This is a genomic window from Paenibacillus sp. 4624 (genome assembly GCF_050435065.1).
In the GTDB taxonomy this organism is placed as follows: domain Bacteria; phylum Bacillota; class Bacilli; order Paenibacillales; family Paenibacillaceae; genus Paenibacillus; species Paenibacillus amylolyticus_D.
In genome coordinates, this window is record NZ_JBNDJR010000007.1 from 57,672 (window position 1) to 115,342 (window position 57,671).

At 45.6% G+C, this 57,671-nt stretch carries 60 protein-coding genes and 1 pseudogene (2 of these 61 cut by a window edge); 53 read left to right on the top strand and 8 right to left on the bottom strand.

Annotated elements, in window-relative coordinates; all coding sequences use genetic code 11:
* The 3 genes in view from ABIE27_RS16785 to ABIE27_RS16795 are tightly spaced (at most 35 nt apart) and all read left to right on the top strand, a layout consistent with a single transcriptional unit that may run on beyond the window.
* On the top strand, window positions 1-333 hold the 3' end of the coding sequence (locus tag ABIE27_RS16785; RefSeq protein WP_123066736.1) for a carbohydrate ABC transporter permease. 492 nt of this gene lie to the left of the window's left edge; only the last 333 of its 825 coding nucleotides appear in the window; the start codon falls outside the window, past its left edge; its stop codon occupies window positions 331-333.
* A gap of 5 nt (window positions 334-338) precedes the next feature.
* Window positions 339-2,894 (top strand): hypothetical protein, encoded by a 2,556-nt coding sequence (locus tag ABIE27_RS16790; RefSeq protein ID WP_123066735.1) that lies wholly within the window; start codon window positions 339-341, stop codon window positions 2,892-2,894.
* 35 nt (window positions 2,895-2,929) lie between these two features.
* Window positions 2,930-4,009 (top strand): glycoside hydrolase family 88/105 protein, encoded by a 1,080-nt coding sequence (locus tag ABIE27_RS16795; protein ID WP_429351016.1) that lies wholly within the window; start codon window positions 2,930-2,932, stop codon window positions 4,007-4,009.
* A gap of 90 nt (window positions 4,010-4,099) precedes the next feature.
* On the opposite strand, the gene ABIE27_RS16800 is transcribed toward ABIE27_RS16795, so the two are convergent.
* From ABIE27_RS16800 to ABIE27_RS16810, 3 genes are read right to left on the bottom strand one after another with little or no spacing between them, the layout of a single operon-like run.
* Window positions 4,100-5,113, bottom strand: coding sequence for a sugar ABC transporter substrate-binding protein (locus tag ABIE27_RS16800; protein ID WP_123066733.1), 1,014 nt, complete (start codon window positions 5,111-5,113; stop codon window positions 4,100-4,102).
* Window positions 5,106-6,695 carry a response regulator transcription factor gene (locus ABIE27_RS16805; protein ID WP_240037207.1) on the bottom strand — a complete coding sequence of 530 codons (1,590 nt, stop codon included), beginning with the start codon at window positions 6,693-6,695 and terminating at the stop codon, window positions 5,106-5,108. The genes ABIE27_RS16800 and ABIE27_RS16805 overlap by 8 nt, the downstream gene beginning before the upstream one ends.
* Before the next feature lie 5 nt (window positions 6,696-6,700).
* Entirely contained in the window at window positions 6,701-8,512 is a 1,812-nt protein-coding gene (locus ABIE27_RS16810; RefSeq protein WP_123066731.1) for a sensor histidine kinase, read from the bottom strand.
* A 250-nt stretch (window positions 8,513-8,762) separates the two neighbouring features.
* Between ABIE27_RS16810 and ABIE27_RS16815 the strand changes: the two genes are divergently transcribed.
* The 28 genes and pseudogenes from ABIE27_RS16815 (at window position 8,763) to ABIE27_RS16950 (ending at window position 31,424) form a co-directional block, all read left to right on the top strand.
* On the top strand, window positions 8,763-9,785 hold the full coding sequence (locus ABIE27_RS16815; RefSeq protein WP_123066730.1) for an ABC transporter substrate-binding protein: 1,023 nt from the start codon (window positions 8,763-8,765) through the stop codon (window positions 9,783-9,785).
* Window positions 9,786-9,908: 123 nt separating this feature from the next.
* Window positions 9,909-11,441 (top strand): sugar ABC transporter ATP-binding protein, encoded by a 1,533-nt coding sequence (locus ABIE27_RS16820; RefSeq protein WP_429351017.1) that lies wholly within the window; start codon window positions 9,909-9,911, stop codon window positions 11,439-11,441.
* A gap of 7 nt (window positions 11,442-11,448) precedes the next feature.
* The gene (locus tag ABIE27_RS16825; protein ID WP_429351018.1) at window positions 11,449-12,489 is read left to right on the top strand and encodes an ABC transporter permease; all 1,041 of its coding nucleotides are present in this window, start codon (window positions 11,449-11,451) and stop codon (window positions 12,487-12,489) included.
* On the top strand, window positions 12,479-13,453 hold the full coding sequence (gene yjfF / locus ABIE27_RS16830; RefSeq protein ID WP_123066727.1) for a galactofuranose ABC transporter, permease protein YjfF: 975 nt from the start codon (window positions 12,479-12,481) through the stop codon (window positions 13,451-13,453). The genes ABIE27_RS16825 and yjfF overlap by 11 nt, the downstream gene beginning before the upstream one ends.
* A gap of 118 nt (window positions 13,454-13,571) precedes the next feature.
* Window positions 13,572-14,621, top strand: a complete 1,050-nt coding sequence (locus tag ABIE27_RS16835) for an ABC transporter substrate-binding protein (protein WP_429351019.1) — start codon at window positions 13,572-13,574, stop codon at window positions 14,619-14,621.
* A gap of 51 nt (window positions 14,622-14,672) precedes the next feature.
* A complete protein-coding gene (locus tag ABIE27_RS16840) occupies window positions 14,673-14,942 on the top strand; it encodes a hypothetical protein (RefSeq protein WP_192895156.1) in 270 nt (89 codons plus the stop codon).
* 17 nt (window positions 14,943-14,959) lie between these two features.
* A complete protein-coding gene (locus tag ABIE27_RS16845; protein WP_429351020.1) occupies window positions 14,960-15,427 on the top strand; it encodes a DUF2691 family protein in 468 nt (155 codons plus the stop codon).
* 150 nt (window positions 15,428-15,577) lie between these two features.
* Entirely contained in the window at window positions 15,578-16,456 is an 879-nt protein-coding gene (locus ABIE27_RS16850; RefSeq protein WP_429351145.1) for a class I SAM-dependent methyltransferase, read from the top strand.
* Window positions 16,457-16,598: 142 nt separating this feature from the next.
* On the top strand, window positions 16,599-16,847 hold the full coding sequence (locus tag ABIE27_RS16855) for a hypothetical protein (RefSeq protein WP_429351021.1): 249 nt from the start codon (window positions 16,599-16,601) through the stop codon (window positions 16,845-16,847).
* A 41-nt stretch (window positions 16,848-16,888) separates the two neighbouring features.
* Window positions 16,889-17,380, top strand: coding sequence for a GNAT family N-acetyltransferase (locus ABIE27_RS16860; RefSeq protein WP_429351022.1), 492 nt, complete (start codon window positions 16,889-16,891; stop codon window positions 17,378-17,380).
* A gap of 27 nt (window positions 17,381-17,407) precedes the next feature.
* Window positions 17,408-17,875 carry a GNAT family N-acetyltransferase gene (locus ABIE27_RS16865; protein WP_429351023.1) on the top strand — a complete coding sequence of 156 codons (468 nt, stop codon included), beginning with the start codon at window positions 17,408-17,410 and terminating at the stop codon, window positions 17,873-17,875.
* Window positions 17,876-17,916: 41 nt separating this feature from the next.
* On the top strand, window positions 17,917-18,501 hold the full coding sequence (locus ABIE27_RS16870; protein WP_429351024.1) for a GNAT family N-acetyltransferase: 585 nt from the start codon (window positions 17,917-17,919) through the stop codon (window positions 18,499-18,501).
* 1 nt (window position 18,502) lies between these two features.
* Window positions 18,503-18,985, top strand: coding sequence for a GNAT family N-acetyltransferase (locus tag ABIE27_RS16875; protein WP_123066720.1), 483 nt, complete (start codon window positions 18,503-18,505; stop codon window positions 18,983-18,985).
* A 78-nt stretch (window positions 18,986-19,063) separates the two neighbouring features.
* Window positions 19,064-19,597 carry a GNAT family N-acetyltransferase gene (locus tag ABIE27_RS16880; RefSeq protein WP_123066719.1) on the top strand — a complete coding sequence of 178 codons (534 nt, stop codon included), beginning with the start codon at window positions 19,064-19,066 and terminating at the stop codon, window positions 19,595-19,597.
* Between the two features lie 199 nt (window positions 19,598-19,796).
* Window positions 19,797-20,834: an alpha/beta fold hydrolase gene (locus ABIE27_RS16885; RefSeq protein ID WP_429351025.1), complete on the top strand. Its 1,038-nt coding sequence runs from the start codon at window positions 19,797-19,799 to the stop codon at window positions 20,832-20,834.
* 233 nt (window positions 20,835-21,067) lie between these two features.
* On the top strand, window positions 21,068-22,270 hold the full coding sequence (locus ABIE27_RS16890) for a glycoside hydrolase family 5 protein (protein ID WP_429351026.1): 1,203 nt from the start codon (window positions 21,068-21,070) through the stop codon (window positions 22,268-22,270).
* 219 nt (window positions 22,271-22,489) lie between these two features.
* Window positions 22,490-23,029: a GNAT family N-acetyltransferase gene (locus tag ABIE27_RS16895; protein ID WP_123066717.1), complete on the top strand. Its 540-nt coding sequence runs from the start codon at window positions 22,490-22,492 to the stop codon at window positions 23,027-23,029.
* Window positions 23,030-23,263: 234 nt separating this feature from the next.
* A complete protein-coding gene (locus tag ABIE27_RS16900; RefSeq protein ID WP_429351027.1) occupies window positions 23,264-23,539 on the top strand; it encodes a hypothetical protein in 276 nt (91 codons plus the stop codon).
* Window positions 23,540-23,554: 15 nt separating this feature from the next.
* Window positions 23,555-23,842, top strand: coding sequence for a hypothetical protein (locus tag ABIE27_RS16905; RefSeq protein ID WP_429351028.1), 288 nt, complete (start codon window positions 23,555-23,557; stop codon window positions 23,840-23,842).
* Between the two features lie 13 nt (window positions 23,843-23,855).
* On the top strand, window positions 23,856-24,701 hold the full coding sequence (locus ABIE27_RS16910; protein ID WP_429351029.1) for an aminoglycoside phosphotransferase family protein: 846 nt from the start codon (window positions 23,856-23,858) through the stop codon (window positions 24,699-24,701).
* A 76-nt stretch (window positions 24,702-24,777) separates the two neighbouring features.
* A complete protein-coding gene (locus ABIE27_RS16915; protein WP_429351030.1) occupies window positions 24,778-25,257 on the top strand; it encodes a GyrI-like domain-containing protein in 480 nt (159 codons plus the stop codon).
* A 53-nt stretch (window positions 25,258-25,310) separates the two neighbouring features.
* Window positions 25,311-25,799 (top strand): hypothetical protein, encoded by a 489-nt coding sequence (locus ABIE27_RS16920; RefSeq protein ID WP_429351031.1) that lies wholly within the window; start codon window positions 25,311-25,313, stop codon window positions 25,797-25,799.
* Between the two features lie 109 nt (window positions 25,800-25,908).
* Window positions 25,909-26,457 (top strand): glutathione peroxidase, encoded by a 549-nt coding sequence (locus tag ABIE27_RS16925; protein WP_123066713.1) that lies wholly within the window; start codon window positions 25,909-25,911, stop codon window positions 26,455-26,457.
* Window positions 26,458-26,544: 87 nt separating this feature from the next.
* Window positions 26,545-27,393, top strand: coding sequence for an AraC family transcriptional regulator (locus ABIE27_RS16930; protein WP_240037203.1), 849 nt, complete (start codon window positions 26,545-26,547; stop codon window positions 27,391-27,393).
* 247 nt (window positions 27,394-27,640) lie between these two features.
* The gene (locus tag ABIE27_RS16935; RefSeq protein WP_429351032.1) at window positions 27,641-27,886 is read left to right on the top strand and encodes a hypothetical protein; all 246 of its coding nucleotides are present in this window, start codon (window positions 27,641-27,643) and stop codon (window positions 27,884-27,886) included.
* Window positions 27,887-27,987: 101 nt separating this feature from the next.
* On the top strand, window positions 27,988-28,587 hold the full coding sequence (locus tag ABIE27_RS16940) for a nitroreductase family protein (RefSeq protein WP_123066710.1): 600 nt from the start codon (window positions 27,988-27,990) through the stop codon (window positions 28,585-28,587).
* 94 nt (window positions 28,588-28,681) lie between these two features.
* The gene (locus tag ABIE27_RS16945; protein WP_429351033.1) at window positions 28,682-30,325 is read left to right on the top strand and encodes an S-layer homology domain-containing protein; all 1,644 of its coding nucleotides are present in this window, start codon (window positions 28,682-28,684) and stop codon (window positions 30,323-30,325) included.
* A gap of 184 nt (window positions 30,326-30,509) precedes the next feature.
* Window positions 30,510-31,424: pseudogene (locus ABIE27_RS16950) on the top strand (NAD(P)/FAD-dependent oxidoreductase).
* A gap of 145 nt (window positions 31,425-31,569) precedes the next feature.
* Here ABIE27_RS16950 and ABIE27_RS16955 read toward each other — a convergent pair.
* Entirely contained in the window at window positions 31,570-31,779 is a 210-nt protein-coding gene (locus tag ABIE27_RS16955) for a hypothetical protein (protein WP_123066708.1), read from the bottom strand.
* 221 nt (window positions 31,780-32,000) lie between these two features.
* On the opposite strand from ABIE27_RS16955, the gene ABIE27_RS16960 reads away from it, so the two are divergent.
* The 4 genes from ABIE27_RS16960 (at window position 32,001) to ABIE27_RS16975 (ending at window position 34,837) form a co-directional block, all read left to right on the top strand.
* On the top strand, window positions 32,001-32,354 hold the full coding sequence (locus ABIE27_RS16960; protein ID WP_123066707.1) for a DUF3243 domain-containing protein: 354 nt from the start codon (window positions 32,001-32,003) through the stop codon (window positions 32,352-32,354).
* Between the two features lie 284 nt (window positions 32,355-32,638).
* Window positions 32,639-33,205, top strand: a complete 567-nt coding sequence (locus ABIE27_RS16965) for a hypothetical protein (protein WP_123066706.1) — start codon at window positions 32,639-32,641, stop codon at window positions 33,203-33,205.
* A 170-nt stretch (window positions 33,206-33,375) separates the two neighbouring features.
* A complete protein-coding gene (gene cyoE, locus ABIE27_RS16970) occupies window positions 33,376-34,233 on the top strand; it encodes a heme o synthase (RefSeq protein WP_123066705.1) in 858 nt (285 codons plus the stop codon).
* A gap of 121 nt (window positions 34,234-34,354) precedes the next feature.
* Entirely contained in the window at window positions 34,355-34,837 is a 483-nt protein-coding gene (locus ABIE27_RS16975) for a tetratricopeptide repeat protein (RefSeq protein WP_429351034.1), read from the top strand.
* Here ABIE27_RS16975 and ABIE27_RS16980 read toward each other — a convergent pair.
* Window positions 34,817-35,716, bottom strand: a complete 900-nt coding sequence (locus ABIE27_RS16980; protein WP_123066703.1) for a LysR family transcriptional regulator — start codon at window positions 35,714-35,716, stop codon at window positions 34,817-34,819. The two genes, ABIE27_RS16975 and ABIE27_RS16980, sit on opposite strands and share 21 nt — an antisense overlap.
* A 183-nt stretch (window positions 35,717-35,899) precedes the next feature.
* Here ABIE27_RS16980 and ABIE27_RS16985 point away from each other — a divergent pair, with 183 nt between their 5' ends.
* From ABIE27_RS16985 to ABIE27_RS17010, 6 genes are all read left to right on the top strand, one after another.
* Complete coding sequence (locus ABIE27_RS16985) at window positions 35,900-36,811, top strand: DMT family transporter (protein ID WP_429351035.1); 912 nt, start codon at window positions 35,900-35,902, stop codon at window positions 36,809-36,811.
* A 159-nt stretch (window positions 36,812-36,970) separates the two neighbouring features.
* Window positions 36,971-38,044 (top strand): LacI family DNA-binding transcriptional regulator, encoded by a 1,074-nt coding sequence (locus tag ABIE27_RS16990; RefSeq protein ID WP_429351036.1) that lies wholly within the window; start codon window positions 36,971-36,973, stop codon window positions 38,042-38,044.
* Window positions 38,045-38,300: 256 nt separating this feature from the next.
* Window positions 38,301-40,850 carry a beta-mannosidase gene (locus ABIE27_RS16995; protein WP_429351037.1) on the top strand — a complete coding sequence of 850 codons (2,550 nt, stop codon included), beginning with the start codon at window positions 38,301-38,303 and terminating at the stop codon, window positions 40,848-40,850.
* A gap of 205 nt (window positions 40,851-41,055) precedes the next feature.
* Window positions 41,056-41,574, top strand: coding sequence for a stalk domain-containing protein (locus tag ABIE27_RS17000; protein WP_429351038.1), 519 nt, complete (start codon window positions 41,056-41,058; stop codon window positions 41,572-41,574).
* Between the two features lie 117 nt (window positions 41,575-41,691).
* The gene (locus ABIE27_RS17005; protein ID WP_429351039.1) at window positions 41,692-42,396 is read left to right on the top strand and encodes a response regulator transcription factor; all 705 of its coding nucleotides are present in this window, start codon (window positions 41,692-41,694) and stop codon (window positions 42,394-42,396) included.
* Window positions 42,393-43,433: a sensor histidine kinase gene (locus ABIE27_RS17010; protein ID WP_429351040.1), complete on the top strand. Its 1,041-nt coding sequence runs from the start codon at window positions 42,393-42,395 to the stop codon at window positions 43,431-43,433. Before ABIE27_RS17005 ends, ABIE27_RS17010 begins: the two co-directional genes overlap by 4 nt.
* Window positions 43,434-43,578: 145 nt before the next feature.
* On the opposite strand, the gene ABIE27_RS17015 is transcribed toward ABIE27_RS17010, so the two are convergent.
* Window positions 43,579-44,244, bottom strand: a complete 666-nt coding sequence (locus ABIE27_RS17015; protein WP_429351041.1) for a hypothetical protein — start codon at window positions 44,242-44,244, stop codon at window positions 43,579-43,581.
* Window positions 44,245-44,304: 60 nt separating this feature from the next.
* The gene (locus ABIE27_RS17020; protein WP_123066697.1) at window positions 44,305-44,826 is read right to left on the bottom strand and encodes a hypothetical protein; all 522 of its coding nucleotides are present in this window, start codon (window positions 44,824-44,826) and stop codon (window positions 44,305-44,307) included.
* A 227-nt stretch (window positions 44,827-45,053) separates the two neighbouring features.
* Here ABIE27_RS17020 and ABIE27_RS17025 point away from each other — a divergent pair, with 227 nt between their 5' ends.
* The 5 genes from ABIE27_RS17025 (at window position 45,054) to ABIE27_RS17045 (ending at window position 49,228) form a co-directional block, all read left to right on the top strand.
* Window positions 45,054-45,731, top strand: coding sequence for an SOS response-associated peptidase (locus ABIE27_RS17025; protein ID WP_123066696.1), 678 nt, complete (start codon window positions 45,054-45,056; stop codon window positions 45,729-45,731).
* Between the two features lie 270 nt (window positions 45,732-46,001).
* Entirely contained in the window at window positions 46,002-47,132 is a 1,131-nt protein-coding gene (locus tag ABIE27_RS17030) for an NADH-dependent flavin oxidoreductase (RefSeq protein WP_429351042.1), read from the top strand.
* A 171-nt stretch (window positions 47,133-47,303) separates the two neighbouring features.
* Complete coding sequence (locus ABIE27_RS17035; RefSeq protein WP_123066694.1) at window positions 47,304-48,071, top strand: DeoR/GlpR family DNA-binding transcription regulator; 768 nt, start codon at window positions 47,304-47,306, stop codon at window positions 48,069-48,071.
* Between the two features lie 43 nt (window positions 48,072-48,114).
* Window positions 48,115-48,573, top strand: coding sequence for an OsmC family protein (locus ABIE27_RS17040; protein WP_123066693.1), 459 nt, complete (start codon window positions 48,115-48,117; stop codon window positions 48,571-48,573).
* A gap of 58 nt (window positions 48,574-48,631) precedes the next feature.
* Complete coding sequence (locus tag ABIE27_RS17045; protein ID WP_123066692.1) at window positions 48,632-49,228, top strand: DUF2062 domain-containing protein; 597 nt, start codon at window positions 48,632-48,634, stop codon at window positions 49,226-49,228.
* Here the strand turns inward: ABIE27_RS17045 and ABIE27_RS17050 are convergent.
* Window positions 49,206-50,135, bottom strand: a complete 930-nt coding sequence (locus tag ABIE27_RS17050) for an AEC family transporter (protein WP_429351043.1) — start codon at window positions 50,133-50,135, stop codon at window positions 49,206-49,208. The two genes, ABIE27_RS17045 and ABIE27_RS17050, sit on opposite strands and share 23 nt — an antisense overlap.
* Window positions 50,136-50,357: 222 nt before the next feature.
* On the opposite strand from ABIE27_RS17050, the gene ABIE27_RS17055 reads away from it, so the two are divergent.
* The 7 genes from ABIE27_RS17055 to ABIE27_RS17085 all read left to right on the top strand — a co-directional run.
* Window positions 50,358-51,440, top strand: coding sequence for a lactonase family protein (locus ABIE27_RS17055; RefSeq protein WP_429351044.1), 1,083 nt, complete (start codon window positions 50,358-50,360; stop codon window positions 51,438-51,440).
* A 466-nt stretch (window positions 51,441-51,906) separates the two neighbouring features.
* The gene (gene hxlA / locus ABIE27_RS17060; RefSeq protein ID WP_090920812.1) at window positions 51,907-52,539 is read left to right on the top strand and encodes a 3-hexulose-6-phosphate synthase; all 633 of its coding nucleotides are present in this window, start codon (window positions 51,907-51,909) and stop codon (window positions 52,537-52,539) included.
* Between the two features lie 4 nt (window positions 52,540-52,543).
* Window positions 52,544-53,107 (top strand): 6-phospho-3-hexuloisomerase, encoded by a 564-nt coding sequence (gene hxlB / locus ABIE27_RS17065; protein WP_429351045.1) that lies wholly within the window; start codon window positions 52,544-52,546, stop codon window positions 53,105-53,107.
* Between the two features lie 179 nt (window positions 53,108-53,286).
* Window positions 53,287-53,661 (top strand): winged helix-turn-helix transcriptional regulator, encoded by a 375-nt coding sequence (locus ABIE27_RS17070; RefSeq protein ID WP_123066688.1) that lies wholly within the window; start codon window positions 53,287-53,289, stop codon window positions 53,659-53,661.
* A gap of 220 nt (window positions 53,662-53,881) precedes the next feature.
* The gene (pepF, locus tag ABIE27_RS17075) at window positions 53,882-55,684 is read left to right on the top strand and encodes an oligoendopeptidase F (RefSeq protein WP_429351046.1); all 1,803 of its coding nucleotides are present in this window, start codon (window positions 53,882-53,884) and stop codon (window positions 55,682-55,684) included.
* Between the two features lie 72 nt (window positions 55,685-55,756).
* Window positions 55,757-56,299, top strand: a complete 543-nt coding sequence (locus ABIE27_RS17080) for a DUF2500 domain-containing protein (protein ID WP_429351047.1) — start codon at window positions 55,757-55,759, stop codon at window positions 56,297-56,299.
* 234 nt (window positions 56,300-56,533) lie between these two features.
* A protein-coding gene (locus tag ABIE27_RS17085) for a rhamnulokinase (RefSeq protein WP_429351048.1) crosses the window boundary here: on the top strand, window positions 56,534-57,671 show its 5' portion. 359 nt of this gene lie beyond the right edge of the window; 1,138 of the gene's 1,497 nt are visible here — the first part of the coding sequence; its start codon is at window positions 56,534-56,536; its stop codon lies beyond the right edge, outside the window.

Genomic DNA, 57,671 nt, shown 5'->3' on the forward strand with positions numbered 1-57,671 from the left:
GAGTTGTTAGAAGCGGCTCGTATGGATGGAGCGGGAGAATGGAAAATTTACTGGAGCATTATTCTTCCGATAGCCAAGCCCATTCTGGCTGTCCTTGCGATCTTTTCGTTTATGTGGAGATGGGATGATTTTGTATGGCCGTTAATTGCAATCAGTGATCCATCCAAATACACCATTCAGCTGGCACTCTCTAATTTTATTGGAGAATACAACGTCGACTGGGGAAGCCTGCTTGCCATGTCCGTTATTACGATGCTTCCGGTCTTAATTGTTTTTATGGTTTTCCAGCGTTATTTTGTCAGCGGTATGATTACTTCAGGCATGAAAGGATGAGTTAAATGGTAGAATCCACCCAGGACGGGACGGATACTTTGAATTACAAGCCGATGAAACTAGGCGGAAATCAGGTCATCAATCATTGGTTGATCAGTGGTATATATACGGAGCCTGTTACCTTTGTTCCAACAACGATGGAGGGAGATATTAATGATTGGCTTATCGATGGATTTGCCATTCACGAAAACCCGTGCAGGCAAGAGTTTGTTGAACATAGAAGATCACAGCCTGTATCCCGATTTTTCGATCAATGGAGTGAGTTTCCGAGTCCGGGAGATCCATTTCGAGGAGAGCAGGATGGGATGTCATGGGAGATCTATTCTCCCTGGGGTAATCCACGAGTAGAGAAATCAGGCTTCTGGTTTGTGCCCACTCATCTGCGTAGTTATGCCGCGACACGTCTGGTCTCTCCGACCGCTCATAAGGCCTCATTCCGAATCAAAACGTATGGAAGCCTGACACTGTGGATCAATGGAGAACAGGTAACGGATTTTGCGCCGTTTGTTCGTAATAAAGAGCAGGAAATCGTGATTCAAGCTGAGCTTACAGCCGGAGTCAATGAGATTTATGCCTGCTGGGAGGATCTGGCTGAACGAGATACGATGTATGCTTTTGCCGTAGAATACCTTGGAAACGAAGAATTGCATGTTTCGCTGCCTATTGCTTCTCATTTGGTAGAGCCTGTGCGATCCGCCGAGCGCGCTCTGGAACAAGCTTACTTTCCTTCAGATATTTTTAAAGGCGAACAGATTAAACTTAAGCTTCCGCTTTCCTTGCCAGATATCGTCAGAGAGATGCATGTTGAGTATGGCAATTTCTTTGATGGCACCGAAAATAAGACGATACAGATCGCCGAGAAGGAAGCGGATCTGGTTCTGGGACATACCAATGAAATTGGACATCATTACGTCTATTTCACGCTGACCATTTCGGTTTCAAACGTAGTTCTCACCAAGAAGTTTGGTTGCCAATCCTACGATACCCGTTATGATGAGGCTGCTCATCAAGCCAAAGATATTGAAACCCGCAAATTGCTGGCTCTGCAATGTATTGCCGAGAAGGGTAGCTCTAACATTCACACAGCGATCGCTATGCTAAAAACAAATGGCAATGTGCAAGACGCGGAGACCATGTTGTTAGAAGGTGTGGAGGGCATTGAAGAGCGGAAGGATTGTAGTGATTTTTATCTCGTAGGGCTGTTCCGGCTATGGAGAGATGAACGAGATAGCGGGTTGTTCAGTGAAGCATTCTGGGAGCGGGTAAAAGCAAGTATCCTGAATTATCGGTATTGGATCGATGAACCTGGCGATGATGTGATGTGGTTTTTCAGTGAGAATCATGCGTTGTTGTTCCATACGAACGAACTGTTAGCGGGGCAACTGTTTGGGGAAGAAATGTTCACGAATAGTGGTGAAACCGGTGAAGTACATCGTCAGAAGGCAGAACAGAGGCTTGCTTTATGGTTTGAACGCTTTATGGAAGAAGGATTGGCTGAATGGAATTCTAGTGCGTACATTCCCATTGATGCAGTGGGACTCTTGCATATTTACGAGTTTGCTCAGAATGAACAACTTAGACAGCAAGCGAAAAAAGCAATGGATTTGTTATTTTATTATATTACGATTCAGATGCATCAAGGGGTGATGTCCACCACGTTTGGGCGTAGCTATGAGAAAGAATTGCTGGGGAGTTATGCCGCGGGGACAACGTCCATGTGCTGGATCGGTTATGGTGTCGGTCATGTAAACAATTATTCAATTAGTAACGTGGCTTTGAGTTTATCCGATTATATCCCTCCTGCCGCTTATCAGGAACATCTCTTGCTTGAGGAAAATCAACAGTTAACGTTTACCAATCAGCAGGGCAAGGGAGGGTATGCCAGACTCTATCATTATCGAACAGCGGAGTACGCTTTGTCTTCCATCATTCGCTTTCGACCAGGCAAGCCAGGTTATCAGGAGCATGTCAACCATCTGTCCCTGTCGCCAGAGGCGCAGGTATGGGTGAATCATCCCGCAGAGATATACAAACATGGGGATGGTAGGCCTTGTTTCTGGGCTGGAAATGGTATTTTGCCTGACGTTGTTCAGCATGAAGCGATAGCTTTGATGATGTTTGATATTCCGGCAACGCATACTTCGGATTGGACACATGCTTATTTTCCTACGTCATTTTTCACGACATGGGAGAAACATGAGAATTGGTATTTTGGCCGTCTGGATAAAGGGTATGTGGCTCTATATGCAGCGAATGGAACGAGCATGGAGGAGAACGGAGTGACAAGAGAGCGTGAGCTTGTTTCCCCTGGATTGCGTAATGCCTGGATTATCAGAGCAGGCAATGAATTGCAATTCGGATCATTTAGCCATTTTGTAGACCAAGTTCGTTCTTCCAGCCCGCAATTTGACAGTACTTCTCTGACGCTTAGCCTGACCGATCCGATATACGGTTCCGTTCAGTGGGGAATGAATAAACCTTTACTTGTTCAAGGAGAGGAAATCGTACACGCAGGTCATGGTGTTAGGGGACAATTGCATCTAGATGACATTAAACGTTGAATCGTGTGCACTAAAATCTGGGGAGTGAAACTAACATGCTGAATCAAGATATGCTTATGGAGAAAATAAGCAAGGTATCGGGTGCGATGAAATCGATGAAAAACACAAGCATCAACGAACAGTTCCCTATTGGACTGATCGACATTCATCTGTGGGAATGGCCGCAAGGGGTCGGACTTTACGGTCTCCTTCAGCTCTATGAAGCAACCAACGATGCTGAAGTGCTTCGTTTTCTTGAATCCTGGTATGATGCCAGGCTGATGGAGGGACTACCCGAGAAAAATGTGAATACCTGTGCACCGTTGCTTACTTTGATGGCACTAAGCCAGCTGACCGGAAACAAAGCATACGAACGTGTCTGTGAAGAATGGAGTAGCTGGATTATGGAAGAACTGCTGCGGACCGGAGATGGTGCGTTCCAGCATATGATCACGGGAGATGCGAATGATGGACAGATTCTGATCGATACTCTTTTTATGACGGTGCTGTTTTTGGCCAAAGCAGGAGTGCACTTTGAGAAACCAGTCTATGTGGAAGAAGCCAAACGACAGTTCCTTGTGCATATTAAATATCTGTACAATAAACAAAGCGGATTGTTCTATCACGGCTGGGATTTCAATGAAAACCATAATTATGGGGCTGTTCATTGGGGAAGAGGCAATGCATGGTATACGGCTGGAGTGATGGATTTTCTAAATATCATCCCCATTGAAGATGGGCTGAAGTCTTATCTGCTGGATACAGCGACTGCGCAAGTCAGAGCACTTAGCAAGCTGCAGCATGAGGATGGCATGTGGCATACGGTACTGGATGATCCAGACTCCTATAAAGAAACGTCCGCAACGGCAGCGTTTGGATACGGAATTCTCAAGGGAATCCGTTATGGTTACCTCGATGAATCCTATCTTGATACGGGGATGAGGGCGCTTGAAGCTGTGTTGCAGCATATTGATGAAACCGGAGTTGTACAGCAAGTATCTTATGGAACACCTGTAGGGCATGATGCCCAGTTTTATAAAGAAATACCGATTAGTCCGATGGGCTATGGACAAGCGTTGACGTTATTTATCCTCATTGAGGGCTTAAGGTCTTCAGTTGTTGCTGAAGTGTCTTAAAAAAAGATAATACTATCTTCATGATTTGATTAAAAATCACCCTATAGCGAAGCCCTTTGAAAGGCTATTCTAGAGGGTGATTTTGATTCGTCAGTACTCAGATGTAATCCTATTTTGGTTGATTTCCGTTATACCCGTATTGATAAAATCCTCAACAGGAAGACCTTCACTTGCACGCAGCAACGTTTCAATAATTTTTGTCCCCCATACCTGCTCATTTTGCGAAATTACGGATGATACCTGCCCATTTAACAGTCCTTTTTCACTAATTGAATTGCCACCAAAAGCAATAAGATGCCGGTTCAACCCTTTGGCTTTCCAAACGAGAGTAGAAGCTGAAACGGATACAAAATCCAGCCCCACAACTGCATTAAAATGGGGGTGTGCATCAATCATGGATTCAATATCGTTGACTGCTCGGTCTTCATTACCTTGATTGTATCTGACTTCCAAAATTTCGATGTCGGTGTCATTGCGAATATAATCAATGAATCCGTCCAGACGTTGCTGCAGACCAACGATCTCTTCCATACCACTTTCGACTAAAATCATGCCTTCATTATTTAGTAGCCTGGCTGTGGTCTGAGCAAACTGTCGTCCCGTTTGATAATTGTCCGCTCCGACATACGCAACCCGCTCGCTGGAAGGTGCATCGGATTCAAATGTAATCACCGGAATACCTGCTGCCGTAGCTTTATGAATGACCGGTGTGAGCGCGGCAACATCAATAGGAGCGATGGCAATCCCGTCAACATGTTGTTTGATCATGTTTTCGAGAATGCGTATTTGCTGTTCGGTACTTGCTTCGTCCGGCGCATTGACGGTAAGAGTCACATGATGTTTTTCAGCAGATTGTGCAGCATCCATCGTGATCATCTCATATGTCGGATAGGTCATCGGATAGATAATTCCAAAGGTTTTGTTTTTGGCCACGGATGGTTCCGCAGCTGTAGTAGCATACTGGCTTGCTTCCTGACGTTTGGGATGTAGAGCGCCTGTATCCGAATTTATCGTTGAACTCGAAGTGCTTTTCGAGCAAGCAGTTATAGTTAATACAAGCAAGATCAACAACAAGAGCCAGCCAGCCCTTTGGAGCTTACTCATACATGGGCTCTTTTCTCATGTCCACAGATGTTTCATCGGGTACCACGGCCCCCCGAGTGCGATATTCCTTGGGCGTACATCCGGTTGTCTTTTTGAATATATTTGAAAAATAGTGTGGATCGTTATAGCCGACCTTGAATGCAATCTCAAACGTCTTGTTGCTCGTTGTTTTGAGCAATTCTTTGGCTTTGCCGATTCTCACTTGGGTTAAGTATTCCGTTATGGTTTGACCAGTTTCTTGGCTGAAAATTTTACTGAGATGACTTGGGCTAATACGCACATGTGCTGAGATGCTCTTCAAGGAAACCTGCTCGTTATTGTATTGCCCAGACACATACGCTTTGACCTGATCAATGACATCACTGTATTTGCCAGAAGATGCTGCTCTTCGCTGCCATAATTGTTCGAGCAGATAGCGCAAGTATTGAGTGCAGGCTTCCCAGCTTGTAATTCCCCGAATCATCTGCTGTAAGCTCCGAATGTTCTCATCCGGGTCAGCGCCCATACGAAAGATTTGATTCGCGAGTCGGAAGGATTCTAGTGTAAGATCGTTCAACAAATAAACGCCATATGATGAAGCATTCCAGTCTATCGACTGTAATGGAGCTGCGAATTCCTGTACAAAGCTGTCACGCAGATGGGGATCACCAATCTTGAGAAACTCAAGAAACCGACTGCGATCTAACAAAATATTCATTTTCTCATCCAGGTGAATCTCCCGCAATGAGGCTTTGTTTTGCTGGGTCAAACGCGTAATATATTTGTCTTCATCTGCTTCAAGATAGGAAACATGAATGCCTTGCAGGCGCTCCTGATTGCGGCCAATGCCAATAACGACACTGCAGTTGAACTGCTGCTCCAGATCCAGACGAATCTGTCCTCGAAGCTGTTCCAGATAAGCCATAATACGGTTTTCGGAGCTGGATTTGAGCAACAGCACCCGTTCCGTTCGACTACGAATGTAAGAGAGGAGCTCCACATCGACGCTACAGAATTCCTCCAGAATCCGAAGTGTTTTATTTAATAATAACTCCGAGTTTTGAGAATCATCATGGGGTCTGATATCCATAATGACGATGGTGTAGAATTTCGCCGAAAGAGACAGGGAAAGCTTTTTGGCAGAATCGATGGCATCCGATGTACCGATGAGACCCCCGCACAGATCGGCGAGCAGTTTTTCTTTGGTCATCGAAAGACTACTCAGTCGTTGTTCTTCTTCATCCATCTTCTGACTGACTTCATGCAAAATCTGAAGAAGTTCTGTTGCGCTGACGGGTTTAAGACAATATTCAGTAACGCCAAGACGGATCGCCTCCTGGGCATAACTGAACTCATCATGTCCGCTCATAATAATGATCTTGATCTGGGGTTTTTGTGCACGGATGATAGAGGCCAGCTCTAAACCGTTCATAAACGGCATTTTAATGTCGGTAATGAGAATATCAGGTGCCCATTCTTCGATTAAGGGTAAAGCCAGCTCCCCATCCGGTGCATCTCCGCAGTAGTGAAAACCTTCCTTTTCCCATTGTACGCTGTTGCGTATGTTCTCCCGAATCCCGATTTCATCATCGACAATCATCACCTTTTTCAATGCTGTACCTCCTTGCTTTTGGGGATGCGAATCTGAAATGTACTTCCTTCCATATACGTGCTTTCCATCTCAACGCCATAGGAAGGGCCAAAATAGAGACGAATGCGGTCATGCACATTCAACAGACCAAACCCTCCGTCTTGCTCATTTTCTTGAGGAGAGCGGGAGCCTGCTGGTTGTTCTAATTTTTCTCTCAACTGTGTCAGTTGTTCAGTGTTCATGCCAATGCCGTTGTCCCGCACGGTGAGCACAATGCTAGTATCATCGGAGTAACCCTGAATCGAGATGAGTCCTTGACCCCGTTTGTTTTTAATGCCATGATAGATGGCGTTTTCGATTAGAGGCTGTAGTGTCATTTTCAGGATGGGATACTCTTGAAGCTGATGCTCAACCTTGATTTCGTATGTCAAAATATCGTGATACCTCATCTGCTGAATTACCAGATAATTGCGCGCATGTTCAAGCTCCGTCTGGATCGATACCCAATCAAAGCCTTTGTTCAGACCCAACCGAAAGAACTTGGAGAGTGCCTGAACCAGCTTGATCACACTTTCCTTTTTTTCGGCTTCGGCCATCCAGATGATGGACTCCAGCGTATTGTATAGAAAATGCGGGTTAATCTGCGCTTGCAACGTTCGCAATTCGGCTATTTTGACTTGTTCATTTTCTTTGATGCTTTGGTCAATCAGCGTTTTGATTTTCTCCAGCATGATGTTGAAACTTTGCCCTAAATCCGCGATTTCGTCCGAACCGGTAGGGGTGACTTTGACCTCCAAATATCCGCTGGCTGCTTTACGCATCTTGTTCATGAGAATTTGGATGGGATGAATGAGTCTGTTATTCAGGAAAAAATATAAAGAAATCGCAAAAAATGCGCTTAATAAAACACTGATGATAATTAACTGGCGAATGCCATTGGCCTCCGTAATAATTTCTTGAAAAGGCGCAGCTCCGATGATTTTCCATCCCGTCTGCCTGGATGTACTATATACAACAAACTGCGGTTTCGAGCCTGCGGACAAGTTAAAGCTATCTTGCTCTGCGTGTAGAGGCACGGAGTTGATCTGGTTGATGATGGCGAGAGATGCCTCGCCCGCAGGCGGTGTGAAAAGTGTTTTCCCATATTGATCATTAATATAAAAGAAGCCGGAATCTTTAATTTTCGTCGTTGTCAAAAAATCATCTATGAATGAATCATTCATATCAATCACAATAAAGCCGATCACTTCATGTGTAATGCGTTCTTTGACGGTCGTCATAATTGAAAGCGCATTCTGTTTTGGATATACAAAACCATCCAAACGGTTATATTCCGCATAAGGTGCAGCATGAGGAATTCGCAAAATAGCGTTTGGGTACTGTACCAGATACTGAAAATAGGGATTGCGAAGCGGATTACGATCCAGCTTGAATACTCCTTTTCGCTCACTGATGCCTTTGCCATAGAAGTTAACAAACGAGATGTTAAGTACCTTATCGTATTTGTAGGTTTCACGGTAGAGATTGTAGGTCTGTAAAATAGCCTTTGCTTCGCCATACGACTCGGATTGCGCGTACAAATACTGTAGAACTTGTGGATTCTTGCCCAGTTCTAGCAGCCGCTCCGTATCTTCAAACATGATGTCGATGTTTCTGGCAAGCTGGTCCGCAGCCAGTTGGGTGGAGGCTTTGTTGTGATTCGATACAACGGTATATGACTTGTGGTACGAAATTAATCCAACGATAATCAGCGGTACAGAACTGAGGATGATGAACATGCTGAGTAATTTAAGTCTGAGGCTCGAAGCTATCCACCTAACAAGTTTCAACGTATTCCACTCCATTTGAAGGGATCAGGATATAAAGGTGTTATTATTATAACATGAATTTAGACAATGAAAGCGTATCGCAAAATAGTACACCATTCACTAAAAAAATTACACGTTTATATAACATGTCCTCCACAATTACTAAATTATTACATAAAATTCGCATCACATTCCATATTAGTGCATGTTGCAAGCGTTTTATAATGTGATCACACCACACAAGGTGAACTGAAAAAGGGAGGATCACATGATGCGAAGCAAAAAAAAATGGGGACTGGCCATCACACTGGCGATGGTTATGCTTGTAAGCACAGCGTGTAACAGCAGCAATGGGGCATCCGGTACAAATCAAGCGAGTTCTGGAGGAGATAGCGGAAGTACACCTGCGACTTCCAAAACGATTACACTTGGTTTTTCTCAAGTGGGTGCGGAGAGCGGCTGGCGTTCAGCCAACACCAAATCCATTCAGGACTCCGCCAAAGAAGCCGGGTATGATCTGAAATTCTCGGACGCTCAGCAGAAACAGGAAAATCAGATTAAAGCCTTGCGCTCCTTTATTCAGCAGAAGGTGACTGTGATTGCCTTTTCCCCCGTGGTGGAATCCGGCTGGGATACAGTCTTAAAAGAAGCGAAGGATGCAGGCATCCCGGTCATTCTGACGGACCGTGCCGTGGATTCACCGGATAAATCTTTGTACAAGACATTTATCGGTTCCGATTTTGTGGAAGAAGGACGTAAAGCAGGCCAGTGGCTGAGCGATAAGTATAAAGATGCACAAGAGGAGATAAATATTGTTGAACTGCAAGGTACAACAGGTTCTGCTCCAGCGAATGATCGCCAGGAAGGTTTTATGGAGGTCATTGGTTCCAATGCCAAACTGAAAGTAATCGCGTCCCAATCGGGCGACTTTACACGTGCTAAAGGGAAAGAGGTAATGCAGGCTTTCCTCAAAGCGCATAAAAAAATCGATGTTCTTTATGCACACAATGACGACATGGCACTTGGTGCCATTCAGGCGATTGAAGCTGCGGGTTTAAAACCAGGTGTAGATATCACTATTATCTCCGTTGATGCGGTGAAAGATGGTATGCAGGCGGCTGCCGATGGCAAGATCAATTTTATCGTGGAATGTAACCCGCTGCTCGGACCTCAGTTGATGGAGGCGGTTCAGGCTGTGGTGGACGGCAAAGAGATTGAGCCGCGCATCGTCACGGAAGAAACGACCTTTACATCGGAGCAAGCCAAAGAAGCACTGCCATCACGGCAATATTAAAAGCAGCTGCGGTTAACACCGAAAAGTCATTTTTCGACCTCGCTGTCGCTAAATGACTTTTTTCTATCCCAATCGGAAAGCCGCTCGAATGCGAACGGCTTCTACAATAAAGGAGAGATGGATGTGGAGGATCATCATGCACCGATCCTGCAAATGACGGGGATCACCAAACGTTTTCCAGGCGTTAAAGCCCTCTCTGACGTTAGCTTTCGCCTGTTTCCAGGTGAGATTCATGCACTAATGGGTGAGAATGGCGCGGGAAAATCAACATTGATCAAAGTACTGACAGGGGTGTATTCGATTGACGAAGGCACGGTTACGATGGACAATCGAACGCTTGCCATATCAGGGCCGCTAGAGGCACAAAAAGCGGGGATTAGCACGGTATATCAGGAAGTGAATCTTTGTCCGAATCTGACGGTAGCAGAGAACATCTATATCGGGCGGGAGCCGATGAAGCATGGCCGAATCAACTGGAAACAGATGAACCAAGATGCGGAGAAGCTGTTACGTGAACGATTAAATTTGGTCATCGACGTGAAAGCGCCGCTTCAGTCCTATTCGGTAGCGGTACAGCAACTCATCGCCATTGCAAGAGCGCTTAGCATCTCGGCCAAAGTCCTTATTTTAGATGAACCCACTTCCAGTTTAGATAAAAATGAAGTGCAGCAGCTCTTCCAGATTATGCGCAAGCTGAAGAGTGAAGGACTGGCGATTCTGTTCGTCACGCATTTTCTCGACCAGGTGTACGAAATGTCGGATCGTCTGACCGTGCTCCGCAACGGTGAACTCGAAGGGGAATACATTGCTGCATCGCTTCCACGTATGGAACTTGTACTCAAGATGATTGGCAAAGAACTCGAAATACTGGAGGATCTTCCTAAGCAAACGGGCGAAGGAAAGTCAGAGACAGAAGTGGAAGCAGACGCAAGGGAAGTTATGATTACCGCAACGGGATTGGGACGAAAAGGAGCCATCGACCCATTTGATTTAACGATTCGTAAAGGAGAAGTTGTGGGTTTGGCTGGATTGCTCGGATCGGGGCGTACCGAGATTGCTCGTCTGATCTTTGGCGCAGACCGTGCGGACGAAGGCAAGCTGACGGTTGCGGATACAGGTAACTCGGTAAAGTCACCGCGGCATGCGATTGACCAACATATTGCCTTTTGCTCAGAGAATCGCAAAACCGAAGGGATCATCGATGATCTGACGATCAGAGAGAATATTGTTCTTGCCTATCAGGCGACACGGGGCTGGTCGAAGCCTATTTCGCGAAAAAAACAGGATGAGCTTGCGGAGAGATATATCAATCTGTTACAGATTCATCCTAAAAATCCGGAGCAACTAATCAAAAACCTGAGTGGTGGCAATCAGCAGAAAGTATTGCTTGCGCGCTGGTTATTGATGAATCCCGATCTGCTAATCCTTGATGAGCCTACACGCGGCATTGATATTGGGGCGAAAGCAGAAATTCAGAAGCTGGTGCTCTCGTTGTCGAAGCAAGGCATGGGTGTTCTGTTTATTTCTTCGGAGCTGGAAGAAGTGATTCGGGTTAGCGACCGGGTAGCCGTGCTGCGAGACCGTAAAAAAGTAAAAGAGCTCAGTGGTGAAGAGATCAATCAGCAGCAAATTATGAAAGCGATGGCAGGAGGTTGACGTCATGATGAGCAGGATGCGAAAACATCATTTGTTTTGGCCGTTATGTATGCTCGGTTTACTTTTATTATTTAACTTGCTTTATTCGCCCGATTTTTTCTCGCTTGTGATACGTGAAGGCAATCTATATGGCAGTCTGATCGATATTCTCAATTTCGGCGCTCCGCTGATTCTGGTCTCCATTGGTATGACTCTGGTCATTGCAACCGGCGGTATTGACCTGTCAGTAGGTTCGATCGTAGCGATCTCGGGGGCAATGGCTTGTATGACGATCAGCAAAGGAACGGATCAAAGCTCACTCTGGCTTGTTTTGAGTGCACTTGCGTTATCGATCGGTCTTTCCCTGGTTCTTGGTATGTGGAACGGAGCACTGGTATCCGTAGCTCGAATCCAACCTATTATTGCAACGCTCATTCTTATGGTGGCTGGCCGAGGTGTTGCCCAATTAATCACTGACGGACAGATTATAACGGTGTCCAATGCACAATATCAGTACATTGGCGCGGGTTCACTCGCAGCGTTGCCTTTTTCAATTTTCATCGTATTGACGGTACTGCTCGTTGCTGTAATTCTCACCAGAAAAACAGCACTGGGGCTGTTTATTGAGTCGGTTGGCAATAATGCACGGGCCAGCCAACTTGCTGGCATTCGTTCCAAAACCGTCATCCTTGCCGTTTATGTGTTCTGTGGTCTCTGTGCGGGGATTGCAGGACTGATTCTTAGCTCCAATGTATCCAGTGCGGATGGCAATAACGCCGGCTTATGGTATGAGCTGGACGCTATTCTGGCTGTCGTGATCGGCGGGACTTCACTGAATGGCGGACGTTTCTATCTGATGGGTACGGTGGTCGGTGCGCTGATTATCCAGACCTTAACGACAACCATCTACATGATTGGTGTGCCGCCAGAGGTCACACTCGTTGTCAAAGCCTTTGTTGTGCTCGCCGTATGTCTAATCCAATCCGATGCTTTCCGCAAGTCCTTGGCAGAGCGCCTGAAAAAGCGGAAGTTTCCAGCTGAACAAGGGGTGAATCGCCATGTATCTTAATCGAAAGCTGCTCCCGGTTCTGGTCACCTTTGGCTTACTGGCTGTTATGATTGCCATTGGCTCGTTCCGTTACACGGGTTTCTTCTCCACACAAGTTCTGTTTAATCTGTTGATTGATAATGCTTTTCTGATTGTGACGGCGATTGGCATGACCTTTGTCATCGTATCCGGTGGCATTGATCTGTCGGTCGGTTCGGTCATTGCGCTGACCACGATTATTAGTGCGAGTTTGGTTGAAAAGCAAGGCTGGTCGCCCACAGTAGTCATTCCCATGGTGCTCATTATGGGAGCGGTGTTTGGCACATTGATGGGAGCCATCATTCATTATTTTAAAATTCAGCCCTTCATTGTGACACTCGCCGGTATGTTTCTGGCAAGGGGGCTCTGTTATGTCATCAGTACCGACACCATTACGATTACCAACTCGTTCTATACGGACGTTGCACAAGCCAAGATTCCTCTGCCTGGAGGCAGCTTCGTTTCCATTAATGTAATTATAGCTCTGATCATCTTATTGCTTGCCATCTTCCTTGCCCACTACACCCGTTTTGGACGTAATGTGTACGCCATTGGCGGAAGTGAGCAATCGGCCATGCTGATGGGTCTACCTGTAGCCCGCACAAAAATTTTGGTGTATACCTTTAGCGGGTTTTGCTCTGCACTGGCAGGAGTTGTATTTACATTCTACATGTTATCCGGCTATGGATTACACGCGATGGGTCTCGAACTGGATACGATTGCAGCGGTTGTGATCGGGGGAACATTGCTGACGGGCGGCGTTGGTTACGTAGCCGGCACGTTCCTTGGTGTATTGATCCAAGGGGTTATCCAAACTATAATTAGTTTCGAAGGCACGCTCAGCTCCTGGTGGACAAAGATTGTAATCGGTCTGATGCTGTTTGTCTTTATTTTATTCCAACGACTTCTCAGTGAACGGCGAGTATCCGCCAAATCATTGCATTAACCTGTTTCAACATGAGGTAATTAAGCTTCTCAGCCTCATCATTATCGATTAATCCGTAAAATCAGGTTGCAGTGAGTGGATTGGCGGTTGTAAAAGATGTTAAAGGGGGAGGGGTCTGGTGAAAAAAGTTGTGAGCTGGTTGGGTCTGCTGCTTCTGTTGTGTCTCTCTGGCTGCACCCTGGTTGAGTCCGAGTCCAAACCTCTTCCTGTCCCATCAAACGTTGACTCACTGCCCTCGTTAGAGGATTGGATGCAATCACAGGAATATAACCTGCCTTCCAAAGAACCAATCATATTGGGCTTTTCGCAGCTGGGTACGGAGAGTGCTTGGCGTATCGCCAATTCCACCTCCATTCAGGATGCCGCCAAGGAATCCGGGATTACCCTTATTATAAAAAATGCAGAGCAGTCTCAGACGAAACAATTTGAGGCTGTTCGTTCGTTTATCAAGCAAAAAGTAGATGTGATCGCGATTGCACCGGTGGTGGAATCGGGCTGGGATGATATTCTGCAGGAAGCGAAGCAAGTCGGAATTCCGGTCATCATCGTAGACCGCTCCGTTGACGCTCAAGATACCTCTCTGTTTGTAACGACGATCGGCTCGGACTTCTATGAAGAAGGCGTGAAAGCCGGAAAGTATATTCAGGATCGGCTACGGAATATGCCAGGAACGATTCGAGTTGCTGAACTGCAAGGAACAAGTGGATCAACCCCGTCTATTCAGCGTGGGGAGGGCTTCCGAAGCATTTTAGGGGATAAAGACCACATCTTGTTCTCGCAAAGTGCCCCTGCTGATTTCACAGAAGACAAGGGCAGGCAAGTGATGGAAGGTTTTCTTCAGGTCGGGGAAGAGGAGCGGCCACAAGTCCTTTTTGCGCATAATGATGAGATGGCTTTTGGGGCGATTCGGGCGATTCAGGATGCTGGCTTGAAACCTGGTGAAGACATCATCATTGTGTCGGTAGACGGATCACGTAAAGCGCTGCAGATTTTGGCGGACGGACAGATTAATGCCGTGGTGGAATGCAACCCGTTACTCGGACCTCAGCTGATGCAGGCTACCAAAGAAATTATGGCAGGGCGTACACTTCCGAAACGTATGGTGCCCCGAGAGGATATTTTCACACAAGAAAGTGCGAAGCGTGAGATGCTTAATCGAAAATTTTAAACGGCCAGATTTTGTAAGAAATCCTGTTGGATAATCCCGACGGGCGCACGGATGATTTTCAGGATATCGAACTTTGGTTACATTTATAACGGGCTAAAGGAGATCGACCCGGACCTGCATCATTTTTGTTTAACGGCTGAGTTAGAGACGATATATAAGCGCCTTGCTCAACGTGGAGATGAATTCGGCGGCTGGCAATATCAACAAGCTCCGAAGTGTGTTGAAGCGTTCAAGGAAGCTGCATTCGAAACCCGAATAGCGACAGATCATCTGGCAACGGACGAAGTGATTGATATCATTTTGCACAATTTGAAGGGTTGAAGCCAGGAGGAGGTACGATGAAGAGAGGAATACAGTTCACCATTCCCAATGCCTATGGACGATTTCTGGGAGAAATTCTGAAGTCGATCAAGATCGCGGATTATGACTGGTTTGTTGGCGGGGAAGAGTCTTATTTAGTGGTTGAGAATAGCTTGGGAGGCAGTCTTTTTCCAGATCGGGTTATGGGCATGGCAGGTGAAGAGTTGCAGAAAATGATTGATGATAACAAGTATTATTTGATCTTTGCCAATCTGAAGGCCTATCCGAGAGGTACAGCAATTATAGATATAGAGACTTACGAAGACTATGCAGAGAGTGAGTGTCAGCTCGTATTGCTTGTCATAGATAGCAGTTACGTTGCGGTATACATTAAAGATACTGAAATACGGGAAGAAATGTTCGAGCATATCAAGAGACTGGGATACGAAGCGCTGGATTATATTACGGATGATAATGACGTAAGAACAAAACTGTCCGTCTGGTGATAACTGCTGGAAGTTCGGGAACAGATCATCCTGAAGTCGGATAGACTATGACATATGTTAGGAGTAGAATGGGATGTGCTGAATTGCAAATGAAGTTAGAGGAAGTCCTTTAGAAATATGAATGCGTTTACAAGAAAGGGGCGTAAATTATTGTCGGATTATTATTGGGATAACCAAATAGAGTATCTGAGAAAAACACGCTGGCTTTATTATAACGATGATTATCTCGAATTCTTGGTTGAGCGGGTTTGGAAGATTAAGCAAGCCGTACATATGATCGATTATGGATGTGGTTTTGGTTACATGGGACTGAAGCTACTCCCGCTACTGCCTGTTGGTTCACGGTACACGGGAGTAGATCAAGGATCAGAACTGATTAAACATGCGAAAGAACTCTACGCACATACGTCTTATCAGGCCGAATTTATAGAAGGTGACATTGAAACGGTGCAGGTCGAACGAGCCTATGACATCGCGATAAGTCATGCTTTTTTGGTACATATGACAGAACCACGTGTGATATTGGAAAAGATGATCGGCAGTGTGGTGGATGGAGGTCGAGTGATTTGTTTCGAGCCACACTGGATTGCCAACATGGCGAGTTATGCATTGGATGGCATGGAGCAGTCCAGCATTGTGCACCTGGGCGTACTTCAGAAATTGTATGAGCAGGGTGCTAGAGAGAGTGGAAAAGATGGAAATATAGGTATGAAGATTCCGACACTGTTAAGTCAGCTTGGTGTTAGAGGCGTGGAATGCCGAGTAAGCGATCGGGTAAACTTTCTAGATCAACAGATGGATGAGCCAGATAAACATACGTTGTATAACGCGCTAAAAGAAGAAGGGTTAGGAGCCGTTCCGGGTAACCGAAACGAAGTCACTGTCCACCTCATTGGACGCGGATTAACTTCCGAGGAAGCCATCCATCAGTATGAGGCAGAGGAGAGTTTTGCTAGAGAGTTCAATGGAAACTCGTATATGACGTATGCTCCGAATATGAAAATCACTAGCGGGATTGTAGAACGATGAATCTAATGTGTACCGAAGAAAGGCAGTAATTCTTACGGTTGAAGGCAAGCTGACTGCTGTATGCCGTGATCAGGAGAAATCTTATGTGGCAGCGGTATTTGAAGGAGCGACTGGATATTTTTTTTGATTATGACTGGGGTGTATGGGATACGGATTTATTTACTCGATGGGGAAGGAAGGGGATGTGCAACAACAGCCAATAAGTCAGGAATGGATCGCTCGGATTCCTTTATTTATGGAGTACCGAAATATAAGTTCATTCTTCTGGTGGTTGAAAGATTGGAACGGAGATGAAGCGAGCTTATCTGAACATCAAAAAGGGGCTATTGCATCAGCAGTTAATCTGGTCCAAAATGATCTAACGTTTGAAGGTTGTCGTTTTAAACTATAGAAGACCAAATGGAGATGTTAAAGCGAGGAGTAGTGTGAATTATGGAGACAGAAAGGCTTATATTTCGTGAATACACTAAAAATGATTTTGAACATTTATATACGATGACCAGTGATCCAAACGTGATGAAATACATTCGCCATGGAAACCCATGGACGAAAGAAGAAACGATGCAGACGTTAGAGAAATTTATCCATTGGAATAAGGCAGGCAAAGGACTTTTGCTTGCCTTTAACAGAGAAGATCAGCAACTTGTTGGAACGTCTGGATTGATCCCGCAAGTGATTGATGGCACGGATGAGCTTGAAGTCGGTTATTGGGTGCGAGAGCCCTATTGGAGACAAGGCTACGGGTATGAGCAAGCCAACGCATGGAAGGAGTACGGTTTGCAACAAGGAGAGAAACGTTTGATCTCCTTGATCCAATACGGAAACGCAGGCTCGATGCGAGTTGCGGAAAAGAATGGCATGACCCATGAGAAGGATGTCGACATCCTAGGTAAACAAGTTGCCGTATTTTCTATCGAAGTGTAGTAATTAACCGTTGAATGAGGAGATCACATGAGAACACACATCATCCAGATTCATCCCGTTACACGAGATAATTGGGAACAGGCACTACAAATTTCACTACATGAAAACCAAAAACATCTGGTTCCAAGTATTACGGAGGCACTCGCTTACGCCTATATTAAACCATGGGATGAAGCACTTGATCCTTACGTTTTGCAAAAGGAAGGCAACATCATTGGATTCTTTTATATAAGTTATACACCGGAAAGTACAGATAATTATTGGATTGGTGGCTTTCAGATCGACAAAACGGTTCAAGGGCAAGGTATGGGAAAACGAGCTTTAAGAGCCATCATCGATTTTATCACCGATAAACATCCGTTATGTCATATCATTTCTCTGACCATTGAACGAGACAATCATATTGCCCAGCACTTATATACAAGCATGTCATTTGTAAGCGAGAATCTGACCAATCCGGATGATGAGGTTATTTACAGATTGGAAATAAGATGAATTACAAAGGCAACATACATCGTTTAAAGGGAGGCATTCTTATGAGAATAATCGATTATAGCCAGTATTACTGGCAAGATGACAAGGTGAGGCTGAGAGCCTTTGAAGAAGAGGACTGGGAGAGTTGTTACACAGAGGGCTTTGACTCTCCTGCACGTATTCTGCTTGAATGTGCTGTTGAGCTTCCGCCAACGATTGCTGGAGCCAAACGATTTATAGAACAGAACGTAGCATTCTCATCAACCAACGGTCGTATTATGTTTACCATCGAAAATCTTGAGGGGCATAACATCGGTGGCATTAATCTGAATAGCATTGATGAACGAAACGGAACGTTCAGTATCGGCATAGTCATCGATCAACCTTATCGTGGTCAGGGATATGGCACAAGCGCGATGAATATTTTGCTTCGTTATGCGTTTTTGGAGCGCAGGCTTCATAAGTTCAACGATTATGTGCTGGAGGGTAATGAAGGATCGGCTCGAATGATGCAGAAATTGGGTTGTGTGCAAGAGGGAATTCGTCGTCAGGTTGTTTATATTAATGGGAAACATATGGACTTTATTATGTTCGGATTAACAAAGGACGAGTACCTCGCTAATCGAGATGCAAAGCGGGGGCTTTAATATGAGTACCATTACTTTGCAGAACATTACACTCGATAATCGGCGTGCCGTATTTAATCTGGAGGTCGCGGAGGAACAGCGTCGGTTCGTTGCCTCCAATCTGTCGAGCGTGGCTTCCTGTTATGTCCTTTCCCAGAACGGAGGTTATCCCTTTCCTTTTGCAATCTATGCGGATGACAAACCTGTTGGTTTTGTAATGATCACCTATGGAATTACAGGGTACGACCTGCCATCAATCGCAGAAGGTAGCTACTGTATTCTGAGGCTGATGATTGACGAGCAGTTCCAGAATCGCGGATACGGGCGCCAAGCTATGGAAAAGATTTTAGACTGGATTCGGACCTGCCCTGCAGGCCCTGCTCAATATAGTTGGATATCGTATAGTGCAGAAAATGTACATGCTAAAAGGTTGTATGAGAGCTTTGGTTTCCGTGATAACGGTGAGATCTGCCATGATGAGTATATTACCGTTTTGGAGCTCTGATTATAGAGGAGGGGTCACCTAAGCAGGAGCAACACCTGAATATTAAGGCTTAGAGGATGTAAAAAGGAGACAAAAAGAATGATTACATACCAAATCTTGAACCTGGATCATGCAAAACAGTTACATGAAATTGATCGTTCTGAGTATATCGACCTGATCTATGAGGTCAGTGCACAGGGTTTAGTTGAGCACAAACAAGATCACGAGTGTGCCAGTTGGGGTCAGGGGCAACTGGAAGAGATGCAGGATCGTTACGTTTATGAATTGCAGCATGGTGGAATGGCTTATGGGGCTTTTGATGGTACGAAATTAGTAGGATTCGGTGTGCTTGCCCATCAATTTAGAGGAAAAGAGCATAATCAGTTGCAGCTCGATCTCATGTATGTATCCAGAGCGTACAGACGACAGGGAATTGGGACACGAATTCTATCTTTTTTAAGTGAAGAGGCAAGAATTCGTGGAGCGCAATCCTTGTACATCTCGTCAACCGAAACGAGATCAGCGGTATCTTTTTACCAAAGCCAGGGCAGTGAAGTGACAGGTGAGTTAGACGTAGAATTGTACACCAAAGAGCCCAAAGATATTCATATGGTAAAGGAGCTTAACGGATGACGACGGTTGGTTTGTTAGGAACAATTCATAATGCAGCGCTTAGAGAGCGTTACAACTGTTCGAGTGAAAAATGCGATGAAGGATTACGCAGGTAAGCGAATTCTCTGCATTGTCGGTGCGGTCACAATTACATATTTCAGGATGAGTTACAGAAAGAGGATGTTCATTGGATTTATCCTTTGAAGTAAAAGGAGAACGTATGAGAAAAAAGATAGCAAAAGTTTGTAAATATACCTTCTTTACCATCTTAGGAATAATAGTGGTTTTTCTCATTGTTCCTACATGGACACCGAGTATCGAAGGGGAGAATAGTATAAGCCATCTAGAGCAGATTGACATTAACGGTGAAGGGCACGAAGTGATGATCAGGGGAACAGATCGAGCCAATCCGGTATTGTTATTTGTTCATGGTGGACCTGGGTACTCAGAGATTCCTTATGTAAGAAAATATCAGCGTGAGCTTGAGCGGCATTTTACAATTGTTCATTATGATCAACGCGGTAGCGGAAAGTCGTTCCATTTTACAGAGGATTACTCGAAGCTGACAACTGATGTACTTGCAGATGATTTAATAGCACTGACAAAGTATGTTACTGAGGAACTGCATCAAGAGCAGGTGATCTTGGTCGGGCATTCTTTTGGAACGTATATCGGTATCAAGGCGGTTGCAAAAGCTCCAGAACAGTTTAAAGCTTATATTGGAATTGGACAGGTGGCCGACACCATTCAGAGTGAAATGGAAACGCTGGATTATACGATAAAGCAGGCAAACGCGTCAGGAAACAAAGCTGATGTGAAACAATTAGAGTTATTGCGTGATTCCGTACAGCAAGGGAAAGGACTGACTCCTCGAACGTTTGTGCAAAAGTATGGAGGTTCAGCCAGACTCATTAACGAGAACGCTGATTATGTTAAAGGATTTCTGATAAATCCGGAGTACAATGGGGTGGATGTCATTCGGTTTTATACTGGAATTCTCCAATTGCAAGATCGTCTTGTGCTAGAAGCATTGGATCACCCATTGCCTGAGATTGTAGACGAGATCCGAATTCCGACTTATTTCTTCATGGGACAATATGATTATATGACAACTCTTAATGCAGCCAGGGACTACTTGGAAATGTTGAAAGCGCCCGAGAAAGAACTGGTTATATTTCATGAATCCGCGCATTATCCTCAGTTTGAAGAGAAGGACAAATTCATGGCTTGGCTGGTCGAACATTTCAAATTGGATTAAAAAGTGTAATAACCTGTCAAAATGGACAAGAAAATGAACTTTATTTACCATAATTGTGTTATTATGTTGGTGCGAACCGTTTTTTCGCATAATCTATTCATAGAGAAGGGAGGAATAGTTTTTCTTATTTCTTCAATCTAATCAATCAATCAATCAATTTCTTTAACCATCCAGATGAATCACTAGAATAACTGCACTGCTTGTTCCAAATTAAAATAAGCGGAGGTATTGTTATGACGAAAACGTTTAAAAAAATTGGCATAGCCAGTTTGGCACTGCTTTTTATGGCCACAGCGGCGTTTGCGGGATGGGGCTCCAAGGCGGCTGCTGCTGACATGAGATCATTAACCGCTGCGCAGATTACTGCAGAGATGGGTGCAGGCTGGAATCTGGGTAATCAGTTGGAAGCTACCGTGAACGGTACACCGAATGAAACGTCATGGGGCAATCCAACGATCACACCTGAGCTGATCAAAAAGGTAAAAGCGGCAGGTTTCAAAACGATTCGTATTCCGGTTTCTTATCTGAACTATATTGGAAGCGCTCCCAATTATACAGTGAACGCATCTTGGCTTAATCGTATACAGCAAGTGGTTGACTATGCGTATAACGAAGGTTTATATGTAGTCATCAATATGCATGGAGACGGGTTCCACTCGATTCCGGGCTCGTGGTTACATGTGAACAGTGGAAATCAGAACGTCATTCGTGAGAAGTATCAAAAGGTATGGCAACAAGTTGCCACCAAGTTCAGCAATTATAATGAACGTCTTATTTTTGAATCCATGAATGAGGTGTTTGACGGAAATTACAACAATCCGAATACGTCTTATTATGGTAACTTAAACGCGTACAATCAGATTTTTGTGGATACTGTTCGTAAAACGGGTGGCAACAACAATGCAAGATGGTTGCTCGTTCCTGGTTGGAACACAAACATTGACTACACTGTGGGCAATTATGGTTTTGTCGTTCCAAGTGATAATTTCAGATCTTCCGCCATTCCAAGCTCTCAGAAGCGAATCATGATCTCGGCACACTATTACTCGCCATGGGATTTTGCTGGTGAAGAAAATGGAAACATTACGCAATGGGGAGCTACCGCGACGAATCCTTCCAAAAGATCGACATGGGGGCAGGAGGATTACTTGGAATCTCAGTTCAAGTCCATGTACGATAAATTTGTGACTCAAGGTTATCCAGTCGTTATGGGTGAGTTCGGTTCCATTGACAAATCTTCTTATGATTCCAGCAACAGTACCTATCGAGCGGTTTATGCCAAAGCCGTGACCGCCAAGGCAAAAAAATATAAAATGGTTCCAGTTTATTGGGACAACGGATTCAACGGCCAGCATGGATTCGCGCTGTTCAACCGATTTAACAATACTGTAACACAACAAAATATCATTAATGCTATCATGCAAGGCATGCAATAACTGATATTGTCAGAAGGAAGAATCCAGCGGCGTGTTTCTTATTACCAGGAACATGCCGTTTTAGTGTGTTTTCTCAAGCAAACGTAGTGCCAGTTCACTCGTAATTTCCCATGAATTTTTACACAAGCCGCAAGCAGAATTCATTAAATGCCACACAATCATGGTTATACTTAATTTTGCTTTGATCTAGCGAACTTGAAGGATTGGGTGGTAGACAGAATGTTGAAGAAGCGTGAGCTGCATGAATGTCAATCTCTGCACAGCTTGATGATGGATCCCGCAGTTTCCCCTTATGTTCGTTATGCATGTCAGTCGCAAGAGGAATTTATGTTTTTAACGAGGCAGTTAATCGCAGAAGAAGAACAGGGAACCGCCATAACACGCACGATTTTGAATGAGGTTGGAACTGCAATCGGAACCATTGATCTGTATCACATTGTCAACCAGACTGGATTTCTGGCAACGTGGATCGGTGCCCCTTATTTCGGACAAGGATACAGTCAAAGAGCCAAGTCCGCTTTTTTGACAGAACTGTTTCTTGAACAAGATATACAGACGGTTTTTATGAAAATACGCAAGCAAAATGTTCGCTCACGTAAAGCGGTAGAGAAACTGCCATACGTTACATTTTCCAACGACCTGTATCCAGAGGTTACGCAGGCCATTAATTCGGAGCAGTCCATATATGATTTGTACCATGTCGAACGTGCTACTTTTCTCGAAAGTCATATGGAATTGCACCATATTTTAGCTACGTAAGATGACTCGGGAGTGTAAAAGAGTATTCCAGGCGCCGTCAGAGATGACGGCGCTATTTGATATACAGGGAAACACGACCTTATGAAACTAGGTATAGCTTCATTCGTAGAAGCATAGGTGAAAACTGCTGGATTAAGAGCTATTGTATACCTCGTTAATAGCTTTATAGAAAATTCCTTTATGGAAGAACATGGATTATAATTGAAGTAAAGTCTATTGAAGGAGGTCGTTGTTTTGACAACGGAGGTATGGATTCCAATGGATGAGATCCAGGATCAGGAGCCGATCTGGGCAGGTACCAAAATTCGAATATATCAAGAGCAGCCTCTGGAATACTTGCTCTCATACATATATGGAAATTCGAATGAGCTTCAACTAACCTGCCTAACCCAAGGCGAGGCAGGTAATATCGGAGGCGTCATTGCTAAAGACCTGCCCAACCACTATGCACTGGCTCAAACGCTAAAGACCTTTTTGTCTGGAGTGTACAGTGAGATTTTTTTTGAATAAGAAGGGGGTTATATTTTGAATCAGATGAACAAGATTCTGGGTGTCGTATTAATGGTTGCGAGTGTGTTTATATCCACACTTGAACGAATGTCCATCCGATTATCAGCAGCATTGGTTGAGTCGGGAAGCGGATCGGAGCAAGGTTTGCGAGAAGTTACGCAGACGGTAGATGTACCCACGGGACTACTCGTATATTTCATGTTTTTTGTTGGATTCGTATTGCTGGTTGCCGGTTTCCCGGGGACCTACAAAAATAAAAACAAGAATAGACATCAATACGAGCGGCCAGAGAATTATCAATAGAGGAGGATTCAAGTTGTCTGAACTACCGGAGGAGAAGTTAACGGGTGGTAACGTGAATGAAGTTGTGCGCGTTGGAGATACAGTTCGCCGTAGTGCCCACCCGAATCGTTATGTACATAAACTGCTGTTGCATCTGGAAAAGGAAGGCTTCCATCAGGCGCCGAGATATCTTGGCATGGATGAGAAGGGTAGAGAAATGCTCTCTTACCTTGACGGAGACGTCCCGGGTAATGATTATCCGGAGATCGAAAGTTACATGTGGTCCGACGAGTCACTGATTGCCGTTGCCCGTTTATTAAGAGCCTACCACGATGCAACCGTAAATTTCACCACGGTAGAACAGTCTGATAACATTTATCCAGATATAGGTAGAGATGAACGCTCACATGAATCAGTAGATACAGATTCAAAGAATTCCGAAGTGGTCTGCCATAACGACTTTGCTTTATACAACATCGTTTTCAGACATGGTTTGCCGCAGGGTATTATTGATTTTGATCTGGCCTGTCCGGGGCCGCGTATGTGGGATATCGCCTACACTTTATACACGTGTGTACCCCTAGCCAATTTTTCACCCAAGCTTGAAGGCCAAGGAAAATCAGTTACCTTATATGATAGCGAAAAGCACGCAAAGGTTCGGAAAAAACGTATCGCAATGTTTATGAAAGCTTACGGGTTAAATGTGCCACCTAATCTTAAACATTGGGTGGTGTCCCGTATTCGCTTTATGTGCAAAACATTAGAGGATCGTGCAGCAGCAGGAGAGTTAGCCTTTGTGAAAATGGTCGAAGAAGGTCATCTGGCTCACTACGAGAGAGAAGTGATTTTTCTGGAGCAACATTGGCAAGAGTGGACATAGTTTTTGTCGTAACCTTTTCGGGTAAATGCAACGTTAAAACGGTTTGTATTCTATTTTTTCATTGGGGGAGAAAAAGATGGAAACGAAGATCGTTACATTGGCTGCATTTTATGTTGCAGGTTATCGTATTGAAGCTACGGTGGAAGAGTTTGAGGCAGGATTACGACAGAATCTTTATGATAAGTTAATAGAGAAGAGGGATCAGATCAAGCATCGGAAAAACGACCAGGTTCTCTTAATGCAGCTGTATCCGTCCTATGAGGATTTTAATGCCAAAGTAGATCCATTCGCACATGTATTATGCTATGAAGTAAACGAGCCGGAGGGCACGCCGCCTGGAATGATTATTCATCATGTGCCAGCTAGCTCATATATTACATGTACGCACAGAGGACTAGAATCCGACATAGGTGATACATATGACTATATTTATAGACAGTGGTTAGAAGATGCTGGATACACACCTGAGTGTTATGATTTTGAAATCTGGGATGAACGTTACCAGCCGCATAGTGTCAATAACGAGATCGATATTTATGTGGCTTTGCAATCTTAATTATCGAGTTTTCATCGTGTTAGATTATTGAGAAAGAAGATGAATTTAATAAAATGAAATTATTTGGCTTAGGCGGTTTCATATTTTTGATCTTTATATGTTCTTTTGTGGCCGTGTTGTTTCCTGCCTTTTTCCCCAATTGGGTCTTTCTACGTTTAATTTTTGTTGGCCTTTCAGCATTTTTTTTGGTTATAGGAATGTTTCACGGGATGAAATCGATTCAAAGGAAACTAAAACGGCTAACCGTTAAATTTTTATTTGTCATTCTCGGATTTGCATGTTTATGGTATGTTTCTCCTCAAGCTTTGGCTGGTGTTCTGGATCTTGGTTCGTATTACAAAAAAGAGTATGTTACGGTATCAGGCAGGCCAGACTACGTGGGGTCTATGAGCGTTAGGAAAATAAGAGAACAGACTATTGAAATAAATGGACTGGAACTGATTAATACAAGGAAGATTGATTTGGATGATCGATACAAAAAAATGGAGATCAGGATGTTGCCCCGTTCAAAGTATGTGATTAGCATTAAAATTTTGGAGTAAATGGGGGACTCTCCACCTTTCTCAATACAACCTGACTGACTTCGTATATAATGAGAGATGACTCTATAAAGCAACGAACTACATACTATTGCGAGGTGCACTTCGACTTATGCCAACGATCTATGATTTCACTGTGACGAGAACGAGTGGAGAGCGTTTCCCGCTCTTTCAATATGAAGGAAAGCCTGTACTGATTGTGAACACGGCAAGCAAATGTAAATATACACATCAATTTGATGACATTCAGAAGTTATATGATGAGTACAAGGATCAGGGGTTGCAGGTCATTGGATTCCCGTGCAACCAGTTTGCGGAGCAGGAACCGGGTAGCAGTGCGGAAGCCGAGTCTTTCTGTCAGATCAACTACGGGGTGAAATTTCCGATGTTTGCGAAACTGGATGTGAACGGAGAGGAAGCGCATCCGCTGTACGACTTTTTGAAAAAGTCAGGTCCGTTCGCCGGCTTTGACGAGAACGATATTCAGGCCAAACTGCTCAAGCTGATGGTTGCAGACAAAGCACCAGAGTGGCTGCACGGCGATGCGATCAAATGGAATTTCACCAAATTCCTGATTGATGCAGAAGGTCAAGTCGTTCGGCGCTTCGAGCCGGTGGATTCCATGGACGAGATCAAAGCAAGTATCCGAGAGTTGTTATAAAAGGTTAGCTTAATATTAGCGGGGCAACCAAGCATAACGTTGTATCCCGCTTTCTTTTTTTGCACAGGAGGTGATGACGTGCCAAGCATGATGCAGTTTAATGCCCCACTGGCGTATACGTATAAAGCCACGAGTCAGTTTGACCCGGGTAACTCGGACGGTTTCCATTCGCATCCGCACTATGAGATTTATTATTTTCATGAAGGTGAATGCACCTATATTATTGGGGATCGGGTATATGCTCTGGAGCCGGGGGATCTGGTGTTAATGCATGGACTGACCTTGCATCGGCCGCATCCCAAAGTCGGTAAACCGTATGTTCGGACTACGCTTCATTTCGACCCTTCTGCCATTCGTAAAAGCCTGCACCCCGAGCGCATCCATGAAGTGCTGAAGCCGTTCGATGAGCTGGGCAATTGCCGGGTGAACCTCACCGGTGAGATTCGCACAGAATTTGAAGCACTGCTGCATGATCTGCACCAGTTATCTTCTCACTCGTCCAGATTCAGACAGGAGCGTATGCATATCCGTGTGTGTGACCTGTTATATTGTGTAGCAGAGATCTGTCAGGGACATGTGCAGGAACAGCGTTCTTCATCGGAAAAAGAAAGACATGTCCAGCATATCATCCGATATGTGGATACGAATTACATGCATGACATCGGTCTGGATGATCTCGCTCAGGAACTACATCTGTCCAAGCCGTATTTGGCAGGTATGTTCAAGGAGATGACGGGGCTGACCATATTTAAGTACTTATATGATCGGCGTATTAATCAAGCGAAGCTGCTGTTTCAGTTTCAGCCCGAGATGAGTGTGACGGAGGCCAGTCGATTGTCTGGTTTTAAAAGGCTGTCTCATTTTAGCCGAATATTTAAACAAAGCGTGGGCTGTTCGCCTGATCTGTATCGAAGTCAGTTGCATCGGCAGCTGTAGGACTGATAGGGAAGTTAAAACGAAGTTTATCGCTTATATTAGAGTAAACGAAGAATAATTGTATGTCATATGTAGAAGCCGACCCGCAGATTCATCGCGGCCGGCTTCTTTGGCTTTTCTTTTTATTACATTTGAACAAATAGCGACCAAGGATCAGCACACTTCACGTAACGAAGATGTTTAGAATTCCATGCGAACAGGTAAAGAAAGGTAATGAGGAGAAGACGATTATAGGAGGCGAAAAGGGATGGAAAAGGACACACCGAAACAGCTGCGGGAAAAAGGTACACAGGATAAGATGCAAAATCACCCGGAGCAAAATAAGACGGAACACGAAAGCATGCTGGATCGATACGAGCAAGAACAAACGGTTGACCCGATTCCTATGCAAGATTTGAATATGGAAGCGCAGGAGGAAAAGAATAAGGATCAGACGAAAAGTAATTCGTCTACAGAAGAGAAGTACCGGGCAGACTATCGTAAGAGGCATTGAAAAATTTATGAAAATAAAATAGTTTATTGACTAATGTATGTTACTATATTATAGTTACCTTGTTGGCAATGAACTACAAATGACTTAGGAGGCGTATACGAATGTCTACTTTTTTTGATGCGTTGAAGAACAGAAGATCTTATTATGGAATCAGCAAGGAATCCACAATCTCGGATGCGAAAATTCAGGAAATCGTCGAAGAAGCGGTAAAGTATACACCAACTGCATTTAATTCACAGACATCCCGGGCGGTTGTATTGCTTGGTGAACAGCATGATCAATTATGGAACCACACGGAAGAAATTTTGCGTGAAGTTGTGGGCAACGAAGAGGCATTCCAATCCACAGCTGAGAAAATGGCAGGTTTCCGCAGCGGCTACGGTACGGTTCTGTTTTTCGAAGACAACAATGTGGTAGCACAGCTTCAGCAAAACTTTGCTGCTTATGCAGATAACTTCCCGATCTGGTCTAACCAATCTAACGGTATGCTGCAACTGGTCATCTGGACTGCGCTGGAGCAAGAGGGACTGGGAGCATCCCTGCAGCACTACAATCCACTGATTGATGAAAAAGTAAAGCAAGAATGGAATATTCCAGAGCACTGGAGACTGATCGCTCAGATGCCATTTGGTAAACCAACTGCAACACCAGGGGAGAAAGAGTTCCAGCCGATCGAAGAGCGCGTTAAAGTACACAAGTAATTCTTGAACATTACCAATATTTAACCACATACGGCCTCGCTTCAATTTGATACGATAATGAAGATCGTAATCTATTGAAGTGAGGCTTTTTAATGTGAAAATAGTAAATGATAATAGAGCTTTTCGAACCTTTCATTCCGTGTGGAAAATCGTGTTGAGCAGTGCCATTTTATTCAGTTCAGTGGTTGGAAATGGGAGCTTCGTTAACGGAGCGGGGAGCCAGCAACCTACCTTTCAGGATACAAGCAAAAGCTACGCAAGAGAAGCCATTACGCGATTGGTACAGAAAGGGATTGTGGCAGGAACAACGGAGCACACGTTTGAACCGAAAAAGGCGGTCACACGTGCTGAATTTGCATCATTTGCGGTACGCTTGCTCGGACTAAAGCCAGTTTCAAACAATATTAAACCTTTTGCAGATATTTCTGCGAAAGCTTGGTATTACGGCAATGTGGCTGCGATGACTAATCTATCCATTCTGGAGGGTAAAGGCCAGAACCAGTTTCAGCCGAATGCTTCCATCACACGGGAAGAGGCAGCTGCTTTGCTTGTTCGTATGCTGAAACAGCGCCCTGTGGCAAGCGATAGTATATACAATACATATGCAGACGCGGCGGATATCTCAAGCTGGGCTCTTCCATATGTACAGAAGGTTCATCAGCTTGGATTGATGCGCGGAAGCAACGGCATGTTCCGGCCAGCTGACCAAGTTACACGGGAAGAGGCTGCGGTGATGCTGGACGCGATCCTGCAGAATTACACATGGGCCACACAAATCCAGCGGAAGCAGGATCATGGGATTCAACTGGGGTGGCAGTACAATTCATCGACAGCAGCATTTATAAAACAAGTGGAGCAATCGCCTGTTAACACCGTCGTTCCGCGTTGGTTTTTCCTGAATCAAGATATGAACGTTTCGGATCATACCAATACTACATTGATCTCTTGGGCATCTGCTTCAGGCAGAGCGCTTTGGCCTATGCTTGGTAACCGTTCCAATAAAGAGATGACGCATCAGATGTTGTCCAGTTCAGCGAACCGGGAAGCGGTTGTCAGTCAAGTGAGTGTTTATGTTAAAAAGTATAAATTCGGCGGCATTAATGTGGATTTTGAAAATGTAGATCCTGTCGATCGCGAAGGCTTTACCGCGTTTGTGACTTCGCTAACGAAATCCTTGCACGCTCTTGGCGCTGTTGTATCGGTCGATGTATCTCCCAATCTCGGTTCAGATTGGACGGCAGCCTTTGACTACGTCAAGCTTGGCGCGATCTCAGATTATATGGTGCTTATGAGTTATGAAGAGCATTGGAGCGGTGACCTCAAGCCAGGTTCGGTAGCTTCCCTTCCATGGGTGAATCGAGCGCTGACAACGATGCTCTCCGAGGTAGATCGGTCCAAGACCATTCTGGCGCTTCCGTTGTATACGAGGGACTGGTCTACCGTGAATCCTGCATCAGCTTCCTGGGACATTACACTGGGCGAGCAAGGAGTCCGGGCAGCGGCATCAGGTTCTCTAAGAAACTGGGATAAACAGTTGAATCAGTATATGATTAAATACACGTCTAACTCGGTGGCAAGAGCGATCTGGGCGGAAGATAGCCGCTCTTTATCAGCCAAAGTGCAGATGAGTACTCAACGAAGCATTGCAGGACTGGCTTACTGGTATATGGGCGGCGAAACTGCGGATGTATGGAATGCCATCACCAATGCCATGCGCTTCGAATCGTATCAGTTCTAACACACGAAGACCTAAACCATTCGTCTGAAACCGGAGGTTTGGGTCTTTTATTTTTGGTTTAAGCTATGGAATAAGTCAGGCCGTTTAAGCCTGTTTGTACGGTTTAATGTATAGAAGGACAAGAATCGTCTTGAAAAATATAAAGTTAAAAAGAGAGAGTATTGGATATTCAGGAGGGAATAACATGCGAGAGATGGATTGTATTATTGTGGGCGGAGGGATTGCAGGGCTTCAGGCGGCCATCCAGCTAGGACGTTATTCATCGCATCAAGTACTGGTAGTCGATGCTGGGGAGGGCAGATCAACGTTGTGCCGAACCTATCATAACATTCTCGGTTACCCGGATGGGGTGTAGGGCAAAGAATTACGGGCCATTGGCAGGATGCAGGCTGAGCAGACGGGCGTTTTGTTTGAAAAGGATCGAATTATAGAAGCTGTGCGTGTGCATGAGGACAAGATTAGGCTTAAAGGGTCTTCTGGAACTCTGTATCAGGCCAAAACAGTGCTGCTGGCAACCGGGTTGTCGGATCGAATACCTGATATTCCGGGACTTAAATCTACGCTCGGCAGAACCGTGTATGTATGCCCTGATTGTGATGGTTATGAGATTCAAGGGAAGCGAACGATCCTGCTGGGAGCTGGTGAAGCTGGAGCGAATATGGCCATGACATTAATTGAGCGTACTGACGATCTCTTATATATCAACCACGAGCAGACCGCTATCTCTGCTGACCTTCATCGTCAAATGAAACAAGCAGGAGTTCGTTATCTCGAAGCAGCGGTACAGGAAGTACAGCAGATGGGGGACGGTCATATTACAGGTGTCTTAACCGAAGATGGACAGATTTTCGAATCGGAACGTGGATTTATCGCGTTTGGCGGAAACCGGGTTCACTATGAGTTAGCTGAGCAGCTCGGGGCCGTCATTGCAGACAATAAACATGTAGAAGCGAATCCTCGTAGTATGCAGGCGGCTCCTCACGTGTGGATTGCTGGAGATCTTGGACTTCATGCCGAGCAAGCGACTGTTGCTATGGGCGAGGGCGCGATCGCGGCGATATGGATTCACAAAGCGTTACAGAAAATAGCTAAAGGTTAATCGGTATATTATAAAAAAATTACAAAAAAACAAGTCCTCTCTTTTCCTGTCGGTTGAAGAGGACTTGTTTTCATGCTTTTCTTCTTTTGAGGATAGTGAGAAGCAAAAGCAGAATCTGTTCTGACGAATACTGGAGTGCGAATGCTTATTTATCCAGTTCATTTGTTGCATTTTTATTGGAAGAATGATCATGTCCTCTATGGGTGAAGTCTTTGCGAATGTTATCTACAATGTCTCCGACGACTCCTTCAATCATGTCCGTAGGACCTGGATTTCTTTTGTCTGGTTCAATGACGGTATTTACGCCAGGCTTGAGTTCATCGTTTGTTTTGTCATGTTTAGGCTTGTCATTCATGAGATCTCCTCCTTAAACTCGGTAATAATCAATGTTTACTAACATAACCAAACATCTACATGTATATGTAAAACGTTTAACCCAACTACCATTTTTGAAACGGCTGATTAAACTTCAGCGAGACGTTTATATTATAAATGACCATGGTTGTGAAGCTTATTGCAAGCTCAACATAAGTCACAAAAATGAATAATGCAATTAAACTAAAGGAGGTAATAAGTATGAATGAACAAAATCATGTGATCCACAAAGACGGACAGGTTTCCACAGATCAGGTAGACAACGCAATTGAAAAGATTGCACCGGAGGAAAGAGACCACATTTTACAAAATTTTGATGCATTCAAAGAATACCTCGGTAAACGGATTGCCATGGGCGAATCCATCGGTTTAAGTGAAGAACAAATGGCTAAAATTGCACAAAAAGTAGCAGATCATCTGGCAGCTAACGAAGAACCACGCAACCGGGAAGAGAAACTCTTACAGGAACTCTGGAACGTAGGTAAAGAAGAGGAACGTCATATGCTGGCTCATATGCTTGTTCGTTTGGCGCAAGACACCAGAACGAGCCATTAAAGAAGTTTAGGCATAAATGGACTGTACAAGCATAGATTAATATAGATGCAGGAGAAACCCCGAATGCAGCTGATTTGGGGTTTCTCTATGTGAAGCGGTGGACAAGCTCAGTAGTAATGACGTGAATTGTAACTATTTTTAATCTGGCTGATACTTTTCAGAAAGTGTTATGAAGTATGATGAGTACAACATAAACGAATCGTTAATGTTTGGCGTGTCCGTTTGAGAAGAAAAGCTTTCGTTTAATAATTAAAGAGACGTTTGAAATAAGGAGAGATGCTGGCATGAAAAACGCGGCGAAACAATGGAGATATCGGATGATCGGTGCAGCAGTGGCTTTACTTGGCATCATCGTGCTGACTACATATTTGCTTACCCCTGCGAATGCAGAGGAGCGTACCAATGTTCAGTCACCTTCTGCTAATAAGGCCCAGTTGGCCAATTCCGAAGTGTATACGGCTTATATTGACGGGATGCGTGTAGAAGACGGAAAATTAATGTTGACTGTAGATAAAATCGGCTGGTATCAAGGTGAGGAAGCAGATGCCATTTTCAAGCAACGAAATCCGGATGCGGGCATGGACGAAGCACCTGACGGTTACTATATTGTTAATGATAACAAAGAACAAGAGCAGGTTGAGGTCAAAGCTGACGCCAACGTTCTGATGCAACTGTATGACCGTGATGGTACGGTTCAAGGGGCAGATATTCAGTGGAATGAACCCGTGAGCTTGACCAAGTTTGAATCGCTGTATGGGGATAAACGAATGTTGGATCTGTCTGTGTTCCCTTACCACCTGACGATTCAAGATGGAAAAGTAATTAAAATTGTACAACAGTACATTCCGTAACGGGATAAAAAATATAAATAAAATTTAAACGACAGAAGGCATTCTTTCCGTTCAATTAAACGGTGAAGAATGCTTTTTGTTATGACAAATGGTTGAAAGCGATTGTAATTCGTTGGTGGTACATGTATCATTATAGGAATGGCGTTTTTACATCATTCAGGAGGCTTCTGATGCTTAAAGACATGATTGCATTAACCAAGCCCGGACTGTTAAGGTTGAATGTATTTGCGGTTGCCGTCGGTTTCTGGGTTGCTTCACAATGGGATATCGCATGGATATCTCTGCTTATGGTCGTGATTGGTTCAACGCTCGTGATTGCTTCGGCTTGTGTCATCAATAATTATTGGGATCGTGAGCTGGATCAAAAGATGGAACGAACGAAAAAAAGGATGGATTACATTAATCATCTAAAACCAGGATTTGTTCTTGGTTACGGCTTGGTGCTTGGAGTCGCTGGCTTAGCAATATTGTTTCTACTGGTGAATCCGTTATCCGGCTGGATGGCTTTGCTCGGTTGGTTTGCGTATATCGTGATCTATACGATATGGCTAAAACGTACATCGACATGGAGTACATCGCTGGGGGGGATTGCAGGGGCGATGCCACCTGTCATTGGGTATACCGCCGTAACGAATGAAATCGATGCAGGAGCTTGGCTGTTGTTTGCACTGTTATTTTTGTGGCAGCCCCCACATTTCTGGTCGCTGGGTATTCGCCGTGTGGAAGAGTATCGTGCTGCTGGCTTTCCACTCTTACCAGTTGTCAAAGGTGTGAAACGTACCAAGCTACAGATGATTCCTTATGTTTTTCTACTGATTCCTGCTGTATTCCTGTTGTATTATTTTGATTACGTTGGGCTGGTATTTCTGATTATATCTCTGATTAGCAGCTTGATCTGGTTTGTACATACACTTGGCGGATTGAAAACACAGGATGATGAGAAGTGGGCAAAGGTCAACTTTTTGATCTCGGTCAATTATTTGATGCTCATATTCATCTTGATGGTAGTGAATACAACTTGGTCTTAAGTAGTGTAGAGTAGGGATTCCCTCAGAGAGCACATTTTGGAATAAAACGGACAACCTCGTTGTTGGTATTATTACAAGATGTGCTTGTTTATTATTAATTGTTATTGGATGTGACAACAACATGAATGATTTGCAACAAGCGATTTGCCTGCGACAGGAAGGCAAAGTGCGGGAGGCAATTGACTTGCTGCACCAAATTACGGAGTTTGATCCGGAAAATGGGGAAGGCTGGTATCAACTCGCATGGGCACATGATTCGCTAGGCCTGGAACGTGAGGCTGTGCCTTATTATGAAAAAGCACTGCAACTGGAGCTATCGGCAGAAGCTCGGGCTGGTGCAATTCTTGGACTGGGGAGTACCTATCGTACGCTTGGACAATACGAGCAGGCCAAAACATGGCTGCTTGCAGGAATATCGGAATTTCCCGAGCACCGGGAGTTTGAAGTATTCTATGCTATGGTGCTCTACAATCTCGGCGAACACGCAGAGGCAATGCAACGGCTGCTTGTTCAACTCGCGGATACTTCTGGAGATTCGCGGATAATGGACTACAGCCGGGCGATACGCTACTATGCAGATCAGCTAGATCGGGTCTGGGAATAATATTGAATTGTTTGAAATGAGCCATTGCTGAACATCTTCGATAAAACGACGTGCGGCTGGCGAAAGGTTCCGAAGGGAAGCACAAGCTAAACCGATCATTCGGTAAGGGTCACCTGCAATTGGCACGAGCGCGAGTGATTCCGTATGATTTTGCAGCACCATCTCGGGAAGAAGACTGATGCCAAGTCCGTTACGTACCATGGCCATAATAGCCTGATCCTCGGCTACCTCATATACAACATTTAATTTGGCAGCATGCTGGCGAATCAAACGTTCAATTTCGTTGTCACCGCCCCATTTGGGAAGAATGAAAGGCTGCTCTAGCAAAACGTCAAAAGATACAGATTTCTCTGAAGCCAGAGCATGATCCAGAGGCAGGATGCACATGATCCTGTCTTTTTGCAATGTGATGGTTTCGAACGGCGACGAGTCGCCAAGAGACAAGAATCCAAGGTCGATGGCACCGCTGGCAAGCCAGTTCTCAATCTCGGCATAGTCACCTTCCCACAGTTTAATCTCAATTCCGGGGTGGCGAAGCCTGAACTGCTTGAGAATACCCGGAAGCCACTGGGTTGATACACTAGCAAATGTCCCGATTCGTACCGTGCCAATCTCGGCACCGCGAATTAGGGAGATTTCCTGGTTCATTAGTTCGGCCCAGCGGATGATTTCACGAGTATAACCGAGAATGCGCTCACCTTCCGCGGTGACTCGAACACCCGAGCGGCTGCGATGCAGCAAGGAGAAACCATATTCGCTTTCCAGGCTGGCGATGGCATGGCTGACGGCGGATTGTGTAATATTTAGGGCCTCGGATGCTTTGGTCAGACTGCCATATTCGACAACCGTATTTAGAATTTCGTATTTAATCAGTGACATTGGATAATAACATCCTTCCAAGTTAAGCATACATTCCTATACATGAGTTTGTTTCATAATAACTATTATAAATATTCATTTTTATAATGCAAAGAGATCGTTTATACTTGCCAAGGCGAGTTAGTTTAGTACATATATACAACGTAGCTCAGACTATTATAGAAGAATGAAGGTAGAAGTTAGATGAATGGCTTACAGGGAAATCAGATTCAGGCATCGCGAAGAGCGGATGTACAGATGTTGCTTGCAACCGTTATTTGGGGTTCTTCTTATCTGTTTATGAAATCGGGACTAGCTTCAATGCAAGAACTAAATTTAATTGCTTTGCGATTTGGAATCGCCTTTGTAGCGGCAGGGCTGCTCTTTCACCGCCGTTTGAGAAGTGTAGATCGTGGTACGTTGCTTGCTGGAGGCGTGCTGGGTACAGCGTTGTTTGCTGCGTTTGTATTCATTACCTATGGGGTACAGCGAACGACAGCGTCTCAGGCGGGATTTTTAATCAGTTTGGCCGTCATTTTTGTGCCAATATTAACGACAGTCTTGCGCCGGCGCTTGCCGGACAAACGTCTAAGTGTCAGTATTGTGGTCGCAGTAGCAGGGCTCGGATTATTAACGCTTCAACATGAAATGAGCCTGCATCTCGGGGATTTGTTATGTATTCTGGCGGCATTGGTTTATGCCGTTTATATTATGATCGCAGGTAAATATATACCGAATCATGATCCGCTTACACTCGGAATCGTTCAACTTGGTGTAGCAGCTCTGTTAGGGACCGTTGCTACATTTGTGTTTGAAACACCGCAGTTGCCAGATACGCCGGAATCGTGGGCCTCGATCCTGGGACTCGGAGTATTATGCAGTGGGCTTGGTTATATTTTGCAAACTTTTGCTCAGCGCCACGCTTCTCCTACGAGAACGAGCCTGATCTTTTCGCTGGAGCCGCTGTTTGCCGCAGCGTTTGCTTTTATTTTTCAGGGAGAGTCCCTTACGTTGCAAGGATACTGTGGAGCGGCATTGATGCTGGCTGGCGTATTGATTACGGAGATCAAACTGCCGCTGCATGTGTTCAGACGCAGAAAGCGCCCGGCATTATAGTGTTAAGTGATTCTGTTTGTCCATCCAAACATGTTTAGTTGAAGACATTCGCCCATAGATAAACGCTAGATAAACGAAGTTACAGGTTATTCCGTCTAACTCCGTTCTAACCTAACAAACCCCGAATGAACAAAACATGTTTTGTTCATTCGGGGTTTTATGCTACACTGGATGAAAAATCAGGAAAATCGGGTGAGCAAGATGGGCAAAAGAGTGACCATGCAGCAGATCGCAGATGCTGCAGGAGTATCCAAGTTTGCAGTTTCCCGTGCATTGACGGGCAAGCCTGGGGTTAGTGAGCATACGCGCGAGATGATTGTCAGAACCGCAGGGCAACTGGGTTATTTTAAAATAGAGCCAAAATATAATGCAGTTGATTCTCTTACATCATCCGGCAGCACAGCGGGGAAGAAAAACGAAGGTACTATATTGATTTTGTTTCCGAATATACGCTCTCAAAATCGTTCTTCCTTGTATTGGGGGCCTGTATTCGACGGGATTTCAGCGCGTTTGAATGAGCAGGGCATGGATATTTTGACGCTGACGGAGCCTTCTTCCGATCATATGTTTTCGGTTCTCAATCCTGATGCCATTCGGGGTGTCATTACGGTAGGCACGATCTCAACGCCAGTTCTGCTCGAAATATATCGCTTACGCATTCCGCTCGTCATGGTGGATCACGAGGATTCGGCAATACACACGGATACTGTATTTACTGACAATGTGAAAGGCATGAAAGAGTTAGTTCTTATGCTCGCAGCAAAGGGATATAAACGGTTCCAGTTTGCTGGACAGCTGCCCGATGCGGTTAGTTTCAGGGAACGGTGGCTAGGGTACCGGATGGGACTTGAAGAAATGCAGTTACAGGCAGATCAGCATGTGGGGCTGTTGGTGCAGGAGTATGAGGAGATGCAACAGGCGGTCAGAGAGCTGAAGCTCGAAGATTTTCCAGAGGTAATCGTCTGCGCGAATGACCACACGGCATTTATTATCATTGAGGCTTTGCGAAGTCGCGGCGTTCAGGTGCCCGAACAGTGCGCGGTAACAGGATTTGATAATACGCGGACAGATGATCCTATTATGGCTACGGCGCATATTCATAAAGAACATCTAGGAGCACGTGCTGTAGATCAGCTGTTATGGCGCATCAGCAATCCGAAAGTTCCATATGAGCGCAAGCTGATTAATGCGGACATTATTATGCGGGATGAATATCATTCGTTTCGGGCATAGCCCGGTGCAGTTTTTAGTTTGCCGGCCTTCTTAGGAGGATGGAAACAAAAGAGAAGGAACAGACATGAACAGACATGGAGGAGTAAATCTCTATGTCTTTTTTGGTGATTGGAGAGATGATCAGAACAATTAAATTTACCAAATGCATTGACTGTTATACGGCTAACATGTTAATTTTGTTTTGTGAATTGTTTGCTTTTATAATAACAAAACCTAACAAAATACGTTGGTTACTATAACAACTTGGGAGGCTGTCATGAGCACAAACCTATCGCAACGATTTGAAAACTGGACGTTCAAGGCTAGTGAAGATCAGGAATGGATGCCGGCTCAGGTGCCTGGATGCGTACATACCGATCTGCTGAGATTAGGCAAGATTCCTGACCCGTTTTACGGGACAAATGAGAAGGAAGTGCAGTGGATCGACAAGAAGGACTGGGAGTACCGTACAACGTTCGATATTGAACCTTCCTTATACACGCAGGAGCATATTGAACTTGTTTTTGACGGACTGGATACGTATGCGGATGTATATGTGAATGACACACATGTGTTGTCTGCGGATAACATGTTTCGAGTATGGAAGGCAGATGTAAAAGCATTAGTGAAGGAACAGGAGAACATGCTTCGCATTCATTTTCGTTCTCCCATTCAGGAGGATTTGCCGAAGCTGGAGAAGCTGGGATATGCCTTGCCTGCATCCAATGACCAATCCGATGTGGGCGGTCTCGGGGATAAACGAGTAAGTATCTTTGCGCGCAAAGCGCCATATCACTACGGCTGGGATTGGGGTCCGCGTTTTGTCACCAGTGGCATCTGGCGTGAAGTTAGGCTTGAGGGATGGGCAGATGTGAAAATTCATGATCTATTTATCCGGCAAAATAAAGTAAATGCCACATCGGCACAAGTCACCGCCGTGGTAGAAGTGGAAACTTCACAGCCTGTAGATACCGTTATACGCATAGGCGCGGATGGCCAGCGCTGGGAGAAGGACGTGTCTTTGCAAGCTGGTTCCCATACGATAGAGGTTCCCATCTTGATTCAAAATCCGAAACTTTGGTGGAGTCGTGGATTGGGTGAAGCGTATCGATATACGTTTGCTGCCGAAGTACTTCAAGGTGAGCGTTCTGTCGCATCGTGCGAGGTCAAGACAGGACTTCGATCCATTCGTCTTGTTCGTGATCCGGACGAAGCCGGGGCTTCCTTTTATTTTGAACTGAACGGAGTTGCGGTGTTCGCCAAGGGAGCCAACCACATTCCAAATGATAGTTTTATCACTGAAGTGACACGGGAACGGTACATGCATGAGATCATATCGGCAGCTGACTCCAACATGAATATGCTGCGTGTATGGGGCGGTGGCTTTTACGAAGAGGATGTGTTCTACGATCTGTGTGATGAATACGGTATCATGGTGTGGCAGGATTTTATGTTTGCGTGCAGTATGTACCCGGGTGACGAAGCGTTCCTGAACAGTGTCCGATATGAAGCGATAGACAATGTGAAACGTCTGCGCAATCATCCGAGTATTGTTCTGTGGTGCGGCAACAATGAGATTGATTCGGCTTGGGCGCATTATATTGAACATGGTGGATGGGGCTGGAAAAAAGATTACAATGCCGAACAGCGCGAACGCATCTGGGCGGATTATGAAGCGATTTTCCATGACCTTTTACCAGAAGTGGTCGAAGCGTATGCACCTGGCATCGACTACTGGCCTTCTTCCCCGATTGTATCGCTGACAGGGGATGAAAAACAGCACGCCCATCCGTCTACGTCGGAAGGAGACATCCATTACTGGGGTGTGTGGCACAATGTTGAGCCTTTTGAGAATTACAATACTTATGTAGGCCGTTTTATGAGTGAGTATGGATTCCAGTCGTTCCCGGAATACAAATCGGTACGCACGTATGCCGAGGAAGAAGACTTGGCCTTGGAGTCAGAGGTCATGCTTGCACATCAGAAGAACGGTGCGGGTAATCGGCTGATCAAGCAGTATATGGATATGTATATGCATGAACCGAAGGATTTCCCATCCTTCCTATATATGAGTCAGGTCCTTCAAGCGGAAGCGATGAAAACCGCAATTGAAGCCCATCGCCGCCGTAAACCGTACTGTATGGGCACGCTCTACTGGCAGATGAATGACTGCTGGCCTGTCGCTTCGTGGGCAGGGATGGACTATCTTGGTCGCTGGAAGGCATTGCAATATTACGCGAAGCGCAGTTTCAACGATGTATTGGTTTCCGTGGATGGTACCAAAGAAGACGTCACGGATATCTATGTGATTTCCGATCAACTTAAACCTGTGGAGGGGCAGCTCCAAATTCAATTGATTGGATTCGATGGCACGGTGCACCGGGATGAGACACTTGAAGTAAGCGTGGCAGCCAATTCAGGCGAGAAGTTGTTGTCTTTGCGCAATACAGACTGGCTTGAAGGACATGATGCTGCGACGACGCTCCTGCGACTCGCTCTCCATCAAGAGGGAGTAACAGACATTGTCCAGGAGCATTACTTCGTGCCTGCCAAAGAGCTTGCGCTTCAGCCTGCGAGCATCAAAGTCAGCGGAGGAGCCGATGAGGATGGTGTGTATCTAGTGCTGGAAAGTGACGTTCTTGCCAAGCAGGTGTGGATGTCTTCGGAAGTTGAAGGGGTCTTCTCGGATAACTTCTTTGATCTGATTCCCGGGTTTCCGGTAAAGGTGAAGTTCACCTCCAGAGAAGGGTTGCAGCAAGCAGACGTCATTTCGAATCCAGGAGCGGCCCAGGTTCGATCCATGGCTGACTTTATTCGTGTGAACTGAATGTGAGGCAAGTAGAAAATAAGACGTAGCAACGAATGAAACGGTTGAAGTCTCTCGCAAAGAGGGATTTCAACCGTTTTTTATATCAGGATGATACCAATATTTACATCGTAATGATTTCGTAATATTTTGCTTAGAGAATCGTAAGTTGTTTTCCTTATTGTAGTCCATGCAAGCAACTAAACCATGGAGAGTGATAACAATGATGAAAACAAGCAAAAGCAAAAAAATGATTGCAGCAGCGGTGTTGATGATGTCTTTGACCTTTTCGGGATTAGCAAGCGCAAGTACAGCAGAGATGAAAATGATTAAAAAAGATGGTATGGAGCTTGCTCAATTGAGACAGGCGGCAAAAATGTACGGTTACAGCATTATGTGGGACAGCAAAGACCGCTCGGTAACGTTAATGTATATGGAAAAAATGCACGACACGATGATGAAAGATGATATGACAATGAAAGACGATATGAAAATGAAAAATGACATGATGATGGACGATGATATGATGAAGCAAGATGACACAACGATGGCTGATAACACGATGATGGAAGATGTTATAATGCCTGCGGCTAAAACCATTAAAGTGTGGGTTGGTTCTAAAAAAATGATGGTAGACGGCATGCAGGTTAGCTTGAAATCGATGCCTACGATCCATGAGGGCAACACCTATGTGGCGAATACGGTCATTTCAAAATACATGATGCCGATGAAGGCTATGAAGTGAAGGTGACGAAGTAAACGTAAAGAATTGTAAGTAAAGCAGATCAATAATACTGAAACATGGTCCTTGCCCTGTGATATGATGAGGCCAGATGCTTGTTTTGAATATGGGGTGAGTTCATTGAATGAGCGTATCATGGTTGCTGATGATGACAGTAATATTACAGACGTTTGTCGCAGGTACCTGGAAAGGGAAGGTTATTCCGTGGTAACAGCTAAGGATGGCATGGAGGCGATTGAGCTGTGGCGCAGTCACGCGCCGAATCTGATTGTGTTAGACCTGATGATGCCACGTAAAAATGGCTGGGAAATCTGTAACGAGATTCGGCAAACCGAGGATGTACCCATTGTGATGCTGACGGCTCGCGGGGAAGAGCAGGATCGACTGATGGGTCTGACGATGGGAGCAGATGATTATCTGACCAAGCCGTTTAGTCCGAGAGAACTCGTTCTACGTGTCAAAGCGATATTGCGCAGAATGCGAACGGTACAGGTGTCGCCTGCTACTCATTCATCGCATACGATTCGTTATGAAGGGCTGACGATTGATTTTGTGAAACGCGAGGTAGAGATTAACGGACGGCTGATTGACTTAACGGTTACCGAATTTGAGATGTTGTATTTGCTGGCGAGCCACCCGGGACAGGTATTCTCGCGTAGTCAGATGTTAAGCAAAATCTGGGATTTTAGCTACGAGGGAGACACGACGACTGTAACCGTGCATATTCGGAGATTACGAGAGAAGATCGAGCAAAATGCTTCAGAGCCGAAATATATTAAAACCGTTTGGGGTATAGGTTACAAGTTTGCAGGTGGATCATCATGAAACTACGCACGTATCTGGTATTGTCCAGTCTTCTGGGTATTGGTGTATTGTTGATTTGTTTGTTCGTCAGTTATTCCAAAATGCTTCTCACCATCGATCAATTGTATTGGTTGTCAGGTATAACAGCCGGAGTAGGTTTACTTTCGTTTGTTCTCCAGTATGTATTAACGAAGCCGTTAGAAAAATCAATAGCTCGTATTACCGAGCGTACAGTGAAGGTAGCCGAAGGGGATTTCCATACGGAAGTCCCTCTCATCGGACCACAGGAATTCAAACTGCTGGCACAGCAATTTAATGAAATGAGTTCCAGGCTGAAGGATAGCTTTGACCATCTTCATCAATCCGAATCGGCCAGGCGAGAGCTGATTGCGAATGTATCTCATGACTTGCGTACACCGCTGGCCTCGATTCAGGCTTTTGTGGAAGCACTTGAGGACGATGTGATTAAGGATGAAGCGACCTTTCAACGTTATCTGAATACGATTCGCCTTGAAACGAAGAGGCTGGGAGGGCTGATCCAGGACTTGTTTGATCTATCGAGTCTGGAAGCACAAGGGGAGCCATTTAATCCAGAGCCCAGTCATGTTGATGAGTTGTTGCTAACCACGCTCGAGAGCTTCTCGTTCCATCTTGCCGAGAAACAGCTGAGTGTGGAGATTGAGCTGCCTGATCGATTGCCAGCTGCCATGATGGTAGCTGCACAGATGAAACGGGTTCTCTCCAATTTACTGCAAAATGCTATCCAGCACTCTTCTACAGGAGGCACAATCACGCTTACTGCAACAGAGCAGGGGGCGTTTCTGCGAATTGCGGTGATAGATCAAGGTGAGGGGATTGAAGCGGAAGAAACGACACGTATTTTTGAACGGTTTTACCGGATTGATAAATCTCGTAGTAAAAGTAGTGGTGGTGCGGGGCTTGGGCTCGCGATCGCTCAATCGATTGTGGAACGGCATGGAGGCGAAATTGCTGTTCAAAGTACGAAGGGAGAAGGAAGTTGTTTCTGGTTTACCCTTCCGGTGTGTGTCAATCGCTAGCCATTGGCATTGAGAGATTTGATCATAGGCAATAAAGTAAAAACGTGCCACCCGGTATTTCGGGCAGCGCGTTTTTTTATTTTATGTAGAGCGGCATATTGAGGTGGACATCAAACAAGTAAGTAGGTAAAAGAGGAAATATACGTTACGGATTGGACTGTTCGTTTTTGATTTGTTGCAATTCGCTCAGGCTGAGCGTCAGATCATTTTCTGGATTTGCACTGACAATCACCTCAGACTGGGATTGCTGGCTGGCCTGGTCTGATTTTGCAACAGGTTTGACTACATAGAGGCTTTGAACGCTGTTCAGCAGGCTTGCAGGGGTGTCCGCATATGTTTCAAGAAAAAGTACATAATCCTTGGCCTGCATAAGCTTAAGGCTGTCATCGTTGACTATTTCGGTGTTACCCAGTTGTCCGCCAAGCTGTTTGACTTCAAGCCGATCCCCGGCTGTGTAACCACCTTTGTAGGATTCAGTCACCTGAACCGTATAGATCGTATAGATTTTGTCAAAAGAAACCTGTGTATCTGCCGCGCTTCCCGCTGCGTTCATATTATTCTGATCTGGGGACTCAGCCAACACCCTGTCATCTAAAGCTTCAACCCGTGTTTGGATGACATTGCCCTTCACAATGGTGTCGGCCCGTTGGGACAAGGCGTCTACACTGCCATAACTGGGATAATCCTCGGATGCGATGATTGTGACGGGAGCGTCGGGGGGAGAAGCGGCCGGAGTTGCTGGAGAGCAGCCGACGGCAGACAAGATAAAGATGGACGAGACGAGCAAGGTAAGTACTCGATTCTTTTTCATGGATTGGAATCCTCCTTGGTAATAAAATGTAAATGATACGGAATGATGATATACGAACGATTAGTATCTGGATCTGACATTATTGATATCGAAGGTCTGTGGTTTGGTCATGGAATTCCGGTTGCGTGTGTAAGACATAATGGAAGGACTGTTCGTTGTAGGGTTGTCACCAAGCCAGACGGAGTGGCCCAGTTCATGGACGAATACGCTTTGTATAAAGTTGGATAGATTGGATGCATCAGCAGTAATGGTGGAGGCGTTGAGTTCGATGCGGAAGTTGACAACCTGATTGCCGGAGACGGAAGCGTAGTTGACACCGTAAGCGGTATTATTGAAGTTGCCAGCGGTGATCGTGTTTGGAGAGTTATTCGTTTTGACGAATTGCACTTTGGCTCCCGCATTGTTCCAGTTGGCAAGAGAAGCATCCATCGGACCCTGCCATGCAGAAGCGTAGTTGTAGGTACGGATTGGAATGGTGGAGCTTGGGTAGCCGTAATTCAAAAAGGTTGCTGCATAGATCGTGCTTCCAAACATCGCAAGCGCAGAGAACAACATCAGGCTCATCAAAATCTTCCTTTTCATACTTAAAACCTCCAATAAATGTATATTTTCTCTATTATAGTAACAAGGAAATGTGTACCTGAAATGAGTCTCAAGTCGTTGTTTTTGCCGTGGAAAAAAGGAAAAAACCTGTACTACAAAGGAATGTTGTCACAACGAGTCGCTTTCTGTCCGGGGAACGTATGCATAAATTCCCTTAACTCACAAATAATACACTCAACCTGACTAGGAAAAAGGAGTGTATAGGGATGTGCGAACGTTTTTCACTCGCGGCTGATCTGGATGAAGTTCGGGATCATTTCAAGGTACAACGTGTCATGTATTACTATAAAAATCGCTATAATATCAGTCCAACGCAACATACGCCGATCATTCTGCATCAGGATGGAGAACGTGTGCTGGATGAGTTCCGTTGGGGATTTATTCCGTTCTGGGGGAGGGATGCGGTGAACGCCAACTTAATGACTGTGCATGAAAACCCCGCATATTATAAGTTGGTGGAGACCAAACGCTGTGTTATTCCTTGCAATGGGCTGTATTACTGGCGACAAGAAGGCAAGAAGCGTTATGCCGTACGTGTGGTCATGCCGGATCGCGGACTTTTTGGCATCGCGGGGTTGTATGAAATATGGAAAGATACACGTAAACAGCCGCTTCGTACCTGTACGATGCTCATGGCTGGCGCAAACCTTGCGACTCGTGAGTTTGGCAACAAGATGCCAGCGATTCTTATGGATGATGAGATCAACACCTGGCTTGATCCGGCTAATACACGGGTGACACAGTTGCTACCGCTCCTCAAAACGTACAACCAAACAGATATGAATCTGTACCCGGTCACACCGATGGTGGCGAACGACGAACATGATTGTTATGAATGTGTTGAAGAGATGGAGCAAAAGCTGGCATACGTGCGGAGTTACTAGGAATGACTTAGGTGTACCAGAGAATTTGCTGAAGATGTAGCTGCTTCCATGTTTTTTGTTTCTGAGCTTTTGGAATGGTTAAAAGAACAGGATGGGGTGTCTGAGGACATGCTGTCCTTTTTACATTCGCGTGGTTTCCGATGCGTGCTGACAGGGAATGGAAAAAGAAAAGTTGCAATTGAATTAAAACGTAATTATAATAGTTACAGTAATTGAATGTATATATCCATATATCTATTTAAAGAGATATAATTCAGGAGGGAACCACGAATGAATCCAAAGTATTCGAAAATGTTTGAACAAGTTTCGCTGCCAAGCGGCATTACACTGAAAAACCGGATCGTGCTTGCTCCTATGACTCATATGTCCTCTAACCCAGATGGAACGGTATCCGATGCTGAGCTTGCATATTATGCGCGCCGCACAGGTGGAGCTGGCATGTCGGTTACAGCGGTAACTCATGTTACGCCTAACGGTATCGGCTTTCCAGCGCAATTCGGCTCTTATGATGACAGCTTTGTGCCTGGACTGAAATGTCTGGCTGAAACGATTAAACAGCAAGGTTCTGTTGCTGTACTGCAAATGTTCCATGCAGGGCGTCTGACACCGGAACAAGCCGTTCCTGCAGGCCAAGTGGTTGCACCTAGTGCCGTTGCTAGTGAGCGCCCGGGTTCTCCGGAGCCGAGAGAAATGACGGATGAAGAGATTACATCGGTCATTCGTGATTTCGGTGAAGCGACTCGCCGTGCCATTGAAGCCGGTTTTGACGGTGTCGAGATTCATGGCGCGAACGGTTATTTGATTCAGCAGTTTTTCTCTCCGCATTCCAACCGACGTGAAGATCGCTGGGGCGGCAGTGTAGAGAAACGTTTAGCGTTCCCATTGGCCGTCGTAGATGAGGTACAACGTGTCGTTGCCGAGCATACCAAACTTCCGTTCATTGTAGGCTACCGCTTCTCGCCGGAAGAGCCAGAAACGCCAGGATTAACAATGGAGGATACGTATGCACTGGTTGATGCTTTGAAAGACAAAAATCTCGACTATTTGCACGTTTCCTTAAATGAGTTCTGGTCTAAGCCAAGACGTGGTGAAGAGGATACACGTGCTAGAATCGAATTCATCTTGGATCGTGTTGGCGGTAAAGTACCTGTAATCGGTGTTGGAGCCATTCATACCGCCGATGAAGCGGCAGAAGCGCTGGAGACCGGTGTACCGTTGCTTGCGATTGGACGTGAGCTGATCATCGAGCCAGACTGGGTCGAGAAGATTGAAAGCGGACGTGAAGAGGATATTGAGACCATTCTGACGAAATCCGATCAAGAGCGTTTGGTAATTCCTGATGGATTGTGGAATGCGATTATCCACACGCCAGGTTGGTTCCCTATGGCAGAGGATAAATAATGTATCGGAATGACTGGATGGAGGGGGCGCAAGCCTCCTCTTTTTCATATATTGCATGAATGTTTATGAATGTCATTTCTTGTAGGTCTGTGAAATTCTCCTTCCAACTGCTCTATGGTATGATGGGATAACAGGATTAACTGGTATATTAACGGTTTGGAGTGAATGAAAATGCTCGTTGCGGAACGATATGAAAAAATTGTGGAATGGGTGGATGCGCATGGAAGCATGCGTGTCACTGAGCTTAGTGAGCGCTGTGGAGTGACCGAAGAAACAATTCGCCGTGATTTGGACAAGCTGGAGCAGGCGGGCAGGCTCAGACGCTCGCATGGTGGAGCGGTGAGTGTGAAATACAAGGATGAGTCGCAAACCGAGATTCCATATCCCGAGCGTGCTGTTGCCCATGCCGATGAGAAGCGCCGCATTGCAAGTGAAGCAGTGAAGCTGGTGGAGCCTGGTGACCGGATTGCTTTGGATGCAAGCACTACTGCGTGGTATATGGCAGCTGGACTGCCCAATATTCCGCTGACGGTGTTGACCAATTCAATTAAGGTTGCAGCGGAGCTAAGTACGAAAGAACAGATTCGTGTCATTGCTACAGGCGGACAGCTTGCCTCAAAATCCTTGTCCTTTGTCGGGCCACTCGCAGAGCGCTCGCTGGATGCGTATCATGTGGATAAAGTGTTTTTGTCTTGCAAAGGCGTACATCTGACCAAGGGCATCAGCGAGTCGAATGAATTACAGGCTTTGGTGAAGCAGAAAATGATTCATATTGCTGACGAAGTCATTTTGCTAGCCGATTCGAGCAAATTTAACATCCAAGCTTTTACAAGGGTAGCTGGCATGGAGAGTGTTGGGAAGGTCATCACCGATCAGGGTGTGCAGGATGAGCATGTCAACGCGCTGAATGAACTTCAAATTCCGTGTATACGGGTGTGACGGGAATTAAGGATTATAAACGGTACAGAAAGGATCGATGGCAATGAAACATCCGTTTCACTTAAAAGCGGTATGGAATGGCGGACGTAACAGTGAGGGCACGATTGATGCGGGAGGTCTGAAAACCGTCATTTCTATCCCGCAGGAGATGGGCGGCCCTGGTACAGGAACGAACCCGGACGAGATGCTGCTGGGGGCAGCGGCAACCTGTTACCTGATTACACTCGCTGCGATGCTGGAGCGTTCAGATATTACACCTGACGAGCTGACGCTGGAATCGGAGGCAACGGTGGATGTGACCAATAACATCTTTACGTATGAACGCATTGTGCATCGGCCGCGAATTGTACTTCCACCAGATGCACCCGAATCAGATCTGAGCAAGGCCGAGAAGCTGGCGCATAAGGCGGAGGCATCCTGTATGATATCTCGCGCAGTAGCTGGCAATGTGACGATGGAAACGCGTCCGGTGATTGTAACCACTGGAGCCGACGCAGTGTGATATAATTGATGGGTAGACGACATGATTCGTCATTTGTGCAAATAAGGAGAAATTCAGGATGAAAAACCAGAAGCGCAAACCCAATCGAATGGCACGTTTGACTCGTGCAATGAAACTGAATTTCCTCAAACTTTTACGTGCTCCGGGTGGTGCTCATAAGGTATCTACCGGATTTGCTATAGGGTTCGGTCTTGAACTGATCGTGATCTCAACTGCATCCCTGATTTATCTTGTGTTTTATCCGATCGTGCGTTTGTCTGGTGGTTCCATGCCAGCGGCCATCGTAGGTAACGTTGTGGGCAAACTGACATTTCTGCCGATTATTCTGATGCCACTTGCGAAACAGATAGGTTCATGGATTTTACCAGCCCACAGTATGGGACAGGGGCCTATGCATGAGAGCGCATGGAGGGAACTGTTTCATGGGAACTGGTCAGCGGTAAGCGAACTGTTGCTCGGCGGACTAGATATCCTGGCAGGTATGAGTGTGCTTGGGTTAATTTTGGGATTCGTTTCGTACTTTGTCGTCAAATATTTCTACGTCAGAGCTCTTCATCGGCGGCATGAACGCCGGCTGGAGAAGCGCCGCCAAGCGGCAAACGCTTCAGGCCTTAGCACAGCGTCTGTGCTGATCAGGAAGACATCACAATCATAATCGGCAGGAAGACCATGGAAACAGCGGTGGTCCACAGAATGCAACGGGATACAAATTGCGGAGATGCACCGAACTGTTCAGCCAAAATAACAGCGTTCACAGCCGTTGGCATCGAGGCGAGGATAAGCAATACAGGGAATAATGTTCCTTCGACTTGCAGGGCTTTCAGTATAAGCCAGGATAAAATCGGTGCTGCAACCAACCTGACAACTAGTCCGGCCCAAAAAGCCTTACGAACATTAGGTTGCCAAGGTGCTGTATCTCCTTTTGGTCGTAGCATCTGTGCGCCCAGGATCGCCAGAACAATGGGAGAATAACCGGTAGCCATCATCGAAACGCCCCCATCCAGAGCATCAGGAAGAGAAATGCCCGAGCTCCGGATGATGACTGCGATCACAGCTGCATAGATGGTGGGCATGCGGAATACGGACAGCATCGCGTTTTTCACCGTGAATTCCGATCTTGCGGCAAAGAAAATACCTACCGTATTGACGATAATCATCTGTCCAATGACGTACACCGAAGCCTTGTCCAGACCAAGCTGACCAAAAGCTAGCAGCACAAGCGGGAGCCCGTAGTTCACACAGTTCGTGAATGTGGAGACGAGGGTCAGTCCTGCTTTTTCAGGTGCACCCAGACCAAAAATTTGGCTTACGATCTCAGCTAGAGCCCATAGGGCAATCAAGTTGAGGATGGAGAACCAGAAAGTGCTTGTAACATCAGTCCAGGTAATCTCTGCGTGCAGCAGGGTATGGAAGATAAGCGCAGGACTTAAAATATAGAGTGAAAACGCCGAAAGCGGCCGTGTATCCCAGTCCTTGAAATGTTTTAACAATATTCCGCCAATGACGGGCAAGGATATGGGCAGAAACACATGGTAGAGCGTAATGAAAAACGAGGTAAACAATCTGTTCAGTCCTTTCTAGATGAAAAACCTATCTTATCATAGCAGGAAATGCTCGACAGTTGAATGTATAAGCACATATTCCTTATACAGATGCGCATTGCATTGCGTTAAACATGTCGGGCACAGGTGGAGCGGGCAGGGGTCAGATTGCTATTTTGATATGGCAGATTTATTATAGAAGAGGTGCAACAAGATTACATACACATAGAGGAGGAAACTGTAATGAGTGAATCAAAACGCTTGCTCGTACTAGTCGGCTCTTATGCCGAAGCGGAAAATGAGGGCATTTACGCATATGAATTAAATGAGGATACAGGCAGTCTGGCGAAGCTGGACGGCATTGCGGGCGTGAAAAACCCGACGTTTGTTAACGTGGGCGCGCAAGCAAACAAACTATATGCGATTGGTGAAACGGCGTCTGCTGAGGGCAATAAAATGTCTGAAGCGGTAGCACTGAGTGTAGATCCTTCGAATGGTAAATTAACTTTGCTCAATCGCAAAGACTCCATCTCTGCTCCACCATGCCACATTCAGCGTGACCCTTCCGGTAAATATTTGATCCTGTCCAGCTATCACGGTGGACTGGTAGGACTCCAGGCACTCACAGACAACGGTGAAGTTGGAGCGCTTCTGGACGAGAAGAAACATGAAGGACACGGCGCACATCCTGAGCGTCAGGACAAGCCACATGTGCACTCGGCATTCTTCAGCCCAGATGGTAAATATATGATGGTACAGGATTTGGGCGCAGATAAAATTGTGATCTACTCCATTAACGCAGACACCAATGAACTGGTGCTTCACAGTGAAACGAAAACCCATCCGGGCGCAGGACCACGCCACTTGGCGTTCCATCCGAATGGTCAATTTGCCTATGTGATCAACGAAGTAGATTCGTCAATCACATCTTACAAGTATGATGCAGCTGCAGGCACACTGACTGAAATCTCCAATATTTCAACGCTTCCTGATGGCTACGACGGGGCTGAGAATACAACCGCTGAGATTACGGTTTCGAGCGATGGCCGTTTTGTATATGGTTCCAACCGTGGACATGACAGCATCGTAGTATTTGCAGTAGATGCAGACAAAGGTCATCTGACCCTGGTAGAGCATGTCTCCGCAGAAGGACAGCACCCGCGTCATTTCGCATTGACACCGAATGGTAAACTGTTGATTGCGGCTAACCGTGATACGAACAACATGGTTACCTTTACGGTAGATCAGGAAAGCGGTCGCTTGAAATACACAGGTCACAGCACAGGCGTATCCAAGCCGGTATGTGTGAAACCTGTATATCTGTAATCGGTCGATGTGTAAATAAATATTGACATACAGCGCTTATGCTGCTATGAAAAATTGAGAAGAACCCTGCCTGAGAAGACAGGGTTCTTCTTTTTCTTTTTTTGAAAATCATTATGATAAAGGAAAAAGATCCATAGCACGAACCCGCTTAAATTTATGTTGAACAGTAACGCTGTTAGTAATAATGCTCGTTGAGTTAGTTGAAGGTGGATGTGTAATTGAAAATAATTTCTCATAACAACGGAATATTATCATTAGTTTCGCCCAAGTAACTACCTCACTTGAAAGTGCGTACTTCCTAAATAGATAGTCAGGCTCTACAATGAACTAGCAGCCACCATTACGAGATGCTGGCCTCAGCAACGGATCGTTGGCTGTAAAGTTAATAGCATGTTGATTGGCAAATGGATCGAAAAATGGATTGAAAACTATTTACTCAACCTCAAATACAAAGGAGACATAAAACATGAAATTACAACTCGCACTTGATTTGGTTAACATCCCGGAAGGTATCGCACTGGTTAAAGAAGTTGAACAATATATTGATATCGTCGAAATCGGCACACCGATTATTATTAACGAAGGATTGCATGCTGTAAAAGCAATGAAGGAAGCGTATCCTAACCTGCAAGTCCTTGCAGACCTGAAAATTATGGACGCTGGCGGATATGAAATCATGAAAGCAGCTGAAGCGGGCGCAGACTTGATCACCGTTCTGGGTGCAAGTAACGATATGACGATCAAAGGCGCTGTAGAAGAAGCGAAAAAGCAAAACAAAGAAGTTCTCGTGGATATGATCAACGTGCCTAACCTGGAACAACGTGCACGTGAAGTTGACGCTCTGGGCGTAGACTACATCTGTGTTCACACCGGTTATGACCTGCAAGCGGTTGGACAGAGCCCGTTCGAAGACCTGCAAACGATCAAAGGTGCAGTGAAAAATGCAAAAACCGCAGTTGCTGGTGGTATCAAATTGGACACATTGCCAGAAGTTGTGAAAGCACAGCCTGACCTGGTCATCGTTGGTGGCGGTATTACAGGGCAAGCAGATAAAGCAGCTGTAGCATCCGAAATGCAGCGTCTTGTTCAGCAAGGATAAGCAGATGAGCAGCAAACAATACGCCGCAGATATCCTGAAGGAATTGGAACGCACGTTAAGCCAGCTTGACGATGCCGAGATGCAGGCAATGGCAAAGCAGGTGTTAGCTGCGGAACGCATTTTTGTAGCTGGCGCGGGTCGTTCAGGTCTCATGGGAAAAGCATTTGCGATGCGATTGATGCAGATGGGACTGACCGTTTACGTCGTAGGCGAGACCGTGACACCGGGGATCGGTTCCGCAGATTTCCTGCTGTTATGCTCTGGTTCTGGAGAGACAGGTGGGCTGGTTGCCATGGCACGAAAAGCGAATCAAGCGGGTGCACCTGTAGGCTTAATCACGATTAAGCCCGATTCCACAATTGCACAGCTGGCACAAGCGGTCGTTCGTCTGCCTGCCTCTGCAAAAGAAGATACGGCGGGAGCCGGAGCGGATGTTACTATCCAGCCCATGGGTTCCTTGTTTGAACAAAGCTTGTTACTCAGCATGGATGCGCTGATCCTCACCATGATGGAGATGAAAGGCATGACTGGTGCAGATATGTTCAGCCGGCACGCGAATCTGGAGTAGTTCGATTAAAGTGCTCACGCGTTTAATATAGCTAAAAATGAAGTAGACCGGAGTCCTGTGCAAATGGGATTGCGGTCTTTTCTGTGAAAAAGATGAGCGAACTTTGCATTCGGTCCGTGCTGTAGTAAAATGAAGTATTAGAGTTTGATATCGTACGAGATAAGGGGGGACTTGGAACCATGGCGTCCGAAGTCAAAGAACGCATTAATTTAAAAGAAATCAACTGTGAAAAGGAATTAACGTTGGCGGTGATTGGCGGCAAGTGGAAGCTGATTATATTGTGGCATTTGGGTCTGGAGGGCACTAAACGTTTCAGTGAGTTAAAACGCCTGATCCCCCATATTACGCAAAAGATGCTGACCAACCAGCTGCGGGAGCTGGAGGAGGACAAACTGGTGGAACGCAAGGTGTACGCCGAAGTTCCGCCTCGAGTCGAATATTCACTGACGGATCATGGGCAGAGTCTGATGCCGGTGTTGCATGCGATGTATAACTGGGGCAAAAACTACGGTGAAAATGTCATCTGGAAAGCGGACGAATTGAATATCTTATAGTACACCGATGAATATCTTGAAGAATCAGAAATGAATGATCGATTAACGAAACGTCAGGTAAACTGGGCAACTCCAGAGCTTGACGTTTTTTTACTTTTCCAGCCGGATTGATTTCTGCGGATTTAAACCAAAAGTCTCATAATCAGGAGATGTCATGTATCGATTAGCAGAGTATGATACGATGAGAGATATTGGAAATGCAAGGAGGATGACAATCAAGATGGAAAAGATACGTTTACGTTCCGAGGTTATGGAAGAAACAACCTGGGATTTGCGTGATTTGTTTGCAACCGATGCGCAGTGGGAACAGGAACTTCTATCGCTGCCGGATGCTGCTTCTGATATCGAAACATTCAAAGGTACACTGGGTCAAAGTGCGGGGCAATTGCTCGCTTGTCTTGATGCTCGTGAAGCTTTGCAGGAACGAATCGGTAAAACGGCGGCTTATGCGCGCTTAAAACAATCCGAGGACAGCACGAACCCGCTAAATATCGAGAATGCCGCTAAAGCTGGTGATATTCTGTCTAACTTGTCGTCCAGCTTGTCATTTGTCAACTCCGAGATTGTTTCACTGCCAGAAGGCTCAATTGAGAAGTATATGAATGAACTTCCGGGTCTGGAACCGTACAAGCGCAGCCTGGAGAGACTTATTGAAGAAAAGGCACACCGACTCTCGCCTGAAACGGAGAAAGTGCTAGCTTCGCTTGGTGAAGTACTGGATTCCCCCTATCGAATCTATCAACGTGGCAAGCTGGCGGATATGACTTTTGATGAAGTGCTGGATGGTGAGGAGCAGTCACGTCCATTATCGTGGTCTTTTTACGAAAATAATTACGAGATGTCTCCCGATACCAAACTGCGTCGTTCCGCTTATGCCTCCTTTACTGAAACGTTGGATCAATACAAAAATACGTTTGCTGAAGGATATGCTACTGAGGTCAAAAAACAAGTGGTGCTATCCCGTCTGCGCGGATATGAAGATGTGACGGACATGCTATTAGCTCCACAACAAGTGAGCAAGGAAATGTATAATAACGTTCTGGATATTATTCAAAAGGAGCTTGCGCCGCATATGCGCAGACTGGCTGCACTGAAAAAGCGTGAGCTTGGACTTGATAAGCTGATGTTCTGTGATCTCAAGGCTCCGCTTGATCCGGAATTTAGTCCAGCGATTACCTATGATGAAGCGTGCACGTTGATCCGTGAGGCGCTGGATGTACTGGGGCCGGAATATGGGGAGATTGTCGAACGGGCCTTTAATGACCGCTGGGTTGATTACGCGGACAATGCAGGTAAATCCACGGGAGCGTTCTGTTCCTCTATCTATGGCGCGCACTCCTACATCTTGATCTCTTGGGCGAATAATATGCGCGGAGCGTTTACCCTGGCGCATGAAGTGGGGCATGCAGGCCATTTTATGCTAGCAGGCAAATATCAGCGGCTTACCAATACGCGGCCGTCTCTTTATTTTATTGAAGCACCTTCGACAATGAACGAAATGCTGCTGGCAGATCATCTGTTGAAACGTTCCGATCATCCTAGAATGCGTCGTTGGGTGATTTTGCAATTGCTTAATACGTATTATCATAACTTCGTTACACATCTGCTGGAAGGTGAACTACAGCGTAGGGTGTATGCACTTGCGTCGAATGATAAGCCAATTACTGCAAAGACGTTAAGTGAGCTGAAAGGTGCGATCCTTTCCGAATTCTGGGGGCCAGAGCTGGTAGTGGACGAAGGGGCCAAGCTAACGTGGATGAGACAGCCGCATTATTATATGGGCTTGTATCCCTACACGTATGCAGCCGGTCTCACAGCGTCAACAGCTGCAGCACAGAAGATTAGAGAGGAAGGGCAGCCTGCAGTGGATCGCTGGCTTGAGGCACTTAAATCCGGGGGAAGCCTCGCACCGCAGGAATTGATGAAGCTTGCAGGTGTGGACATGTCTGGGTCTGAACCGATCCGCACAGCCGTTTCTTATGTCGGCAGTCTTGTGGACGAACTTGAACGTCTGTATTCCTAATCCGGCTCATATAGTATAGGGACAAGGCAGAACGGGTTGTCTGCAAATGAACCATTTCCTGAACGGGAAGCGGTGAACTGTTATTTTGCGTGGGGAAAGGAACGATGTGTTATGACGGTTACGGGCATATTCTCGTCAGTGGGCCAGTTGAGTGTAGATGGCTTTGGGGGATTAGACGATATGAGCGGCGTGCCGGGATTTGAAGGCAATCAGAGTGGTTTTTTTTCTGGATTTAATGAGCTTGGAGCTATGGGCACGATTGTCCCTATTCTGATCGGCATCGTATTTCTGGTTGTGGCAGGAGGTATCGTATATGCGATTTTCTCGGGTGTACGAACCTGGTCTTCCAACAATGCTGCGGCTGTATTGACCTTACATTCCAGAGTCGTGACGAAACGAACCGAGGTTCGAGGTGGAAGTGGGGATAGCAGTGCCAGAACGAGTTATTATGCGACCTTTGAGTTTGACAATGGGGAACGCCTGGAATTAAATGTTGGCGGACAAACCTACGGAATGCTGGTGGAACAAGATCAGGGGATGCTGACATATCAAGGCACTCGATTTAAACATTTTGAACGAGATCTCCAGCCTCAGTCTGGGCAACCTGGGAATTAAGAGTGAATCATTTTTCATAGGAAAAGCAAGCAACGGCTACTTTCGGAAGGGAGTGAGCCGTTTTTGTTATTCAATGAGAAAGCGAATTCATGGGTATTCAAACGTTTACATTGATGATATACTCGTAAAATAAAGCAAAACAGTATTAAACAAAGAAAAACAAACAGTAATTTAGTAATTAAATAAAGATATAAGCGAAGATGAAGACAATAACAACTGAAAGGTGGGAGAGAAGTGAGTGTACTGGCTTATGATTTGGGTGCAGGAAGCGGCAGAGCGATACTTGGTCATCTGAATGATCGAGGGATCGAAACTCGTGAAATTCACCGATTCAAAAATGAACCCGTGAAGACGGGTGATCGGATGCACTGGGATATCTTGCGGCTGCATCATGAAGTACTGCAGGGCTTGACGTTTATAAAACAACAAGGTGAAGTGCCGGAGAGTATGGGCATCGATTCTTGGGGCGTAGATTTTGGTTTGCTGGGCAGCAATGGTGAACTGCTTGGTAATCCCTATCATTATCGTGACACACAGTTCAACGGTGTAATGGATACAGTTTGTCAGGAGATAACGGCTAAGCGAGTTTTCGAGCGCACAGGGATACAGTTTCTACCGTTTAACACATTGTACCAACTCGCGGCACTTAAGCGAAGCGCTTCTCCATTGCTGCGCGAAGCGGAGCGTTTTCTAATGATCCCTGATTTATTAAGGTATTTTCTCACTGGAGAAGCGGTAAATGAGTTCACCAATGCTACAACAACACAGTTATACAATCCGGTGCTTGGACAATGGGATCGTGAACTTCTCGCTTATATTGGTGTTTCTGAGCAATGGTTCGGGGATGCGGTCCTACCGGGGAGCGCTGTTGGACAATTACGCAGCAGCATATGTCATGATATTGGTCTTGCGCCCATTCCCGTCCTGGCAGTAGCAGAGCATGATACCGGTTCGGCTGTGGCAGCGGTTCCAGCTACGGAACGAAGCTTTGCTTACTTAAGCTGTGGAACGTGGTCCCTGATGGGTACTGAACTGGATCAGCCCGTCATCAGTGCGGAGAGTATGGAACTGAACTTTACGAATGAGGGTGGTGCGGGGGGAACATATCGTCTGCTCAAAAACATTATGGGCCTTTGGATCTTGCAGGAATGCATGCGGCAATGGGAACGTGAAGGGCAAGGGATTAGCTATGGCTCATTACTTGCTAAGGCTGAAACAGCACCGGCGTTTGCCAGTCTCTTCGACCCGGATGATGCGTTATTTCTGCCTTCTGGCAATATGACGGAACGCATTCGTCAATATTGCCAGAAGACAGGACAGCGTGTTCCAGAGGATCAGGGCAGTATAGCCAGGGCTATTCTGGAGAGTCTTG

Excerpts from the sequence above, each read along its gene's own strand:
- ABIE27_RS16790 (WP_123066735.1), top strand. The coding sequence starts at position 339 with ATGGTAGAATCCACCCAGGACGGGACGGATACTTTGAATTACAAGCCG.
- ABIE27_RS16795 (WP_429351016.1), top strand. The coding sequence starts at position 2,930 with ATGCTGAATCAAGATATGCTTATGGAGAAAATAAGCAAGGTATCGGGT.
- ABIE27_RS16800 (WP_123066733.1), bottom strand. The coding sequence starts at position 5,113 with ATGAGTAAGCTCCAAAGGGCTGGCTGGCTCTTGTTGTTGATCTTGCTT.
- ABIE27_RS16815 (WP_123066730.1), top strand. The coding sequence starts at position 8,763 with ATGCGAAGCAAAAAAAAATGGGGACTGGCCATCACACTGGCGATGGTT.
- ABIE27_RS16825 (WP_429351018.1), top strand. The coding sequence starts at position 11,449 with ATGAGCAGGATGCGAAAACATCATTTGTTTTGGCCGTTATGTATGCTC.
- yjfF (WP_123066727.1), top strand. The coding sequence starts at position 12,479 with ATGTATCTTAATCGAAAGCTGCTCCCGGTTCTGGTCACCTTTGGCTTA.
- ABIE27_RS16840 (WP_192895156.1), top strand. The coding sequence starts at position 14,673 with ATGATTTTCAGGATATCGAACTTTGGTTACATTTATAACGGGCTAAAG.
- ABIE27_RS16845 (WP_429351020.1), top strand. The coding sequence starts at position 14,960 with ATGAAGAGAGGAATACAGTTCACCATTCCCAATGCCTATGGACGATTT.
- ABIE27_RS16855 (WP_429351021.1), top strand. The coding sequence starts at position 16,599 with ATGGGATACGGATTTATTTACTCGATGGGGAAGGAAGGGGATGTGCAA.
- ABIE27_RS16860 (WP_429351022.1), top strand. The coding sequence starts at position 16,889 with ATGGAGACAGAAAGGCTTATATTTCGTGAATACACTAAAAATGATTTT.
- ABIE27_RS16865 (WP_429351023.1), top strand. The coding sequence starts at position 17,408 with ATGAGAACACACATCATCCAGATTCATCCCGTTACACGAGATAATTGG.
- ABIE27_RS16870 (WP_429351024.1), top strand. The coding sequence starts at position 17,917 with ATGAGAATAATCGATTATAGCCAGTATTACTGGCAAGATGACAAGGTG.
- ABIE27_RS16875 (WP_123066720.1), top strand. The coding sequence starts at position 18,503 with ATGAGTACCATTACTTTGCAGAACATTACACTCGATAATCGGCGTGCC.
- ABIE27_RS16880 (WP_123066719.1), top strand. The coding sequence starts at position 19,064 with ATGATTACATACCAAATCTTGAACCTGGATCATGCAAAACAGTTACAT.
- ABIE27_RS16885 (WP_429351025.1), top strand. The coding sequence starts at position 19,797 with ATGAGAAAAAAGATAGCAAAAGTTTGTAAATATACCTTCTTTACCATC.
- ABIE27_RS16890 (WP_429351026.1), top strand. The coding sequence starts at position 21,068 with ATGACGAAAACGTTTAAAAAAATTGGCATAGCCAGTTTGGCACTGCTT.
- ABIE27_RS16895 (WP_123066717.1), top strand. The coding sequence starts at position 22,490 with ATGTTGAAGAAGCGTGAGCTGCATGAATGTCAATCTCTGCACAGCTTG.
- ABIE27_RS16915 (WP_429351030.1), top strand. The coding sequence starts at position 24,778 with ATGGAAACGAAGATCGTTACATTGGCTGCATTTTATGTTGCAGGTTAT.
- ABIE27_RS16920 (WP_429351031.1), top strand. The coding sequence starts at position 25,311 with ATGAAATTATTTGGCTTAGGCGGTTTCATATTTTTGATCTTTATATGT.
- ABIE27_RS16925 (WP_123066713.1), top strand. The coding sequence starts at position 25,909 with ATGCCAACGATCTATGATTTCACTGTGACGAGAACGAGTGGAGAGCGT.
- ABIE27_RS16930 (WP_240037203.1), top strand. The coding sequence starts at position 26,545 with ATGATGCAGTTTAATGCCCCACTGGCGTATACGTATAAAGCCACGAGT.
- ABIE27_RS16935 (WP_429351032.1), top strand. The coding sequence starts at position 27,641 with ATGGAAAAGGACACACCGAAACAGCTGCGGGAAAAAGGTACACAGGAT.
- ABIE27_RS16940 (WP_123066710.1), top strand. The coding sequence starts at position 27,988 with ATGTCTACTTTTTTTGATGCGTTGAAGAACAGAAGATCTTATTATGGA.
- ABIE27_RS16955 (WP_123066708.1), bottom strand. The coding sequence starts at position 31,779 with ATGAATGACAAGCCTAAACATGACAAAACAAACGATGAACTCAAGCCT.
- ABIE27_RS16960 (WP_123066707.1), top strand. The coding sequence starts at position 32,001 with ATGAATGAACAAAATCATGTGATCCACAAAGACGGACAGGTTTCCACA.
- ABIE27_RS16965 (WP_123066706.1), top strand. The coding sequence starts at position 32,639 with ATGAAAAACGCGGCGAAACAATGGAGATATCGGATGATCGGTGCAGCA.
- cyoE (WP_123066705.1), top strand. The coding sequence starts at position 33,376 with ATGCTTAAAGACATGATTGCATTAACCAAGCCCGGACTGTTAAGGTTG.
- ABIE27_RS16975 (WP_429351034.1), top strand. The coding sequence starts at position 34,355 with ATGAATGATTTGCAACAAGCGATTTGCCTGCGACAGGAAGGCAAAGTG.
- ABIE27_RS16980 (WP_123066703.1), bottom strand. The coding sequence starts at position 35,716 with ATGTCACTGATTAAATACGAAATTCTAAATACGGTTGTCGAATATGGC.
- ABIE27_RS16985 (WP_429351035.1), top strand. The coding sequence starts at position 35,900 with ATGAATGGCTTACAGGGAAATCAGATTCAGGCATCGCGAAGAGCGGAT.
- ABIE27_RS16990 (WP_429351036.1), top strand. The coding sequence starts at position 36,971 with ATGCTACACTGGATGAAAAATCAGGAAAATCGGGTGAGCAAGATGGGC.
- ABIE27_RS16995 (WP_429351037.1), top strand. The coding sequence starts at position 38,301 with ATGAGCACAAACCTATCGCAACGATTTGAAAACTGGACGTTCAAGGCT.
- ABIE27_RS17000 (WP_429351038.1), top strand. The coding sequence starts at position 41,056 with ATGAAAACAAGCAAAAGCAAAAAAATGATTGCAGCAGCGGTGTTGATG.
- ABIE27_RS17010 (WP_429351040.1), top strand. The coding sequence starts at position 42,393 with ATGAAACTACGCACGTATCTGGTATTGTCCAGTCTTCTGGGTATTGGT.
- ABIE27_RS17015 (WP_429351041.1), bottom strand. The coding sequence starts at position 44,244 with ATGAAAAAGAATCGAGTACTTACCTTGCTCGTCTCGTCCATCTTTATC.
- ABIE27_RS17020 (WP_123066697.1), bottom strand. The coding sequence starts at position 44,826 with ATGAAAAGGAAGATTTTGATGAGCCTGATGTTGTTCTCTGCGCTTGCG.
- ABIE27_RS17025 (WP_123066696.1), top strand. The coding sequence starts at position 45,054 with ATGTGCGAACGTTTTTCACTCGCGGCTGATCTGGATGAAGTTCGGGAT.
- ABIE27_RS17030 (WP_429351042.1), top strand. The coding sequence starts at position 46,002 with ATGAATCCAAAGTATTCGAAAATGTTTGAACAAGTTTCGCTGCCAAGC.
- ABIE27_RS17035 (WP_123066694.1), top strand. The coding sequence starts at position 47,304 with ATGCTCGTTGCGGAACGATATGAAAAAATTGTGGAATGGGTGGATGCG.
- ABIE27_RS17040 (WP_123066693.1), top strand. The coding sequence starts at position 48,115 with ATGAAACATCCGTTTCACTTAAAAGCGGTATGGAATGGCGGACGTAAC.
- ABIE27_RS17045 (WP_123066692.1), top strand. The coding sequence starts at position 48,632 with ATGAAAAACCAGAAGCGCAAACCCAATCGAATGGCACGTTTGACTCGT.
- ABIE27_RS17055 (WP_429351044.1), top strand. The coding sequence starts at position 50,358 with ATGAGTGAATCAAAACGCTTGCTCGTACTAGTCGGCTCTTATGCCGAA.
- hxlA (WP_090920812.1), top strand. The coding sequence starts at position 51,907 with ATGAAATTACAACTCGCACTTGATTTGGTTAACATCCCGGAAGGTATC.
- hxlB (WP_429351045.1), top strand. The coding sequence starts at position 52,544 with ATGAGCAGCAAACAATACGCCGCAGATATCCTGAAGGAATTGGAACGC.
- ABIE27_RS17070 (WP_123066688.1), top strand. The coding sequence starts at position 53,287 with ATGGCGTCCGAAGTCAAAGAACGCATTAATTTAAAAGAAATCAACTGT.
- pepF (WP_429351046.1), top strand. The coding sequence starts at position 53,882 with ATGGAAAAGATACGTTTACGTTCCGAGGTTATGGAAGAAACAACCTGG.